Source organism: Kitasatospora sp. NPDC023176 (genome assembly GCF_055560495.1).
Window position 1 is genome coordinate 246,370 of sequence record NZ_JBVHIP010000002.1, and the last position, 57,671, is coordinate 304,040.

The following is a 57,671-nucleotide window of genomic DNA, read 5'->3' on the forward strand; positions in this document are numbered from 1 at the left end:
TGGCCGGTGCGGCCGTGGCGGGCGTGCTGGTGGCGGGCCTGACGGCCTGCGGCGGCGGCTCCGGCGGCGGGAACGGCGGGAGCGGCTTCACCTACTGGTCGATGTGGCGCGCCGACGAGCCGCAGGCACAGGTGCTCAAGGGCGCGATCGCCGACTTCACCGCCGCCACCGGCGTCAAGGTCACCGTCAACTGGACCGGTCGCGACATCGCCAAGAAGATCGGCCCGGCCATCGCCGCCAACCAGGCACCCGACCTGTGGGACGAGTCCAACGACGTGGTCTACGGTTCGGTGGCCGCCGCCGGCCAGGCGCTGGACCTCTCCCCCGTGCTGTCCCTTCAGGTCCCCGGCGAGAACGTCCCGGTCTCCGCCGTCGTCCCGGCCAAGTACCTCGACGTCCTGCCCAAGGACCCGTCCGGCCAGAACCACTACCTGATCCCCTACTACCTGGCCACCACCGGCATGTTCTACAATGCCGCCGACCCCGACCTCGCCGCCGCCATGCCCAGCGCCCCCGCCGACTGGGCCGGCCTGCTCAGGGTCTGCGACGCGCTCAAGGCCAAGGGCAAGGCCTGTCTCGCCTCCGAGGGCGAGGACCCGTGGGCCAACGGCCTGTACTTCGACTACCTGCTGAACGCCGCCGGCGTCGACTTCGCCAAGCTCTCGGCCGACAAGTCCGGTGCCCTCTGGGACGACCCGGCGGTGCTCACCGCCGCGCGGGACCTGGAGCAGCTGGTCAAGGGCGGCCACCTCATCCCCGGCTACGACGCCACCAAGTACCCCGCCCAGGAGACCAACTGGGCGGGCGGCAAGGCGGCCTTCTACATGGACGGCAGCTACGTCACCGGCGAGGTCGCCCAGCAGATCCCGGCGGGCTGGAAGTTCGGCTCGATCCTGCCGCCCGGCGCCAAGAGCCCGGACGTCTCGCTGTTCGGCTTCTCCGTCCCGAAGCGGGCCGAGAACGCCGGCGCCGCCGAGAAGTTCATCGCGTTCTTCCTGCAGAAGAAGCAGGTGGCGGGGATGGCGACCACCGCGCTCAACCTGACCCCGCGCACCGACGTCCCGGCCCCGGCGGGCCTGGAGGACGCGCAGAAGTCGCTCGACGCCCCGACCGTCCGCCTGCCGTACGACGGCGTGGCCGGCGACTGGTCGGCCAAGGTGTTCGAGCAGAACTTCCTGGACTTCTGGCACGGCAGGGCCACCGCCGCCCAGTTCACCGCCAAGTGCAAGGCCGACCAGGTCGCGTACTGGAAGACCCAGGGCTGAGCCGGTGGCGACCACGATCCAGCACCGGCCCCGGACACCCGGCATCCGGGCCGGCGCCACCCGCCGCGCGCGCGGCGCCGGGCCGCACGAACGCCAGCAGCGCCGGATGTTCTGGCCGTTCACCGCTCCCGCGCTGCTCGCCTATGCGGCGCTGTTCCTCGCCCCGGTCGGCTACGCGGTGTGGACCAGCCTCTACAAGTGGGACGGCATGGGCGCCATGCAGTGGCGCGGCCTGCGGAACTACCAGCAGCTGTTCCAGGACCCGGTGTTCCGCACCTCGCTGGTCAACACGCTGGAGCTGATGGCCGTCGGCGGCGCGATCACCTTCCTGATCAGCTTCCTGCTGACCCTCGTCCTGCGGGAGATGAGGGGCCGGCTCTTCGCCCGGTCCGTGCTCTTCTTCCCCTCGCTGGTCAACGGCATGGTCTTCGGCATCGCGGCCGGTTTCCTGTTCTCCCCCTCCGGCCCGGTCAACCAGGCGCTGGAGTTCCTCGGGGTGACCACCCCGCCGAAGTGGCTGTCGACCACCAACCTGTTCCCGATGGTCCTCGGCACGGTGATCTGGACGGCCACCGGCTACTACACCTCGATCATCATGGCCGCCGTCGACCAGATCCCCGACTACCTGTACGAGGCCGCCGAACTCGACGGCGCGAACGCCTTCCAGCGCTTCCGCCATGTGACCCTGCCCTGCGCGTGGGACGTCATCTCGGTCTGCGCGGTGCTCTGGACGGTCAGCTCGGTGAAGATCTTCGAACTCATCCTGCTGTTCGGCGGCAGCAGCAACCGCTTCCCCCCGGTGGACAGTTGGAACACCGCCATGTACGTGTACGCCGAGGCGTTCCCGCGGGCGACCATCCCCCGGCTGGGTGTGGCCACGGCCGCCGCCGTGGTCACCCTGCTGATGGTCACCGTGGTGACGGTCGTGCTCCGCCGGCTGCTGCGCCGCGAACCGATCGAGTACTGAGCCGATGACCCTCCTACGAAAGGCCACCACCGTGCCCGGCACACGCCGACCGGCGGGGCCGGCGGTCCGGATCGGCACCGTGGTCGTCCGGGCCGTCGTCGCCGCCAACCTGCTGCTGCTCCTGTGGATCCTCCTCACCTCGCTGCGCAGCGGTCCCGACATCCTCAAGCACAACTTCGCCCTGCCGGACGCCCTGCGGTTCGGCAACTACACCACCGCGCTGGACGAGGGCGGCTTCGCCCGGGCCGCCGTCAACAGCGTGCTCGTCGCCGTCTGCTCCTCACTCCTGGCGATCGTCCTCGCCGCGCCCTGCGCCTACGCGCTGGCCCGGCGCCGCTCGCGCACCTCCTCCTCGCTGTCGCTGCTGTTCGCCCTCGGCCTGGGCGTGCCCGGCCAGGTCCTGGTGGTGCCGCTGTTCGTCGGCCTCGCCAAGGTCGACCTCACCGACAGCGACCTCGGTCTCGGCCTTGTCTACGTCGGCCTGGCCATGCCGTTCACGGTCTTCCTGCTGACCGGCTTCTTCTCCGGCGTCCCCCGCGTGCTGGAGGAGGCCGCCGTCCTGGACGGCGCCGGGCCGCTGCGCACCTTCCTCCAGGTGGTCCTGCCGGTCGCCCGCGGCGGGCTGGTCACCGCGTTCCTGCTGCAGTTCATCACCGGCTGGAACGAGACGCTCTTCGCGATCGTGCTGACGAACAGCCAGAGCAAGGTCACCCTCCCGGTGGCCCTCGCCGAGTTCGTCGCCTCGCAGCAGTTCAACGGCCTGGACTACGGCACCACCTTCGCCGGAGTCTGCATCATCCTCGCTCCGATGATCGCGCTGTTCTCCTGGATGGGGACGCGGATCATCCAGGGCATGACGGTTGGGATCGGGAAGTGACCTCCACGCTGCGCACCGACCTGCTGCGGATCGAAGGAACGGCGGACCCGGCCGCCGGGGTGCTGCCGATCCTGCACGGCCTGTCCTCGTACACCGCCGACGGCGTCGGGGTGGACGAGGAGATGCGCCGGAACCTGGCGTACGGTGCCCCGCCCTCGCTGCTGCCGTACACCCGGCAGGGGGACTACGACCGCAACCGCGCCGGGCGTGAACTGCCGTGTGTGGTCCTGGAGAACGAGCAGCTCACGGCGACGTTCCTGCCCTCGCTCGGCGGGCGGCTGTGGTCGCTGGTCCACCGGCCCGGCGGCCGGGAGCTGCTGCACCGCAACCACGTCCTCCAACCCGCCAACCTCGCGCTGCGGGACGCCTGGCTGGCCGGCGGAGTGGAGTGGAACCTCGGCACCACCGGGCACTGGCCGCTGACCTGCGAACCGCTGCACGCCGTACGCCTCGCCGCGCCGGACGGCACCCCGGTGCTGCGGATGTACGCCTTCGAGCGGCTGCGGCGCGTGGTGCTGCGCCTGGATACCTGGCTGCCCGCCGGATCGCCGGTGCTCTTCGTCCACGTCGAGCTCCACAACCCCGCCCCGCACACCACCCCGGTCTACTGGTGGTCCAACATCGCCGTCCCGCAGGACGCCGGCACCCGGGTGGTCGGCCCGGCGGACCACGCCTTCCACTGCGACTACGTCAGCGACCTCACCCGGGTCGGCTTCCCCCACCTGGACGGCGCCGACCGCAGCTACCCCGGCCGGGTCACCCGCGCCGCCGACTACTTCCTCGACCTGCCCGACGGCGAACGCCGCTGGATCGCCGCGCTGGACGCCCACGGCACCGGCCTCGTCCAGGCCTCCACCGACCGGCTGCGCGGCCGCAAGCTGTTCTGCTGGGGCACCTCGACGGGCGGCCGCCACTGGCAGGAGTGGCTCTCCGGCCCGGACGCGGCCTATCTGGAGATCCAGGCCGGCCTGGCCCGCACCCAGTTGGAACACCTGCCGATGCCCGGCGGCGCGACCTGGTCGTGGACCGAGGCGTACGGGCTGCTCGAAGCCGATCCGGCCGCCGTGCACGGCGGTTGGCAGCAGGCCCGGCAGGCCGCCGGGGCGGCGGTGGCCCGGCTCCTCCCGCCGGCCGAACTGGACGCGGCCCACCGGCTCGCCACCGGGTTCGGGGCACCCGGCGAGCAGTTGGCCGAGGGATCCGGCTGGGCGGCCCTGGAGATCGAGGCGGGGGACCTGCCCGCGTCGACGCTGCTGCCCTTCGGCACCCCCGGCGCCGAACAGGAGCCCTGGCGACAGCTGATCACCACCGGCGTCCTCCCGGTCAGCGACCCGCCCGCCGCCCCGGTCACCGGCGCCCACTGGCGCGCCCGGCTGGAGCGGTGCGCCGAGGACTGGCACGCCCTGTACCAGCTCGGCCTGCTCCGCCTGGCCGACGGCGAGCCCGACCCGGCGCGCGAGGCGTTCAAGCGTTCCCTCGGCGAGCGGCCCACCCCCTGGGCCCTGCGCGCGCTGGCCTTCCTCACCGCCGAGCGGCAGGAAGCCGCCGACCTGATGGCTCAGGCACACCGACTCCAGCCGGAGCTGCGGGAGTTGACCATCGAGGTGCTCGACGCCCTGCTGGCCGCCGACCGCGCCCACCAGGCTCTCGCCCTCATCGAGACCCTGCCCCCGACGACCCGCGCCCACGGCCGGATCCGGCTCGCCGAAGCCACCGCCGCCCACGCCCTCGGCGAGGACGACCGGGTGCGCCGGCTGCTGGCCGAGGGCATCCGGGTCGACAACATGCGCGAGGGCGAGGTCTCCCTGGACGCCCTCTGGCTCGCCGTCCACCCCGACCGACCGGTGCCGCCGCACTACGACTTCCGGATGGCGGACGGCTAGGGGCCTGTCTCCTGGGTCCTTGCCGGGGCCGCGAAAACCCAGGAGACAGGCCCTGACCCCACCAGCTGGTCGGGACCCCCACCCCGACCCGCCGACGCCGGCCCACGGCGCCGGTACACCCGGGGCCCACCCCCACGGCGGGGCCCCGAGACCAGAAGGAGTCACTGTGTCAGCTCCTCGACGAAAACTGCTCGGCGCGGTAACCGCCCTGACCATGGCCCTGGTCGGCGGCACCACCCTCGGAGCGTCGGCGGCGCCCGCGAAGACGCCCGCCCCGGCCCCGGCCGGGTACACCATCACCATCGGCTCGACCGGACCGTACAACTACGCCGACGACACGCCCGCCGCCCCGTACCTCGACAAGGACGGCACCTTCCACTTCCAGGAGTCCCACTCGCTCTACGGCGCCACCGACTCCCGCCAGTGGAACTTCTACACCGGCAGCGACTTCGAGACCGCCACCCCGGACTCCGGACTCGACAACGCCGTCAACCCCGCCAACGCCGACGACCGGAACAACGACACCACCTGGCGCTGCAACCACAGCCCCACCGGCGTGAACGCCACCTCCGCGCCCGCCGGTTCGGGCTACTCCCAGCCGAACTACTGCGACCTGGTCGGAGTCTGGGTCGACCCGGACACCGGCGACTGGCGCGGCCTGGTGCACAACGAGTTCACCCCGCAGCCGTTCGGCGACGGCCTCCACTACGACGCCATCGACACCGCCGTCTCCCACGACCAGGGCCACACCTGGACCATCTCCGGCCACGCCATCACCTCCCCCTACAGCACCACCCGCGGCGACAACGCGGCCTTCCCCCAGCAGACCTACGACTACGGCGACGGCGACCAGCGGCTGTTCGTCGACACCGCCTCCGGCTACTTCTACGTCTTCTACGGCTCGCGGATCGTCCCCAAGGCGGGCGTCGGCGGCGGCAACGGCGGGCTGGCGCACGTCGCCCGCGCCCCGATCGCGGGCAAGATGGCGGCCGGCACCTGGCAGAAGTGGTACGACGGCGCCTGGACCCAGCCCGGCACGGGCGGCCTGGAGAGCAACATGGTCCCGGCGACCACGGCCGCCCCGAGCGGGTACACCCCGGCGGCCCAGGACTACCACCCCGCCAACAGCGGCAGCGTCGACCAGCAGGTCGCGGCCGGGGTGCTGCCCGCCAAGTCGCCGCTGTTCATCATGAACGTCTCCTACGACGCCTACCTCGGCCTGTACATCGGCGAGCCCGAGGTGGTCTCCGGCACCGCGCCCCAGCAGTTCTACGTCACCGACGACCTCGCCACCCAGCAGTGGCACCTGGCCGGCGACTCCGGCAGCTACACCTCCGGCTCCTGGTACCGCTGGATGCTGGACAGCGCCAACCTCACCAGCACCACCGTCATCGGCAAGACCTTCCGCTCCTACTGCTCCATCGCCTGCGCGACGTCGGACGGCGAGTACGCCGACGTCACCGTCGACTCCTCCTCCCCCGCCGCCTCCCCCTTCGATCCGGCCAGGACCTACCGCATCGCCAGCGGCGACGGCCGGGTCCTCACCCAGGCCGCGAGCGGCTCCGCGACCGCCTCCACCGCCGCCCCCACCGGATCCGCGCTGGAGGCCTGGAGCTTCACCGGCAACGGCGACGGCTCCTACCGGATCACCAACGCCGCCAGCGGCGCCCTGCTCGGCGTCGACGCCGCCACCACGGCGGGCCGCGCCTGGGGCGCCAAGCCCACCGTCACCGCCCCCGTCACCGGCAAGGCCGCCGTGGGCCAGCAGTGGTTCGTCCTCCCCGACGCCTCCGCCGGCGGCGGCTACCGCCTGGTCAACCGCTACAGCGGGCTGGTCATCGGCCTGATGGCCGGCAACGGCGGCAGCGCCGAGACCGCCGCCCCGCGCAACTGGACCGACACCACCGGCAACAGCGTCGGCGGCGGCCGCACCGCCGCCCAGCAGCGCCTCACCATGACCGCCGTCGGCACCGCCCCCGGCAGCCTCAACGGCACCCACACCCTGACCGCGAGCGGCAAGGCCCTCGACGACCCCGGCCACAGCACCACCGCCGGCACCCGGCTGATCACCTGGGCCCCCAACGGCGGCGCCAACCAGGACTGGCAGTTCACCCGGCAGCCCGACGGCTCCTACCAGCTCGTCAACGCCGAGTCCCGGCTGTGCGCGGACGACGACGGCGGCGCCACCGCCGCCGGTACCGCCGTCATCCAATGGACCTGCACCGGCAACGACAACCAGCACTGGACGGCCGACCGCCTCGCCGACGGCACGTACACCCTGACCAACGTCCACAGCGGCCTGCTGCTCACCACCGCCGCCACCGCCAACGGCGCCCCGGTGGCCCAGCAGCCGGACTCCGGCTCGGCGCTCCAGCACTGGACGCTCAGGTAAGGCCCTCGGCGGGCATGCCGCGCTGCGGGCCGGTCACCCTCGGGTGACCGGCCCGCCTCCGGTCGAGCGCCGGGGTCCCGACGGACGGAGCGGGTGGCGGTGCCGCTCCATCGGTCGGGCGGCCGGGCGGCCGGGCCGCGGCGCCGTGGCCCGGATCCGGGGGTCGGCCCTGTGGTACGTTCCGGGGCCAGCGGGCCGACATGGACGAGACTTCGACAGCGCGCGCCGAACTGGACCGGCTGGGCCGGTCCCGACCGGAAGGGCCGGTGCGCGGACTGCCGCACGACGAAGGCCTGCGCCATCTGCCGCGGTGCGGGTGAGTTGAGCACCTCCGGCCTGTCGACGTACCAACGCGGCTACTACCCGGAGCTGGACCGCCCCTGACGGACCAGTCCCCCGGGCCCACGCGCGGGGGTCGCCAACGCGATCGCCCGCGAGGAGCAGTACGGCAACTCCTCGGCGGGGCAGTACAGCAAGTCCTCCAGCGGCGGCGGCAGCATCGGCCTCGCGGCGTTCTTCGGCGGGATCGGCGCGAACTGGAGCGCGTCGGAGAACAGCGGCTTCTCGACGGCCATCTCCCGCTCGACCGGGGTGAAGACGGTGGCGGACGAGGCGTCGCAGCGCATCAGCGCGCGCACCCAGCAGCTGGCGACGGCGGCCCGCAGCCGCAACATGACGGTGGTGCGCGAGACCTCGCAGTCGGAGAAGGACCAGGTCCTGACCCGGGTCGTCACCAACTACAACCACATGCACGCGATGTCGGTCCAGTACTACGAGGTCGTGCAGGTCTACAGCGTCACGACGAGGCCGACGAAGCTGGAACGCTGCCTGTTCATCCCGCTCCAGGAGCTGACCTTCACCTACTCCAGCCTGCAGCGGTACAAGGAGGTCCTCGCCTCGGTGGCGCCGGGCGACTGGGCGGCGAAGATCCGGGCGGCGAACCCGTTCGACACCACCGTGCGCAAGCTCGACGCGCTCACCGCGCCTGGTCCGGCACCGGCGCCCGCGGCAGCCTCGCCGGGCTGCGCCTGACGATGACCTCCGGGGTGGCGAACTTCGGGATCGCGGAGACCACCACCGCCGCGCCCGACCTGAGCGAGGACGCGGGCGGCGCCTCGGCAATCTGCGGAATGTTCGGCTCGGTCATCAAGTCCGGCAGCCGCACCTACGTCGACTCGCTGGGCTTCCACGTGCGCGGGGGCAACGTGTCGCAGGTGGTCCTGGACCACCTGAACGACAACCGCCGCCACTACAGCCAGGCCGTGTGGCCAACGCCGACGAGCTGACCCTCAGCCGCATCCTCGCCAACTACTTCTACGCGCCCGCGGGTTCGACCGCGCCGCCGGTCCTACTCGGTACGGTGCTGGACCCGAAGCCGATCGCCGCGACCGGAAACTACCTCGGCTTCCGCTGGAACTTCACCAGCGAGCAGGAGCGCGAGGCGTGGACCAACGCCCGCAAGGCGACCGCTACCGCCTACGGGAATCCGGTGACCAGCACGGTCGCGATCGCCACCAAGGGCGTCTTCGCCGAGGCCGTCCTCGGCCGGGCCAACTCGGCGGAGAAGATCGACCTCACCCGGTTCTGGAACTGGAAGGACTCGCCGATCCAGATCACCCCGGCCGACATCGCCCCGGTCTCCACCGCCTCGCGCGCGCAGAACCTGGATACCAAGGTGGCCGCCCTGGGCGCCTCCGAGGCGCGGTTCACGCCGCTCGTGGCGATGCCCGACCCGGCCGGCCTCCAGACGGCGCAGGCCATCGCCACCGCCAACCTGTTCCGCGACATGAGCGGCATCAACACCGTCACCCAGGTGCTTACCAAGGGCATCGAAGCCGCCGCGAACAACGACAAGGCCGCCGGCGAACGCGGCCAGGAAGCCCTCAAGACCGCCACCGAACACCTGCAGAAGATGGCCCAGATGACGCTCGACGCCGCCGCCAAGGCCGCACCGGCCATAGCAACCGGCGGCGCCAGCAACCTCAGCGCCCTCGGCGGCATGATGAACCAGGGCGGCAAGGACGGTGCGCCGTCCACCGGCGGGTCCGCGGCGAAAGCCTGATCACCCCACCGTGCGGGCCCGGGCGACCACCCGGGCCCGCCCCGTGAACCGAGCGGCAACACCTCAGGGCGTGGCTCCCGGATCCCCAGTGATCGGACGGCGGCCCGGAGCGGGGTGCTCCGGGCCGCCGTCGCGAAGAGCGGGATCAGTACTGGGTGGTGATGGTGACGCCGCTGAAGTCGGTCTGGGCGTAGAGGCTGATGTAGCGGTAGCCGGCCGTGGTGTTGGTGACGGTCAGGCTCTGGGTGGTGGTGCCGTTGGTGGTCGAGCCGGTGGTGTAGGCGTTCGGGGTGGCCCAGGTGTCCGGGTTGTAGAGGAGGTAGGCGGTGCCGGTGCCGCCGGAGCTGGAGACCTTGAGGGTGGTGGTGCCGGCCGGCAGGTAGATGTAGTAGTAGTCCAGGTTCCCGGCGGTCGCGGACTGGCCGGTGCGGGAGCAGTTCTTGTCCAGCACCCGGGCGTCGGCGGCGGTGCAGCCGGTGAGGCTGCCGACCGTGACGGACTGGCTGATGGTGTTGGTCTTGCCGTTGCCGTCGGTCACCGTGAGGCCGACGGTGTAGCTGCCGGCCGCGGTGTAGGTGTGCGCGGGGCTCTGGCTGGTGGAGGTGGCGCCGTCACCGAAGTTCCAGGCCCAGGAGGCGATGCTGCCGCCGGACTCGGTCGACTGGTCGGTGAACTGGACGTTCAGGCCGGACGGGACGGCGGTGAAGGCGGCGGTCGGGGTGCTGCCCACCACGCAGGCGCCGGCGGCGCAGGCGTCCAGCCAGGTGTTGAACTCGGCGTCGTACGCGGTGCCGATCGAGTTGTAGGTCGCGTAGCCGCCGGTGTAGTCGCCGGTGCGGAAGTGGCCCAGCATGTTCTGGATGACGTCCGGGTGCTTCTCGGTCATGAAGCGGACGGCCAGGTAGCCCCACGGGTAGGTGCGGGTGGTGTCGCTGTTGTCGTAGGTGTTCTGGAACAGCGTGCTGAGCGCGTAGGTGTGCTTGGGCGCCTCGGCCACCGCGCCGGTGTCGGTGATGTTCCGGTAGCTGTAGGAGGTGTACTCGGCGACGCCCTCGATCCACCAGACGTCCGGGACGGAGATCTGCTGGGTGAAGTTGCCCTTCATGTCGAGGCGGCCGTCGAGGGCGTGGGTGTACTCGTGGTTGAGGTTCCAGACGCCCGCGGTGAAGCCGTCGTTGCCGTTCTGGTAGGTCAGCGAGATCGGCTGGTTGGCGGGGGCGGTCGGGTCGCCGATCAGGGTGATGCCGCCGTTGTTGGTGCTGACGCCGTAGATGCCGCCCGCGTAGGTCTGGTAGTCCTGCGGGGAGGCGAACACCACCATCTGCAGCGAGTTCTCGTACTGGCCGGCGATCGGGCCGCTGTCCTTGACCAGGTTGTGGAAGTACGCGTCCTGGTTCTGCAGGCTGGCGCAGACGGCGGCGAGGTCGGCGGCGGTCAGGCTCTGGGCCAGGATGCTGTGGGTGGAGTCGCAGGTGTGGCTGACCGGCAGGGCAGCGGCCTTGAGCTGGTCCGCCAGGTTGCAGACGCCGTAGTCCGAGCAGTTCGCCTTGTCGTAGAAGGCGGCCATGCCGGCGACGCCGACCCAGAGCGGCGCGGTGGGGCCGGTGATCGACGAGACGCCCATCAGGCCCTTGATCAGCGGCCGGACGGTGTTGACCAGCGCCGGGTGCTCGATGAACCGGGCCGTCTCCAGACCGGCGTTGGAAGCCAGGTAGGAGTTGGTGCCGCCGAGCATGCTCTTGTGGTTGAGCGCGAAGCTGTCGAGGGTGTTGATGAGGCTCGGGTCGGCGGTGACGGCCGCGACGTAGTCGGCGTTCTGGTGGCCGCGGAAGATCGGGGTGTACACGCTGTTCGCGAAGTTCACCATGTACCAGGACGAGTCCCAGGCGCTGGTGTACGCGTTCAGCACCCGCTGGTAGGTGCCGAGGTAGTGGGCCTGGAGGTTGGCGCTGTCGGAGAGGATCATCGCCTGGCCGGCGACCTGGCCGTTGCCGTCGTTGACGTCCAGGAAGTGCGGGCTGCCCACCAGGGTGTCGAGGGCGGCCTTCACGGCGCCGGTGAGCGTCGCGTCGTACGTGCCGACGTCGGCCGGGTGGTAGTACTGCGCGAAGTAGCCGGCCTGGAGGAAGTAGCCCAGCTGGTAGATGCCGGTGGAGTTGTCGCCCGTGTACGAGGCGGCGGCGCTCTTCAGGCCGTTGGCGACCACGAGCATCTGGCTCTGCTGGAACACCCCGTGGGCGTCGCCGCCGGTGAGGTGGAACAGCGAGCTGATGCAGTCGACCGTCGAGCCCTGGATGAAGTTGACCAGGTCCGCGCCGCTCCGGCCGCTGAAGTCGGCCGGGGTGCAGGAGGTTTGGGCCGTGCCGGCCGTCTGCCCGCTGCCGGCGGTGGCCCCCTTGGCCGCGAGCTGGGCCGGAGCCTTGGCGAGCTTGGGCGTCGGGGCCTGGGGAGCGGCGGACTGCGGGGAGCGCGGCGGGAGTTGCGCGGGTGCGAGCCGGCCCGTCTGGGTCTGCGCGTGGGTGTCGAGACCGAAGGCGGTGCCGGTGGGGGCTATGCCATCGGGACGGGCGGTCTGACTCGCCTGCTGACCGGCCTGCACCGTGGGGGCGGCGAAGCTCGGGGCGGCGGCGAAGCCGGTGAGGGCGGTACTCGCGGCGGCGAGCACGGCCAGTGCCCGGGGTAGCCGAAGTCGGTGACTCATCGTCACTCCTAAGTGGGGGGTGGGGGGGAGCCTCCAGCTCGCTACTGCGGAGGCATCGCTGGCACGGTGTCATGGACAACCCACCACAATCAATAGGGTGTGACATATCACTTTCGAGCGGTCGACCCTTCGAATGCGGAGCGAGTGCCGCACCGGAGCACGGGTCCGCCGGCCGGGGCGCCGGACTCCCCCGGGCACCCTGCCTCCGGACCCGCCGCGCGGGCGGCGACGGTCCGCGCGGAGGGGTACGGCGCCCGGGCCGGACCGACCCCGGAGGAGCGGCGGCGGCACGGGCGGAGCCGCATCCGGCCGGCGCTCGGCGAGCACGCGGCCCGGATCGTCGGCGAACTCCTGCCGGCCGGTCGAGCGGGCGTCGAATCCCGGAGTACTCATATTTTTCGCTACGAGGAGAATTCGAGGCACCCGCGCCGCCGGTCGGATTCAATGAGCTCCCGGAACAACGTGCCGAAAAGGCTGATCCGTCCGCACGGGAAAGGGAGTTCACGTGAATCGCCAACCGGATGCCTCCGCACCGGCCATCGACGTCATGTCGTTCAACATCCACCACGGCGAGGGGGTCGACGGCGTCCTCGACCTGGAACGGATCGCCCGGGTGATCCGGAGCAGCGGCGCCGAGGTCGTCGGACTCCAGGAGGTGGACCGGCACTTCGACAGGCGTAGCCAATGGGCCGACCAGGCAACGGAGTTGGCGCGGCTCCTCGGCTACCACCTGGCGTACGGGGCGAACCTCGACCTGGCCCCACCGGCCCCGGGCGCGCCACGGATGCAGTACGGCACCGCGGTGCTGTCCCGTCATCCGATCACCCGCTCGCGCAACACCCACCTCTTCCGCTCCCCCGGCGAGGAGCAGCGGGGTCTGCTGCAGGCCGAGATCGACTTTCGCGGAATTCCGCTCCAGGTCTTCGTCGCGCACCTCGAACTGTTCTCGGAGACCGATCGCACCCAGCAGGTGAAAGAAGTCATCGAGCTGATCGGGGACGCCGCTCCGGCGATTCTCCTCGGTGACTTCAACGCCGTTCCGGAAACACCGGAGATCGCCGCCGTCCGGGCTGCTTTCACCGATTGCTGGACGGTTGTCGAGGGTGCGCCGGCCGCGACCTTCCCGACCGACGCGCCCGCGGAGTGCATCGACTACGTCTTCGCGGGGCCGGGGGTGCGGCCGGTGCGGATCGGTCCGGTCACCGGGGAGCCGGCGGCCTCGGACCATCTGCCGGTACTGGCCCGGCTGGTGGTCACGGCCTGACGCGGGCCGGGGGGCGGTGCGGAGGCGCAGCGCCCCCCGGACGGAGTCAGCAGCCCTGCTCGGCGAAGAGCGCGGCGAGCCGGTCCAGGCCGTCGTCGATGGCCGGTCCGGTGAGTGAACTGACTGACAGCCGCAGGGAGTTGGTGCCACCCGCGGCGCTGTAGAAGTGGCTCATCGGGGTCCACAGGACGCCGTGCCGGCGGGCCGAGTGCTCCAGCAGGGCGTCGTCGACCGTGAACGGGACGGTCACGCAGACGAAGAATCCGCCGGTCGGCACGGACCAGGTGATGCCGGGGTGTCCGCCGAAGCGACTGCGGAGTCCGGCCAGGACCCGGTCGAGGTTGTCCCGGTAGATCTCCCGCTCCCGGGCGTTGGCCCGTTCGAGGCTGAAGTCGTGTTCGAGCAGGGCACCGCCGACCACCGCCTGGGCGATCGGCGAGGTGTTCACGGTCACCATGCTCTTGATCTTGGAGAGCTGGTCGGCGAACAGTCCTGACCCGCCGTCGGCGGTCGCGACGCGCTGGTCCGCCACGGCGTAGCCGACGCGGGCGCCCGGCAGCACCGTCTTGGCGAAGGAGCCGAGGTGGACCACCCGGCGTGTGGTGTCCAGGGCCTTGAGGGTGGGAGGCGTCCCGTCGCCGCCGTGGAACACGCCGTAGGGGTTGTCCTCCAGCAGCAGGATGGACTCGCGCTCGGCCAGCGCGAGCAGTGCCCGCCGTTGGGTGAGGTCGATGCTGAGGCCCGACGGGTTGGCGAAGTCGGGCATCACGTAGCACGCCCGGGGGCGCAGGCCCTGTGCGCGGGCCGCGCGGATCGTGGCCGTCAGGTCGTCCAGGTCGATCCCGGCCGGCCCGGCGGCGACCGGCAGGACCGGCAGGTCGACCAGCCGCGCGGCGCCGGTGAGGCCGACGTACATGGGCGAGACCGAGAGCAGCACGTCCCGCTCGCTCGCCCGCAGCGCGCGCAGGACCAGGAACATCGCCTCCTGGCAGCCGACGGTGATCACGACGGCCTCGGGATCGACCGTGAGGCCGTGGTCGCGGGCGAGGTGCCGGGCCACCAGCTCGTGGACGATGCCCTTGGTCCGGCCGTACTGGCACAAGGTCCGGCGGACCTCCTCGTCCGACAGGCCGCGCTCCTCGGCGAGGTGGCGGCTGAAGGTGCGCAGCCGGTGGTGCACCGATTCGAGGTCGAAGAAGTGCTCGACCGGGCGGCCGGGGGCGAAGGAGAGCGCTTCCGGGAAGCGCGAGGTCACCTCGTTGAGGAAGTTCATCGAGGTGAGGGCCGGATCCTCCAGTGAGCCGTGCAGGTCGGCGGTGGTCAGATCGGCGGTGGTCGGGTCGGCGGTGGTCGGGTCCACGGTGGTCGGGTCCACGGTGGTCGGGTCAATGGCGGTCAAGTCCGCGGTGGTCGGGTCCGCGAACGGTGCGTCAGGCACGGGGTGCCAGCCTCTCGGTGCGTAGGAGCCGCGCCGCCGCGAGGTCGGCGCAGCCGGCCAGCGTCATCGCCTCGGCCAGTTCGGTGTGCAGCAGGTCGAGGACGCGGGCGGCCCCGGCCTCGCCGCCCGCCGCCAGGCCCCACAGCACGGGACGGCCGAGCAGCACGCCGCGGGCCCCGAGGGCGAGCGCCTTGAGGACGTCGGTGCCGGTACGGATCCCGCTGTCCAGCAGGACCTCGCAGTCGCCGGAGACCGCGGCGACCACCTCGGGGAGGGCGGCCAAACTGGGGCGTGCGCCGTCCAGTTGGCGGCCGCCGTGGCTGGAGACGACGACGGCGTCGGCTCCGAGGTCGGCGGCGGTGCGGGCGTCGCGCGGGTCGAGCAGGCCCTTGACCACCAGGGGCAGCGTGGTCCGGCGGCGCAGCCGTTCGAGGTCCGGCCAGGACAGGGCGGGCGCGAAGGCGGCGCTGGTGTGCACGGCGAGCGCCGAGGTGCCGCCGATCCTGCGGTGCGCCTCGCTGTCGGGGCCGGGACCGGTGTCGGGGCCTGAGCCGGGGCCTGGGCCTGGGCCGGCGTCGAGGTTGGCGGCGCGGACGTGCGGTGGCAGCGCGAAGCCGTTCCGCACGTCCCGCAGCCGGCGGCCCATCAGCGGCACGTCCACGGTGACCATCAGCGCCCGGCACCCCGCGGCCTCGGCCCGGCCGACCAGTTCGTCGTTCTTGGCCTGGTCGCGCAGGCAGTAGAGCTGGAACCAGGTGTCGGCCCCGGTGGCGGTGACGGCTTCCAGCGGGTGGCTGCTGAGCGTGCCGATGACGTAGGGGACACCGTGGGTCCGGGCGGCGCGGGCGGCGGCGGCTTCGCCCTCCTCGTGCAGCAGGCGCTGGTAGGCCATGGGTGCGACGGCGACCGGCATGGCCGCCGCCGTCCCGACCAGCCGCTCGGCGGTGTCCGCGGCGGTGGCGCCGGTCAGCACCCGTGGGACGAGGGCGAGTTCGGCGAAGGCGGTGCGGTTGGCGGCGAGCGTGGACTCGGTGCCGCTGCCGCCGTCGACGAAGTCCCAGACCGCGGGGTCGAGTACGGCACGGGCGGCGGCGCGGATGCCGTCCAGGTCCACCGCGGCGGTGGCGGCCCGGCGGTCGTCGTCGGCCGTCACCCGAGCCGCTCCGCTTCCACGGCTTCGTACAGGGCCTTGATGTTGCCGCTGCCGAAGGTCGTGGCCCCGATCCGCTCGATGACCTCGTAGAACAGCGTCCGCCGCGGGTGCGTCGTCCGGGTGAAGATCTGGAACAGCTGGCCCTCGTGGTCCTCGTCGACGAGGATGCCCAGGTCGGCGAGTTGCCGCGCGGTGTGCCGGGCCGGCCGCAGGCGGTCGGCGAGCAACCGGTAGTAGGCGGGCGGTGTCGAGAGGAACTCCACGCCCTGCTCCGCCATCGTGCGGACGGACCGCACGGCGTCCTCGGTGCGGAAGGCGATGTGCTGGACGCCGGAGCCGCCGTGGTTCTTGATGAAGTGGTCGATCTGGCCGGGCTCGCGGCTGGTGTCGGGCTCGATGAGGGTGAGCGTGAGGCCGCCGGACGGGGACTGCACCACTTCGGAGTCCATCGCCTGGGCGCCGACGACGATCCTCTCCGTGAAGGTGTTGCGCAGGCCCAGGACCTGCTCGTAGTACTCGACGGTGGAGCGGAGCCGGCCGGCCTCGACGCACACCGCGAAGTGGTCGATGTCCAGCAGGCCGGTGTCCGTTGCCGGTTCGGCCCGGCGTACGGGGGTGAACCCGGGCAGCAGCCGCGGGTCGGTTCCGCCGGGGCGCTGGACGAAGGTGTGCCGGACGTCGCCGAAGCCGGCGACGGCGGCCGTGACCACGCCGTCGGCCTCGGTGGGAGCCGCCAGTGGCCGGGCACCGCGCCGGACGGCCTCGGCGAAGGCCGCCGCCGTGTCGACGGTGGTCAGGGCGATGTCGGCGACGCCGTCCCCGTGCTGCCGGGTGTAGTCGGCGGCGGGGTGGTCCTCCGCCCGGGCCTGGGTGAGGACCAGGCGTATTCGGTCCCGGCCGATGGCGACCGAGCGCGCGTCGCCCGGCTGGTCGGAGCGGGCGTACGCGGTGAACCCGTAGGCCTGGGCGAAGCGTCGCGCGGTGGCGTCGAGGTCCTCGACGTACAGCTCGACGTGGTCGACGGACAGGTCGGCGTGGTCGGTGGACAGGTCGTGCGGGGCGCTGTTCGGGTGTGCCGTCACGATGCTGGTCTCCTTCGGGTGGGGTGGTCGGCCGGGAGGTGCCGGTGCCCGGGTCCGGCCGGTCCGCCGCGGGATCGGTCACGGGCACCGGCAGGGCCCGCTACCAGGGGTCGACGCCGAGCAGCCGGCGGCCGAGCGGCGTCATCGCCGCGGTCTGCAGGCCGTTGTAGGAGTGGCCGGCCGGGCGGTCACCGGGGCGGTCCCCGGCTTCCCAGGGCTGGTCGTCCCGCGCGTAGCGGACGAACTGGGCGACCCGTGCCTCGGGCCGGCGGTTGTGCGAGGCGGCGTGCGGCATCAGGTGGTGGGTCAGCACGAAGTCGCCTGCCTCGCCGGTGATTTCGATGCTCTTGAGGTGCGGGATGTTCCGCCACTTGTCGTGCAGCTGCCGCCCCCGGGGAACGGCTCGGGCCTCCGCCTCGACGATGCGGTGGCCGCCGGGCACGACGTGGATGCCGCCACCGCCGGGAGCCACGTCCGTGAAGTAGTAGCAGCCGCCGATCTCGACCTCCTCGGGGGTGAGGAGGAACTCGTCCACGTCCTCGGGTACTGCCGGGTCGATGTGCAGGTCCTGGCTCAGCTCGCTGGTGTGCGCGGTGTCGTTGCGCATGGTGATGGCGACCGAGCCGTCCCGGACGAGCAGCCGCGGGTGCTCCAGGAGCTGGGCCGTCACCCGGTAGAGCAGCTCGTTCTGGAGGAGCGGGATGAACTCCGGGCCGTCGAAGGTCTGGTTCCCGGGGGTGTTGTAGGGCTTGAACCGGCCGTCGTAGGCCTGCCAGTGCTCCGGGACGCGCAGGTCGCGCGGGAGCAGGTCGAGGATCAGGCCGGCGTGGTGCCTGGCCTCCTGCCTGGTCAGGACGCCGCGGATGAGCAGGTATCCGTCCTGCCGGAAGCGGTCGACCTCCTCCTGGGACAGGACCGGCTCCGGCATGGCGATCGTCATGGGTGCTCCGATGGTTCGGTGGGTGGGGGTTCGGGCTGTTCCGGCGCTGCCGTCGGGCTCCGGGCTCCTCCGGTGCTGCCCTCGGGGTTCGGGCTGTTCCGGCGCTGCCGTCGGGCTCCGGGTCAGCCCGTGGGTGCCGCGGGCCCGCTCCCGGCGGAAGGGGACGGACGGAGTTCCCGGGCCAGGCCGCGCAGAGTGGTCATGCCGCTGACCCGGGTGAAGCCGGGCGGACGGTAGCCGCTGCGGCTGATCAGCTCCGCGAACCGCGGGTAGCGCTCCAGCCGTCCGCCCGCGCGGACGTAGCAGAGGTCGAGGTCCGGGTCCGGGACGAGACCGGACTCGGCCAGGATGCCGAGCAGGGTGCCCTCCGCCGCGGTGACGGGGGGCCGGCGGGTGGTCGTCCGACCGTCGGAGGCCTCGCCGCCGTCGATCTCGAACCGCTCCGGGACGGCCAGGAGTTCGCCCGTGTGGACGGCTCCGAGCAGTTCCTCCCGCAGGTCGAGCGGGGAGAGCACGGTGCCGTCGACGGGCGTGACCCGGGCGGTCAGCCAGGCGGAGCCGGGCGCGCCGCCTGGCGCGAGGGCCACCGCGGCCTCCGCCACCCCGGGCAGGGAGCGCAGTCGCTCCTCGATCGCCCCGAGGTCGATCCACCGCCCGCCGGCCCGCTGTTCGCGGGGGCCGCGGTCCACCCGGACCAGGCCCACCTCGGCGGCGACGTCCTCGGGCGCGCAGTCCTGCCCCGCGGCGATCCGGGTCAGGACGAGTTCGATGCCGCGCAGCAGCGCCGCGCACTGCTCGGGCGACAGGACCCGGGAGTCGCCGTGGACGGAGAGCCGGACGGTCCGCGGGTCGGCCCACCGGACCGACAGGCTCACCCCGTACTCGTAGGAGGTCTCGTCGGTGGCCGCCCAGCTGATCCCGGAGCCGGTCCGGTCGCTGCCGCCCTGTTCGGCTTCGAGCAGCTCCGCCCATCCCTGGGGCGGTGGAATGAAGTTGAAGGCGAGGTCGGTGGAGAGGCAGAGGCCTCGGCGGTGCTGGGCCTCGATCCGCTCGCCGATCAGGTCGAACGGGTCGTACCGGCCGTAGGCGGGGTGTCCCTCGGCCAGGGTCCGCTGGACCTCGTCGGCGGCCTCCAGCAGGCTCCGGCTCCGGCCGGGAAGGGCCACCGGAGAGCGCTGCGCGGTGGCGCACAGCACCCTGCGGAGGTCGGCGTTGTGGCGGTTGTCCAGCGACACGTTGACCGTGCACCCGTCGGTGTCGCTGCGCCCGCAGAGCAGTTGGGCGAAGGCCGCGAGCACGACCGCCGAGGGCAGCAGTCCGGCCCGGGCCATGACCCCGGCGAAGAGGCCGTCCGCGCCCGGGAGGGTGAGCGTGCTCCGGTAGTAGCGGCCTTCCTCGCCGGCGGCGGGCGGACGGTGCGGATGCAGCCGCGCCGGGGCGGAGGAGAAGTGCTCCCGCAGGTAGTCGAGCGCCCTGGCGCGTTCGGCATCCTCGCCCGGGTCCGTCTCGCGGCGGGCCTGCTCGGCCGGCTGGATGCCCGGGCGCCCCTGGAGGACGTCGGTGGCCGGACCGTCGGACGGCTCGCCCAGCAGCTCGGTGATCGCCTGCTCCACCACGCCGTGGAAGCCGGCGTCCACGGCCACGTTGTCGGCGACCACGGCCAGCCAGTACCGGCCGTCCTCCCGGAGCAGCCGGAACTGCACGAGGAACCGGCCGAGCCGGCCGTGGACGTGCGCGGTGAACTCCCGTACCAGGTCGGCCATGCCCTGGTGGACGGTGCCGCCCGGCACGAGGTCCACCACCTCCACCGGTGAGCCCGACCGGTGGACGACCTGCCGCAGTTCACCGTCGATGACGGCGAGCGAGGTGCGGAGGATCTCGAACCGCGCCTCCAGGGCGTGTACCAGCCGCCGGGCGGCGGCCTCGTCGGTCGATGCCGGGAGCCGGCGGAGCCCCTCGGCCAGCCCTTTCTCCAGGAACCACTGGAACTTCTGCGCCCTGGTCAGGGGCGCGCTCACCACCGCCCCGCCGCTCATGCCGGGCTCCCGGTCGGGCTCGGCTCCGGAGCGCCGCCCGGTGGCCGGGTCGCACGGGAGGCCAGCTGGGAGAGCCGGCGGATGGTCGGCGAACCGAGGACGTCGCGCACGGTGATCCGGACTCCGGACGCCCGGGTCGCCGCCGTGGCCACGCGCACCGCCGAGATGGAGTCTCCGCCGAGCGTGAAGAAGTCGTCGTCGATCCCGACCTCCGCGACTCCGAGCATCTCGCTCCACAGCTCGGCCAGTTGCGCCTCCAGCGCGTCGCGGGGGGCGGTCGCGGGGTTCGAGGCGTCGCCGCGCTCCTCGGCGGGGGCCGGCAGCCTCGCCGGATCGAGTTTGAGGTTCGTGGTGAGCGGGATCGCCGGGATCACGGTGATCGAGGCCGGGTGCTGGTACGGCGGAAGCGCCGTCGCGATCCGCCGGCGCAGCTCGGTGGTGAGCCCGGCGACGGACTCCGGCCCGCCCTCCGTACCCGGTCCGGTCGACGCGGACGAGCGGACGACATAGGCGTCCAGGCGCTTGTCCCCCGCGCCGTCGTCCCGCGCCACCACGACCGCGTCGTTGACCAGGGGGTGCCGGGTGAGCACGGCCTCGATCTCGCCCGGCTCGATCCGGTGGCCGCGCACCTTGATCTGCCGGTCGGCGCGGCCCAGGAACCGCAGGGCGCCGTCCGGGCCCCGCCGGACGAGGTCCCCGGTCCGGTACAGCGGCCCGTCGGTGTCGCCGTGCGGGTCCGGGACGAATCGCTGGGCGGTCAGTTCGGCCCGGTCGAGGTAGCCGCGGGTCATCCCGGCGCCACCGATGTACAGTTCGCCGGTCCCACCGTCCGGGACGTCCTCGCCGTCCGGCCCGAGCACCCGGATCCTGACCCGGTCGATCGGTCGGCCGATCGGGATCATCGTCGCGTCCGGCGCCATCGCCCGGACGTCCTGGTGGGTGGCGAAGCCCGTCGTCTCGGTCGGCCCGTAGAGGTGGACCAGCCGCCCCCCGAAGGACTTCTTCGCGAGGTCCGCCACGTCCGCGCGCACGGAGTCCCCGCCGAACAGCAGCGTGTGCACGCCGGAGAGGTCGGCGAAGTGCGCCGGCTCCAGGAGCCGGAAGACGGGGCTGGTCAGGTGGAGGACGGAGACGGCGTCCTCGCGGACCCGCCGGCAGAGCGCGGACGGGTCGACGCCGCCGAAGCTGTAGACGACACAGGTCGCGCCGTTGAGCAGCGGCCCCCAGATCTCGAAGGTCGAGGCGTCGAAGGACAGCGTGGCCAGCGCGGCGACCCGGTCCTGCGGCCCGATGGAGGCGTAGCCCTGGTCCGTGACCAGGTTCAGGACGCTGCGGTGCGGCACCAGCACACCCTTGGGCGTTCCGGTGGATCCGGAGGTGTAGATGACGTTGGCGAGATCGGGCCGGCCGACGGCGGGTGGGTTGCCGGCGGGACGGGCCGGGCCCTCGTCGTCATCGAGCAGGGCGAGCGCCGCCTGGTGCGGGGGGAGGCGGTCGACCAGTCGGCGTTGGGTCACCAGCACCGGGACGGCGCTGTCCCGCAGCATGAAGTCGAGCCGCTCCGCGGGGTATCCGGGGTCGATCGGGACGTACGCGCCTCCCGCCTTCAGGATGCCCAGCAGCCCGACGATCATCTCCGCGGACCGTTCGACGCAGATGCCGACGAGCGTGTCGGGGCCGACGCCCACGTCACGCAGCCGCCAGGCCAGTCGGTTCGCCCGGGCGTTCAGCTCGCCGTAGCTCAGGGTCCCGTCGTCGGCGACCACCGCTGTCCGGTCGGGAGCGCGCTCCGCGTGCTCTTCGAACAGGGCGTGCAGGGTGGTCGGCCCGGCCCCGGTCGGCCCGTCGTTCCGCTGAATCACTGGCTGACTCCGTCCTCTCGTGCGATGACCGGGCCGGTGGACACGGCACCGCGGAATTCGTGCTGATGAGTCCGAGGCCGGCGCCGCACGGGCGTTCGTGAATCCTGGAAGCCGGCGGGCGGTATCGCTCTCGGCGAGGTTCCGGCCACTCGGAGCGGGATCGTCGGAATCAATGTCCTGATCGGCTCCGGGCTCGAACGGCGCCTCCGACGGCACCGCCCCTGGGACACCCGGGAATTCCCTCGGCGTTCGTTACCGCCGGAACGGGTTTCCGGCGTCGGAACCCCCAGGAGCCTAAGCAATCCGGCGATGTCCCGCCACCCTCTCCCAGGGAATTCCGGCAATCATGCGCTATGCCCGATCCATACCAATCACCCCGATCGCCGGAGTTTCCCGCCGACCGAGGGCAGGTGATCCGACGATCCGTCAACCGTCCGCCGACGAGGGCCCGTCGAGCCTCCCAGGCCCCGGTTCACCTCGTGGATTCGCCTGCCAAAACGGTTCAAACTCTCCCATAACCCTGCACCATCAGTGCGATGTGTAATGTGCCATTGCACATCGCCGACTTGTCATGGACTATGGATCAAGAGCTGCGACGCCACAGTTCCGAAGCCGACCGGGGGGTTCGCTTGTCCGCCGCAACCTGCCGGGCCCGCGACGAGAGACGGCTCCCGCGCACTCCTGAAATCACTCGCCCGGGTATTCGCGAGGGATTCCACGGGGGCGAATTCCCCGTCCCGGTAGTGCCCGTAGCACTGCACTTCCGAATCGACGCATGACCCCCTGCGGCTGGAAGGCCCGATTCCAAAGGAAGCCTCATGTCTGAGAACCAGTCCTCGGCCCTGATCATCGGCGCGGATCCCTATTTGATCCGCGCCTGCCTCAGGACCGGAATCAAGCCCGTCGTGGTGTACGGTCCCGGCCTGCACGACTGGGGGTTCATCAGGATCCCGGACGGGGTCGAGGCCGTCTTCGCCGAGGACACCTCCAGCGTGGAGAGCGTCCTGTTCGGCCTGCACCGGGCCGGCCTCGCCGACCGGGAGTTCGACTGCGTCCACACCGGGGACGAATACGCCCTGGTCACGGTGGCGGCCCTGGGCCGGATCCTGGACGCCCCGGTCGCCGTGGACCCGGACACCGCCGTACGGTTCCGGGACAAGTGGCTGCAGAAGCGGGCGCTCGCCGAGGCCGGCATCGAGGTCACCCGATCCCGGCTGATCGAGGACATCCACCACCTGGACCCGGCGACCGTCGAGGAGTTCGGCAAGGCCGTGCTCAAGCCGATCGCCGGAGCCGGCACCAGGAACACCTCGGTCGTCGAGGGCCGCGCCGGGCTGATCGCCAAGTGCGCCGAGTACCGGCGCACCGGCATGCCCCAACGCACCTTCGTGCTGGAGGAGTTCGTCTCGGGCGACGAATGGATCGCCGACGGCGTGGTGTTCGACGGGGAACTCCGCTTCCTGAGCGTGAGCACGTACGGTGAGCCCTGCCTCAGCACGGTGGACTTCAACCGGGCGCTCCAGGTCGAGGTGCTCGACCCGACCGCCGACGCCGCCGCGTACCAGCTGGCGCGCTCGGTCGTCGAGCCGGCTCTGCGGGCGCTCGGCCTCCAGCGCGGCACCTTCCACATGGAGCTCTTCCACCAGCCGGACACCGGACGGCTGGTGTTCGGCGAGTGCGCGGCCCGCACCGGCGGCCTGCTCCAACCCGAGCTGGTGGAAGCCAAGTTCGGTGTCGACCTCGCGGTGGCCGCGCTCCGCTGCGCCGCGGGGGCCGATCCGCGGATCGAGCCCTCGGTGCGCCCCGACACCGTCGGCTCCACCTACCTCAACAACCGCCCCGGCGTCCTGGTCGGCTACCCGACCCCCGCCGAGGTGCGAGCCCTGCCGGGCGTCGAGTACCTGCGGCTGGAACTCCCGTACGGCTTCCGGATGTCGGACGCGCTGGCGAGCACCACCGAGGCCGTCGGCCAGGTCGTGCTGAGCGGCCGCACCCGGGAGGAGTTCCGCAGCCGCCGCGACTTCCTGACCCAGTGGTTCGACGAGCGCCTGCTGGTCGTCCCCGCCCACGCGGGCTACCCCGGACTGCGCCGCTGGCAGCAGGAGAACTGGCCGGATTCCGTCTCCTCCTTCAGCACCTACTCGGACGACTGAGGGCACCCGACGACTGAGGGTCATCCGACGGCTGAGGGCCACCCGACGGCTGTCGCCCGCACCGAACCACGTCCCCGCACCACGTCTTGAAGGACCAGCATGCAACGCCGCCACCGTCTGATCCGCTCCTTCCGCCACCTCACGACCGACGCCCTGCCCGCGGACGCCCCCGTCGTCACGCTCTTCAGCGGCGGGCTCGACAGCAGCTTCCTGCTGCTACGACTGAAGAACGCCGGGTTCCGGGAGGTCCACGCGCTCAGCGTCGACCTCGGCGAGGACGAGACCAGCGAGCAGAAGCGGCAGATCGCCGACGAACTCGGCGTCCGGCTGCACATCGTGGACGGCCGTCAGGCCTTCGCCGACGAGTTCGTGCGGGCCGCCGTCATCAGCCAGGCGGTCTACCTGGGCACCCACCCGGTGAGTTCCACCCTGAGCCGGCCGCTGATCGCGCGGTTCGCCGTCGAGCTGGCGCGGCGCCTGGGGGCGTCGGCCGTCCTGCACACCGCCAACCGCTCCCAGAACACCATGCGCAGGCTCAACGGAGCACTGGAGCTGCTGGGGTTCGACGGCGCCTACGGCAGCCCGTACGACCTCGACCCGGTGAGCCGGGAGGTCAAGAGCCAGGAGCTGAAGGAGGCCGGGCTCGCCCAGATGAGCGAGCGCGTCGTCAGCGGCGACTCGAACCTGTGGTGCCGCGAGTTCGAGTCCGGGATCCTGGACGACCCCGAGCAGCACGCGGTGCCGGAGCAGATGTTCCGCTGGAGCGCGCGCCGGCCCGGCGCCGTGGAGGACGGCATCGAGGTGCGCTTCGAGGGTGGCACCCCGGTGGCGGTGGACGGCGTCGAGCTGCCCCTGGTCCGGCTGATCGGCGAACTGAACCGGCGGGTCGGCGCCTTCGGCCTCGGGCGTTACAGCGGCCTGGAGCACCTCGGCGGAGGTGAGAAGGTCCTGGAGATCCGGGAGATGCCGGCCGCGTGGCTCCTGCTGCGCAGCTACCGGCACCTCGAAACGGCGGTGCTCTCGGCCGAGACCATCCGCGAGAAGATGCACCTGGAGCAGGTGTGGCTGCGGGAGGGGCTGGAGGGCCGCTGGTTCGGTGAACTGCGCGCGGCCGCCCAGTCGTTCATGGACTTCTGCGCCCGTCCGGTGACCGGCTCCGTCCGCTGGCGGCTCACCCCGGGCGGCGCCGAGACCCGGTCCATCACCGCGGACCGACCGCTCTACCTCCGCGACCGGGAGGCCTGGGAGCAGGAGTCCGTGCGGTCCGAACTCTCCGCGCTGGCGGGGGCCTGATGGGCGGTCGGCACCGCGCGCCGGAACCGCCGTCGGCCTGCCGCTCCCGCGTCAGGCCGACGGCGAGGGAACGGAGGCCGTCAACCGGTGCGGGTGTCGAGAAGGTCCCAGGCCAGCAGGCCGGCGCCCAGGCACCCGGCCGCGTCGCCGAGCGCGGCCGGCACGATCTCCGGCATCCGCTGGAAGGTGAGCCGTTCCTCGACCGCGGCGCGCAGCGGACCGAACAGGGCGTCCCCGGCTTCGGCCAGTCCGCCTCCGATGATCACCCTGGCCGGGTCCAGCAGGGTGACGGTGACGACCAGTCCGTCGGCGAGCGCGGCCACCGCGCCGTCCCAGACCTCCCGGGCACGGGAGTCGCCGTCCTGCAACGCCCGGACGCAGTCGGCCGCGTCCGCGCCCGGTCGGCCCGAGGCGGCGGCCCAGGCCCGTCCGACGGCCGCCGCCGACGCGTACTGCTCCAGGCAACCGAGCCCGCCGCAGGCGCAGGGAAGGCCACCGGGGCGAACCGCGATGTGGCCGATCTCGCCCGCGCCTCCGTGCGCGCCGGGCTCGATGCGCCCGCCGAGGCCGATCGCGCCGGCGATGCCGGTGCCGAGGGCCAGGAAGACGAACCGGTCGACACCCCGGCCGGCGCCGATCCGCTGCTCGGCGAGCCCTCCGGTGCGGACGTCGTGGCCGAAGGCGACCGGCACGCCGTCCAGGCGCTGCGCCAGCAGCGTGCCGAGCGGGACGTCGCGCCAGCCGAGGTTGGCCGCGTACACCACCGTGCCCGTGCCGGAGTCGAGGATGCCGGGCACGGCGACGCCGGCCGCGAGCGCGGACTCGCCGAAGCGGCGCTCGCCCTCGGCGCGCAGTTCGGCGGCGAAGTCGAGGACGGACGCCACGACGGCGGCGGGACCGCGTTCACGACGCGTCTCCCGGCTGGTGCGGTGCAGTGGCTCCCCGTCGATTCCGACCAGGGCGGCCTTGATTCCGGTTCCGCCCACATCAAGGGCTATGACGTGTTTCATGGGGAATGAGTATGAAGCCTGCCCGGACATACTGGCAAGCATCCTGGAAAACGGGCCGGAAGAATCCCGTTGACACCCGTCCGCCGCTTTCCCGAACATGCTGGAAGAGTGGGAGCAACTAGTGATCCTGACCGGACCAGAAATCATCGAATCCGCCCACGACGGCAGGATCTCCATATCCCCTTTCAACCGGGACCAGGTGAACCCGAACAGCTACAACGTCTGCCTGGGCGAAACGCTGATCACCTACTCGGGCGACGTCATCGACGCGTACCGGCCCAACCCGACGGACGCCGTCAAGATCGACTCCGACGGCTTCGTGCTGCGGCCGGACGAGCTGTACCTGGGGCACACCGTGGAGGAGGTCGGCTCCGACGTCTTCGTGCCCCTGCTCTTCGGCCGCTCCTCGGTCGGCCGGCTCGGACTGTTCGTGGAGATCACCGCCCCGATCGGGGACATCGGCTTCCACGGCCAGTGGACGCTGATGCTGTCGTCGGTCCGGCCGCTGCGCGTCTACCCGGGCATGAAGATCGGGCAGATCATGTTCTTCGACACGCTCGGCGAGATCGAACCCTATTCCGGAAAGTACCAGGGGGCGGTCGGCCCCCAGGAATCGCGCTACTGGCGGGACAAGTTGGGGCAGACGTGATCCTCACCCGGGCGGAAATCGCCAGATCGGTCGCCACCGGCGATATCGTCATCGAGCCGTTCGACCCGCGCAGAATATCCCCGAACGCCTACGACTGGCGGCTCGGCGACACCATCCGGGTGTGCGACTCCGAACTCGACGCGGCGCATTCCTCGGAATTCGTCGAACACGCCATCCCGCCGGACGGAATGGTCCTGGTCCCGGGCAAGCTCTATCTCGGGGTCACCCACGAGCGCACCCACTCCGAGCTGTTCGCGCAGATGATCAACGGCGACCGCACCGTGGGCGCCCTGGGCGTCTGGGTGCACGTCTCGGCGCCGCTCGGCCATGTCGGCCACGCCATCCGGTGGACGCTGGAGATCCGCGTCGTCCGCCCGGTGCGGATCTACCCGGGCATGACCTTCGGGAAGATCATCTTCCTGAAGACCCTCGGCTCCACGGCCAGTTACCAGCACATGGGCCGGAAGTACACCCGGACCAGCGGCATCGACACCTCTCGCCTGTACGAGGAGCTCGCGTGACCATCCTCACCGGGATCGACCTCCCGCCGGACAGCCCGGGCGGCAGCGTGGAGCTGCTGCGCGACCTCTACGGCGGACCGGACCCGCTCATCCCCGCGGACGTCTTCATGCTCGCCCGGGAGAACGCGCCGACGACCGACGGGCACGGCTCACCCGCGCTGCTCCCGGTGACCGGCAAAGCCGTCTCGGGGCCCGACTTCTGGTCCTACGTCGACCGGCTCGGCGCCGCCGTCCGCGACCGGTTCGCCGCCGCCGACCCCACCGTGCTCCACCTCCAGCACCTGGCCTTCGGCGCGACGGCCGCCCTGCAGCAGGTCTTCCCGGACCGGCCGAGCATCGCGCTGGTGCACGGCACCGACCTGCTGTTCGCCGCGGACCACCCCACCCAGGCCGCCGTCCTCCGGGAGACCGCGGCGTCGGCCGACGCCGTCGTCGTCCCCACCACGGCGATGGCGGACCGGCTGCGCCGGCTCACCTCCGTCCCGGCGGACCGGATCGTGCACATCCCCTGGGGCGTCCCCGACCGGCTGCTCGCCGAACGCCCCGCCCGGCCCGGCGACCGCGCCGACCGCGCGGCGGGCGCCCTGCGGGTGCTCTACGCGGGGCGGCTGACAGCCGAGAAGGCCACCTCCGGACTGATCGAGGCGGTGACCGGCTTCGACGGGGTCGAGCTCTCGGTGGCGGCTCCCCGGGCGGAGTTCGCGGCCCTGGCCGCGCGCTCCGACCTGACCCGGGCGCGCTACCTCGGCTGGCTGTCCCGGGAGGAGCTGTGGCGCGAGTTCGGCCGGCAGGACCTCCTGATCGTCCCCTCGCTCCGGCTGGAGGCGTTCGGACTGGTGACCATCGAGGCGCAGGCCTGCGGCCTGCCGGTCGCCTACCAGCCCGTGCCCGGCCTGACCGAGGTGCTCGGCCGCACCGCGCTGCCGATCGACTTCGGGGACCTCACGGCGCTCCGGGACCACCTCAAGCAGCTCGCCCACGCACCGGAGCGGCTGGCCGGCCTGGCCGCCGCCGGCCTGGTCAACAGCGCGCGCTTCCCGCTGTCCCGCACCGCCGCGACGCTCGCCGAACTGTCCGACCGGGTCCGGCGATGACGCCCGCGCCGACCGCCGGCCCCCCGATCCGCTGGGAGCCCGCCATGGCGGACCGCACGGAGCCCACCCCGGATGACCGCCCACGGCCCGCGGACTGCGTCTTCTGCGCCATCGTCGAGCGGCGCCAGCCCGCCGCCGTCGTCCACGAGGACGAGCTGACCATCGCCTTCCTCGACATCACCGCGGTCATGGACGGGCACACCCTGGTGATCCCCAAACGCCATGCCGCCGACCTCTGGGAGATCACCGCGGAGGACGCCGCCGCGGTGATGGCCACCGTGCACCGGATGGCCGCACGCATCCGCGACGTCCTCGCACCGGACGGCCTGACGCTGTTCCAGGCGAACCGGGAGGCGGGCTGGCAGGACGTGTTCCACCTGCACGTCCACCTGGTGCCGCGGACGGCCGGCGACCACCTGCACCGCCCCTGGAAGGCCGCCCCGGTGCCGCTGGAGCGGCTCTCGGCGACCCGCGACCGCCTGTCCCTGCCGCCCGGCGGCCAGCCGGGCCGGCACCGGGCGTGACGGCACCAGGCGCGACCGAACCGGGCGTGACAGAACCGGGCGCGAGCGAACCAGGCCTGACGGAACCGGGCATGGCGGTTCCCCGATACCGCCGAGGGAAAAGCGAAAGGCACCCTTTGCACACCGATCTCTCCATCCTCCGGGAGCGCTCGTTCCTCCTGCTGTTCTCCGCCCGCTCCGTCTCCCTGCTGGGGGACGCGATCGCGCCGGTCGGGCTGGCCTTCGCCGTCCTCGGCATGCCGGACGGCTCGGGCACGACCCTCGGGATCGTCACCGCCGCGCGGCTCGCCGCCCAGGTCGCGTTCCTGCTCTACGGCGGAGTGCTGGCCGACCGGCTGCCGCGGCACCGGGTGATGGTCTGGGCGGACCTGGTCGCGGGCGCGGCCCAGGGCGCGATCGCGGTCCTGGTGCTGACCGGGACCGACTCGGTGGCCGGCCTGGTCGCCCTGTCGATGGTCGGCGGCGCCGCCACCGCGCTGTTCACCCCGGCCTCCCGGAGCGTCACGGTGCAACTGGTGCCCGCCGAGCGGATCCAGTCGGCCAACGCGCTGGTCCAGCTGTCGATGAACGCCGGCAGCATCGGCGGCGCGGCGCTCGCCGGTGTGCTGGTCGCCCTGTTCGGCGCCGGCTGGGCCCTGGTGGTGGACGCGGCGACCTTCCTGCTGTCCGCGGCCCTGCTGGCCGGTGTCCGGCCGACCGGCGCGGCGGACCGGACCTCGCCCGCCGAGGAAGGCATCTTCTCCCAACTCAAACACGGGTGGCGCGAGTTCAGCAGCCGGACCTGGCTCTGGACTGCGGTGGCGCAACTCGCCCTGGTGAACGTGTGCATCGGCGGCGGCTTCGTCGTCCTGGGGCCGGTCGAGGCCGACGAGCACCTCGGCGGCGCGTCCGCCTGGGCCGCCGTCCTCACCGCCCAGGCGGTGGGATTCGTCGCGGGCAGCCTGCTGGCCATCCGCCTGCGGCCCCGGCGGCCGTTGCAGACGGCGGTGCTCTGCACCCTGGGAATCGTGCCCTCCCTGATCAGCCTCGCCTGCACCGCGCCGGTCGCCGTCACCGCCGGGGCGATGGCGGTCACCGGCCTGTGCATGAGCCTCAACGACGTCACCTTCCTCACCGCGCTCCAGAAGCACGTGCCGGCGGAGTCGATGTCCCGGGTGATGTCCTACGACGCCTTCGGGTCCTTCGTCTTCCTCCCGCTCGGCCTGGCGGTCGCCGCCCCGATCGCGGACCGCGTAGGCACCGGCACCGTCCTCCTGGGCGCGGCCTGCCTGGTCGCCGCGACCGCGGGCGTCGTCCTCACCGTCCCGGGCGTCCGCACCCTGCCGTACGAGCCGACGGCCGCGGCGGGACCGGACCGTCCTGAACCAGCCCCGGCAGCAGTACCGGGATCCATCCGAACAACCGAGGAGGAACGATGACCGACACCATCGAGGAGCAGAGCGGCCCCGGTTCCACGGCGACCCCGGCATCCGCCGGGCCGCCGCGCGACTCGCTCCAGGAGACCTTCGCCCGGATCTACTCCAGCGGGGCCTGGACCCTCACCGAGGACAGCGTCTCCGGGGACGAGGGCGAGGAGGACGGTGAGTCCCGCTCCGGCCTGGGGTCGAACCTGGCCCAGACCGCCGCGCTGCGGGCCGAACTGCCGTCCCTGCTCGCCGACCTCGGAGTCCGGAGCCTGCTCGACGCGCCGTGCGGCGACTTCTTCTGGATGTCCAGGATCGACCTGGGCGTCGACCGCTACATCGGCGCGGACATCGTCCCCGCCGTGATCGAGCGCAACCGGACGCGCTTCGCCCGCGCCGACCGCGAGTTCCGGGTCGTCGACCTCACCCGCGACCGGCTGCCCCGGGTCGACCTGGTGTTCTCCCGCGACTGCCTGGTGCACCTCGGCGACGACGACGTCCACCGCGTACTGGAGAACGTCCGCCGCAGCGGCTCGACCTACCTCGCGACGACCACCTTCACCGGGCGGGCCGAGAACGAGGCCGCCACCGAGGCGGGCGGCTGGCGCCCGCTCAACCTCCGGCGGGCGCCCTTCCTGCTGCCCGAGCCGTTCCGGGTGATCGACGAGAGGTGCACCGAGGTCTACCTGACCGAGGAGAACGGCACCCGGGTCGAGCACCGGTTCGCCGACAAGTCGATCGGGGTGTGGCGGGTCGCGGACCTCTAGAGCCCGTCCTCAGGCCCGTTCGCAGGCCCGTCTTCGAACTCCCGCCTCCCGGTTCCCCCCTCACGAAGGAGAAGTCTTGCCCCAGGACCAGCCCCAGGACCGGCCCTCGGCCCTGCTCATCGGCACCGACGCGTACGCGATGCGCGCCTGCCTCCGGAACGGAATCACCCCGTACGTGGTACACGGCCCGCACCTGAACGACTGGGGCTACCTGACGCTCCCCGACGGGGCCGTGGGGGTGTTCGCCGAGGATCCGACGAGCATCGAGAGCATCCTCCTCGCCCTGCGCCGCACCGGAGCCGCCGACCACCCGTTCCGGTTCCTCCAGACCTCGGACGAGGAGGCGCTGGTCACGGCCGCGGCGCTCGCCCGGATCCTCGGCCTTCCGACGGCCGTGGACGCGGACACCGCCCCGAACTTCCGGGACAAGTGGCTGCAGAAGCAGCTCGTCGCGGCGGCCGGCCTGGACGTCGGCGGCTCCTGGGTCATCGAGGACATCCACCACCTGGACCCTTCCGCCGTCCCCGAGTTCGACCAGGCCGTGCTCAAGCCCATCGCCGGGGCGGGCACCCGGAACACCTCGGTCGTCCGGGGGCGCGGCGACCTGATCGCGACCTGCGCGGAGTACCGGCGCCGCGGCGTACCGCAACGCACCTTCGTCCTGGAGGAGTTCACGCCGGGCGAGGAGTGGATGGCCGACGGCGTGGTCTTCGACGGGGAGCTCCGCTTCCTCAGCGTGGGCACCTATCTGGAGCCGTGCCTGACCGCCGTCGACGCCAACCGGGTGCTCCAGCTGGAACGCTTCGACCCGACCGAGGACGCACCCGCCTTCGCCCTCGCGAGGCCGGTCGTGGCAGCGGCGCTGCGGGCCCTCGGCCTCCGGCAGGGCGTGTTCCACATGGAGCTCTTCCACCAGCCGGACACCGGCCGGCTGCTGTTCGGCGAGTGCGGCGCCCGGACCGGCGGCGGGCTGATCTCGGAGTCGGTGGAGTTCAAGTTCGGCGTGGACCTGGGCGAAGCCGCCATCCGCTGCGCGGAGGGGATCGACCCCGACCTCAAGCCGTCCGTCCGCCCGGAGAGCGTCAGCACCCTCTTCCTCGCCAACCGGCCCGGGATCCTGGTCGGTTACCCCTCCCCCGATGAGATCCGCGCCCTGCCCGGGGTCGAGCACGTCCGGCTCGACCTCCCGTACGGCTTCCGGACGGGGGACGCGGTGGAGGACACCACCCAGGGCGTCGGGCAGGTCATGCTGAGCGGGCGCACCCGCGAAGAGGTGGGCAGCCGACGCGAGTTCCTCACCCGGTGGTTCGACGAGCGCCTCGTGGTCGTGCCCGCCCACGCGACCTACCCGGAACTGCGCGGCTGGCAGCAGGCCAACTGGCCGGGCACCGCCTCCACCTTCCGCACCTACGCGGCCCCCGAGGCGTAGCACCGGTCCCCCATGCGTCGGAAGGAACCGACCCGTCGGCGGCCTCCGACGCATGGGGGCAGCGCAGCCGCACCACCGGCCGAGGCCGCCGAGGAACCACGGCGGCTGCGCGTCCATGGTGACGGTCCCTCCTCGCGTTCCGTCGGTCCGGTCGGGCCGGCAGGAGGACCTTCGCAGGCGCCGATCCACAGCTGATGCACGGAGCCGATCCGCGGGACGGGGCCGCCAGGGTCACCGTTCATCGGTGACGCGGCCCTTGCCTGGTCCCGGGCCTTGGCGAGCGGGCGGAACCGGCGCCGCGCACACTCTTGCCGTGACATATAACCTGTGACATTGTTCTGACCCTGATTCCGGTGACAGAGACACGTCAGCTCCCCCTCCGCCTCGTGGCTGACGCCGCGTCACCTCCCCCACCTCAGGACAAGGACACCGCAGTGCGCCTGCGCCAATCCCTTCCGCTCCTGGTGGCCGCCGCCCTCGCCGGCCCCGCCACCCTGCTCCCCACCCCCGCCCTCGCCGCCTCCACCGCGACCGTCGCCGCCCCCACGGCGCAGGCCCCCACGGCCCACGCCCCGGCCGCGCCGAAGCCGTTCGGCGCCGAGGTCGCCGCCCCCGTCTCCGAGGAGCTGGGCCGCACCGCCGCACCGCTCCCGTCCGAGCAGCTCGGCCAGGCGCTCCAGCCCGCCGGCACGGCCGTCCAGACCGCCCAGCACCCGACCACCCCGGCGGCGGCCAAGCGCGCGCTGACCGCCCAGGCCGCGCCGGTCGCGGCCGGCTGCACGCCCGCCGACTTCGGCTCCCGCAGCGGCGCCGACCTGGTCTCCTTCGTCCAGGGCTCGACCACGGACTGTGTCAGCACGCTGTTCAACGTCACCGGCACCGACGCGCGCAACGTCTTCCAGCAGTCGCAGATGCTCACCGTCGCCAACGCCTTCAAGACCCAGGCCGCGAACTACACCGGCGACAACTCCGCGAACCTGCTGCAGCTCGTGCTCTTCCTGCGGGCCGGCTACTACGTCCAGTCCAACAACGCGAGCACCGTCGGCCCCTACGACGCCTCGCTCACCGGCGCCGTCAAGGCCGGCCTGGACGCCTTCTTCGCGGGCTCGCACTGGAAGGACGTCAGCGACGCCAACGGCACCGTGCTCAACGAGGTGCTGGTGCTCACCGACAGCGCCAACATCCAGAGCCAGTACCTGACCGTCTACCAGCAGGTCCTGAACGGCTACGACAACGGCTACAACGCCTTCCCCAAGATGGTGAAGGCCGTCAACGCCGTGCTGTACGCGCCGCTGTGGCGGGCCAACTGGAACCCGGACTACGTCAGCGCGATCGGCGCCGACCCGGGCGTGATCACCGCCCTGGCGAACTTCGCCCAGAAGCACAAGGAACTGCTCGGCACCGCCAACCAGTTCCTCGACGTCAACGCCGGCAACGACCTCGCCCGCACCGCCGGCGACGGCGGCTCCGTCGCGGCCTTCGCCCGGCCGCTGGTCAAGCAGCTCCTCGACGGCACCCCGGTCACCGGCAGCACCGGCCCGCTGTACGTGTACACCGCGTACAACGCCAACCACTACGACGGCGCGCAGTGCACCACCTACGGCACCTGCGACCTGCCCGGCAAGCTCACCGCCGCCGTACTGCCCAACACCCTGGAGTGCGACAACCGCACCATCCGCGGTGAGGCCCTGTCCGCCGCCGACCTGGCCACCGTCTGCGCCAGCCTGCGCGGCGAGGACGGCTTCTTCCACACCATGGTCAAGGACAACGGAGCGATCCCCGGCCAGTACGGCAAGACCATCACCCTCGCCGTCTTCAAGAACCAGGCCGACTACCTGACCTACTCCTGGGCCATCTTCAACAACTCCACCAACAACGGCGGCCAGACCGTCATGGACGTCACCGACCCCAACAACAAGCCCGTGTCGGTGATGTACCAGAAGTCATGGAACGACGGCTTCCCCGCCAACGTGTGGAACCTCAACCACGAGTACACCCACTACCTCGACAACATCTACGACATGAAGGGCAACTTCGGCACCGAGATCTCCGTCCCCGACATCTGGTGGATCGAGGGCGTCGCCGAGTACGAGTCCTACAGCTACCGCGGCACCACCGACACCCAGGCGATGGCCGAGGCCGCCGCCCACCGGTACAAGCTGAGCACCGTCTTCCAGAACACCTACGACAACTCCGACACGGTGCGCACCTACCCGTGGGGCTACCTGGCCGTCCGCTACATGCTGGAGAAGCACCCCGCCGACGTCCAGAACATGCTCGGCCACTTCCGCACCGGTGACTACCAGGGCGGCTACGCGGTCTACAACGGCCTCGGCACCTCCTACGACGCCGACTTCGACACCTGGCTGAACGCCTGTGCCGCCGGTGCCTGTTACGCCGACGGCCCCACCGCGCTCTTCGGCCAGTCCGTCGACGGCGCCACCGTCACCCTCACCGACAAGTCCGTGGAGACCAACGCGCAGGCCTCGCTGGCCTCCTGGCACTGGACCTTCGGTGACGGCAGCAGCTCCGACCAGCGCAACCCGGTCCACACCTACGCCGCCCCCGGCACCTACACCGTGGCCCTGACCGTCACCGACAGCGCCGGCAAGACCGCCGCCACCCCGGCCTCGGTCACCGTCACCACCGGTGGCAGCACCGCCCTGCCGACCTGCACCGACCCGCGCACCGACGCGCTCGGCCAGAACTGCTCCCGGCCCGACCAGGCCCGCACCGCCGGCGGCCTCGACTACTTCTACGTCTACCTGCCGGCCGGCACCACCACCCTCAAGGTCGCCAGCTCCGGCGGCACCGGCAACGCCTCGCTCTACTACAACGCCGACACCTGGGCCTCCCCCACCGCCTTCACCGCCTCCTCCACCAGCCCCGGCACCGCGCAGACCCTCACCGTCACCAACCCCACGGCCGGCTACCGGTACATCAGCCTGTACGCCAACACCGACTTCAGCGGTGTGACCGTCAGCACCCAGTACTGACAGGCCGGTTGCGGCGCGCTCTCGCCCTCGCGGCGGGGGCGCGCCGCCCGCGTCGCGGGCCCGGGACTTCGCCGTCCCGGGCCCGCGGCACACCGCTCTCAGACCGCGTAGCGCTTCGGGTCGAACAGGTGGAGGTGCTCGGCCACCCAGGCCGAGGTCTTGGCCAGACCCTCCTCCAGCGGCACCTCCGGCTGCCAGCCCGACCACGTCCGGGCCCGGGAGTTGTCGGACAGCAGCCGGTGCACCTCGCTGCCGGCCGGGCGCAGCCGGGCCGGGTCGACCGTGATCTCGACGTCCGTACGGCCGGAGGCGGCGATCAGCGCGCCCGCCAGGTCGCCGATGGAGATCTCCTGACCGGTCCCCAGGTTGACCGCCTCGCCCACCGCGCGGCCGCAGTCGGCCAGCGCCAGGAAGCCGGCCGCGGTGTCGGTGACGTAGGTGAAGTCCCGGGTCGGGGTGAGCGAGCCCATCCGCAGTTCCCTGACCCCGGAGTGGAGTTGGGCGAGGATCGCGGGGATCACCGCGCGGGCTGACTGGCGCGGCCCGTAGGTGTTGAACGGCCGCACCACGGTGACCGGCAGCTCGAAGGCGTGGTGGAAGCTCAGCGCCATCATGTCCGCCCCGATCTTCGAGGCGGAGTACGGGGACTGGGGCTGGAGCGGGTGGTCCTCCCCGATCGGCGCGCTGAGCGCGGTGCCGTAGACCTCGCTGGTCGAGGTGTGCAGGACCCGGCGCACGCCGTGGCGCCGCGCCGCCTCCAGCACGTTCTGGGTGCCGACCACGTTGGTGTGCACGTACGCGCCCGGGGAGTCGTAGCTGTAGGGGATCCCGATCAGCGCCGCGAGGTGGAAGACCGTGTCGCAGCCCGCCACGGCGTCCGAGACCCGGCCGGCGTCGCGGACGTCGCCGGCGAGCATCTCGACCCGGTCGCTCCCGAGGTGGCCGGCGAGGTGACCGCGTTCGGCGTACGGCTTGTAGTGGACCAGGGCGCGGACCCGGGCGCCGCGCGCGACCAGCAGGTCGACCAGGGTCGAGCCGATGAAGCCCTCCGCCCCGGTGACCAGGACGGTACGGTCGGCCCAGGCGTCGGTGTCGGTGGCGGCGGCGGTGGCGGCGGTGGCGGCGGTGCCGCTGGCGGCAGTGGCGGTGGCGGCAGTGGTGTCGGTCATTCTGCGAGCTCCGTTTCGAGGGTGGGGTTCAGGTCGTGGGACCGGCCGGCCAGTCGCCGGACCCGGTCGGCCAGCAGGTCGGCGGCCTGCGCGTGGGTCCCCGCGGTGGCGGCGACACTCATGGCGGCCAGCAGGGACGGCTCCGCCAGCAGCGGATCGAGCACGGCGGCGAGGGAGTCCGCGTCGGTGTCCTCGTCGCGCAGGATCCGCGCCGCCCCCGCGTCGGCGAGCACCTTGGCGTTGTGGAACTGGTGGTCGCCGGGCGCGTGCGGATAGGGCACCAGCACGGCGGGCACCCGGACCGTGGCGAGTTCGGCCACGGTCGCGGCCCCGGCCCGGCAGACCACGACATCGCCGGCGGCGTAGGCGAGGTCCATCCGGTCCAGGTACGGCACCGCCTCGGCGACGGCGTCCCCGCCGCTCCCGGCCAGCCGCCGCCGGGTGGCGTCCAGGGCCTGCGGGCCGGTCTTGATCAGCAGCCGGACGTCCGCCCGGCCGCGCCAGCGTTCGGCGAGGCCGAGCGCCGCCTCCGTCAGCCGCTGCGCGCCGAGGCTGCCGCCGTTGAACAGCACCAGCCGCGCCGCGGGCGGAACGCCCAGGCGTCGCCGGGCCTCGGCGCGCTGCGCCGCCCGGTCGAGCCGGGCCACCGCCCCGGTCAGCGGCATGCCGACGGTGACCGCCCGGCTCCGGCGCGCCCTGGGCAGGTGCGGCCTGGTCTCGTCGAAGGCCAGCGCGATGTGCGGGGTGAGCCGGGCGGCGAAGGCGTTGGCCCGGCCCGGCACGGCGTTCGACTCGTGGATCAGGCTGGGCAGGCCGGACATCCGCGCCGCGAGCACGGCCGGCGCGGAGGCGTACCCGCCCATCCCCACCACGACCTGCGCCCGCTGGTCGTCGACCGCGCGCTGCGCCTGCCTCGCGGCGCGGAGCAGATCCGCCGGCAGCAGGTAGCGCCGGGCACCGAGCGAGGGGTCGAAGGGGATCATGTCGACCGTGTGCAGCCGGTATCCCGCCTCGGGGATCAGCCGGGTCTCCAGGCCCCGTGTGGTGCCGACGAACGAGATCACGGCGTCGGGGTCGGTCTTGCGCAGGGCCTCCGCCAAGGCCAGGCCCGGGTAGATGTGGCCGCCGGTGCCGCCGGCACCGATGACGACCGAGAGAGGTGTGTGCATGGCTCACCACCGTGGCGGCCCGGCCTAAGAGGGCTTTAAGAGAATGCGGCCTTCGACCGCTATCTTTCGGTATGCCCGGAACGGCCCGCGAGCACGGAGCGGGCCGTCGGAGCAGGCCGACGACACAGGTCGACGGCACAGGTCGACGCAGCAGGTCAACGGAGTGGGCCGACCGAACAGGTCGGCGGCGAACGAGGAGTGGAGGGCCGTCGGTGCGGATTCTGGTGGCGGACGACGACCAGGAGGTACGGGAAGCCGTGGCCGACGGACTGACCGTCGAGGGCTACGAGGTGGTCACCGCGGTCGACGGGCACGACGCCCTCGCCAGGATCGCCTCCGACGAGCCGGACGCGATCGTCCTCGACGTGATGATGCCCGTCCTGGACGGGCTCGCCGTGTGCCGGCAGCTGCGGGCGCTGCACGACCGGACCCCGGTGCTGGTGCTGACCGCGCGGGACAACATCAGCGACCGCGTCGACGGCCTGGACGCCGGCGCCGACGACTACCTCGTCAAGCCCTTCGCGCTGGCGGAGCTGACCGCCCGGCTGCGCGCGCTGCTGCGCCGCGCCGCGTTCGACGCTCCCGGCGGCGAGGCCGACGCCGAACTGCGCTACGCCGACCTGGTGCTGGACCCGCGCACCCGCACCGGGCAACGCGGTTCCCGCCGGCTGGAGTTCAGCCGCACCGAGGCGACGCTGCTGGAGCTGCTGCTGCGCCACTCCGGGCAGGTACTCACCCGCGAGACCCTGCTGGAGCGCGTCTGGGGGCAGGACTTCGGCCCCGAGTCCAACTCCCTCGCCGTCTACGTCGGTTACCTGCGGCGCAAGCTGGAGGCGGGCGGCGAGCCACGCCTGGTGCACACCGTGCACGGCGTCGGCTACCGGCTGGCCGCGGACTCGTGACCCTCCGCGTCCGGCTCGCGGTGGCGGCCGCGCTGGCCGTCGCCACCGTCGCCCTCGGCCTCAGCTGGGCCGCCTTCGCGGTGATCCGCTACGAACTGACCCACCAGCTGGACCTGGAGCTCACCCAGGCCGCCACCGTCGCCACCCAGCAGCAGGGCGGGGAGCCGCCGGGCGTGCTCTCCGGGCAGTGCCGCTACCTGGCCGCCCCGGCCTGCACCCAGCTCGTCCCGGCCGACCCGGCCCGCGACCCCCGGTCGGCCGTCGCCCCGTACCTGTTCCCGGTCACCCCGGCCGTGCGCGAGGTCGCCGCCGGGCAGCGCGCGGCCTACTTCAGCACCACCACCGTCGCCGGCTTCCCCGCCCGGATGCTGGTCACGCCCTTCCGGGGCGGCACCGCGCTCCAGGTCGTGCTGCGCTCGGACGGGGTCGACCGCGCCGTGCGGCAGTCCGCCGCCGCGTTCGCCGGGCTCGGCGCCGGCGGGGTGCTGGCGGCCGGACTGCTCGGCTGGTGGGTCTCCCGGACCGGCCTGCGCCCGGTGACCCGGCTCACCGCCACGATCGAACGGATCACGGCCACCGGCGATCCCCACCACCGGATCACCTCCCACGCGGCCACCGGCCGCCGCCGCGACGAGGTCAGCCGCCTCGGCGAGAGCTTCGACACCATGCTCGACGCGCTGGAACGCTCGGTCGCCGCCCAGCGCCGCCTGGTCTCCGACGCCTCGCACGAACTGCGCACCCCGCTGACGGCGCTGCGCACCAACGCCGAACTGCTGGCCCACGGCGACCGCCTCACCGACGCCCAGCGCCAGCGGGCCGCCACCGCCCTGGGGCGGCAGCTGCGGGAGGTCACCGGCATGGTCAACGACCTGGTCGAACTCGCCCGCGACGAGGAGCCCCAGGCCCTGGTCGAACGGTTCCGACTGCTGCCACTGGTCGAACACGCCGTCACCTCGGCGCGCGGGCACTGGCCGGGGCAGGCGTTCACCCTCGCCGTCGGCCCCGGCGCCGCCGAGGCGGTCGTGCCGGGCGTCCCCGCCCGGCTGGTGCGGCTGTTGGGGAACCTGCTCGACAACGCCGCCAAGTTCGGGGCGGGGCGCGGCCCCGTGGAGGTCCGGGTGGCCCTCGTCGGCGACCGCGGCGAGACGCTGGAGGTGTCCGTCCGCGATCACGGCCCGGGCATTGCCGCCGAGGACCTGCCGTACGTCTTCGACCGCTTCTACCGCTCCGACACCGCCCGCAGCCTCCCCGGCTCGGGCCTCGGACTGGCCATGGCCCGCCAGATCGCCCGGGCCCACGGCGCCGACCTGGTCGCCCGGGAGCCCGGGCCGCCGCACGGCGGCGGGGCCTGCTTCGTCCTGACCGGGCTGCCCGTCGCGCCCTGAGCCGGCGGGCGCCACGTCGGGGGCGACCCCGGGCCCGTCCGGGCTCGGAGGACTGCGTGCCGACACCCCCTGGCGCGTGAATAAGCGCTTGCTTAGAATCGGGCACCTGTCCGTGTTCCGTACGAGTACGTCCCCGGGAGTCGCCATGACCGCCGTCAACCGCCAGATCCGCCTCGCCCGTCGCCCGGTCGGCGAGGTCCGGCCGGAGGACTGGGCGTACGGGGAGGAGCCCGTCGGGGCGCCCGGGGACGGTGAGTTCCTGGGGCGGACCCGGTACGTGTCGCTGGACCCGGCGATGCGCGGTTGGCTGGACGACCGGCCGTCGTACCTGCCGCCGGTCGGACTGGGCGAGGTGATGCGGGCCGGGTCGGTGGTCGAGGTGCTCGCGTCCAACCACCCGAAGTTCCAGGTCGGCGACCACGTGGTGGGCGCCTTCGGAGTGCAGGACTACGCGGTGTCGGACGGCAAGGGCGCGCTCAAGGTCGATCCCGCGCTGGCCCCGCTGTCCACCTACCTCGGGGCACTCGGGATGCCCGGGATGACGGCCTACTTCGGCCTGCTGGAGGTCGGCGCGCTCAAGGAGGGCGAGACCGTGGTGGTCTCCGGCGCCGCCGGGGCGGTCGGCACGATGGTCGGGCAGATCGCCAAGGTGAAGGGCTGCCGGGTGGTCGGGATCGCGGGCGGGCCGGAGAAGTGCGCGCTGCTGACGGACGAACTCGGCTTCGACGCGGCGATCGACTACCGGGCCGAGGACGTCCGCAAGGCACTGCGCACCCACGCCCCCGACGGCATCGACGTCTACTTCGACAACGTCGGCGGCCCGATCCTGGACGCCGCCCTCACCCGGCTGGCGATGCACGCCCGGGTGGTGATCTGCGGCGCGATCAGCCAGTACAACACCGAGGACTCCGTCCAGGGCCCGTCCAACTACCTGTCCCTGCTGGTCCGTCGGGCCCGGATGGAGGGCTTCGTGGTCTTCGACTACGCCCGCCGGTACGCGCCGGCGGCGGCCGAGATCGCGGGCTGGATCGGCGAGGGCCGGATCACGGTCAAGGAGCACCTGGTGGAGGGCACCGTCGCGGACTTCCCGGAGACCCTCGGGATGCTGTTCCGCGGCGAGAACACCGGCAAGCTGGTGCTCCGCCTGGTCTGACCCCTCCCCCGGGCCCGCGGCCGCCGCCCGGCAGCGGCTGCCACGGGCCGCGCGGGCCCGGGACAGCCCGTGTCAGAGCGCCGACAGCATCGCCCGCAGCCGCTCGTCCTCCACGACGGCCGAGTCCACGTGCCCGTGGCAGGCGATCCGCCGGTCGGCCTCGACCAGCCCGGCGATCCGCCGCCGCTGCGCCTCACTCAGGGCAGCCGACCCGAGTTCGCGGAGCGCCTCACAGGCGCAGCCCGCGTCGAACCCCGCGTCGACGGCGTCGAGGGCGGCCTCAGCGAGCCGGCCGTGGTCGAAGGTGGCCGGGTCGGCGATCCGGAGCAGGGCGAGCACGGCGGTGGGGGCCTGCCCGGGCTCGGCGAGCAGCGCCTCCAGCCGGGGCACCAGCGTCCGGGCCGCCGGACCGAGGAGGCCGGCGGCCCGGACGGCGCGCAGGGCGGTCCAGCGGAACCACATCCGGTCGCCGCAACGGTCGAGGACGGAATCCAGGATCCGGACGGCGCTTTCGGTGTCACCGTCGATCCGCCAGAGGGCGGTGGCGATCGCGATGTCGGCCTCCAGCTGCGGGGAGGTCGGCTCGGCGTCCTGGCTGACCGCCGCGCGCAGGGCCGGGAGCAGTCCGACGGCCGCCGCACCCAGCTCGGCGGCCGCCTTGACGGTCTCGGTGAGGTCGCGCGCGGCGGTCAGCCCCTCGGTGACGGCGGCGAGCAGCGGGCCGGGTTCGCCGGTGAGCCGGTGGTGGGCGCGCGCCGCGATCAGCGTCCCGGCGGCGGCCCGCAGCACGCCGGCGGCCTGCCCCCGCTCGGTCGGCGGGCTGTCGGCGGCCACGGCCGCGATGGCGGTGGCCGCGGACGGGGTGTGCGGCAGCGCGGCGTACAGCTCGGGCAGCCCGGCGGCGGCCTGCGGCCCCCACTCGCCCAGCAGGTGCACCAGGTTGACGGCCTCCGCGCTGCCGAGCCCGTCGGCGACCAGCCGCTCCCGGACGGCGGCGAGCAGCGCCGCGTCGAAGGGGAACGCGGGGGCCCGGAAGCCACCGGCGGCCTCCAGGGCGCGCGGGCGCCGGGCGAGGTCGCGGGCGAGCAGCGGGGCCGCCCGCCCGGGAGCGACCCGGACCAGGACGGCCAGGGCCTGGTCGGCCGCCTTGTCGTCGGACTGCCCGGCGAGTTCGGCCAGGGCGGGCGCGGCCCCGGCGCCGAGCGGCCCCAGCTTGGTCAGCAGCCGCTCCGCGAGGTCCCGGCCGGCGTGCGGGGCGATGGCCGGGACCAGCCGCGCCGGGGCGCTGCGGGACCGGTCGCAGGCCTCGCCGGCCGCCCACAGGGCTTCGAACGGCACACCGGGGCGATCGTCGCGCAGGGCCGCCTCGATCAGGGCGAAGGCGTTCTCCCGGTCAGCCTCGGTGCCACGGGCCAGCAGGTCCTCGACCACCTGGGGCAGCAGTTCGTGGTGGTACATGCTGGACCGGTCGACGGTGAGCTCGGCGGTGGGCAGCACGGCCAGCGTGGCGGTGTGGTGGGCCCCGCTCCACGCCTCCCCGGCCCGCACGGCGACCAGGACAGCGGCGAGCCGCAGCGGGCGCGGGGTGGCATCGCCGAGCAGCGCCCGGGCGTGCGCGGCGGCGCCCGCAGGGTCCAACCGGCCGATGGCGATCAGCAGTTCGGCCCGTACGGCGGCGTCCTCCTCGACCGTCCAGCGGCGGCGCAGCGCGGGCAGTGCCGTCCCGGTGTCCCGGGTGCGGCCGACGACGGAGGCGGCGAGACCCCGAACCTCCGCCTCGTCGTCCGCCAACAGCGTTGTCAGCAGCGGAAGTTGACCGGCCACGGCGGCCCGGACGGCGCCATCCGGGATCTCCCACTCGTCGTCGGTCTCGGCCAGCCCGCCGAGCATCCACAGGACTTCGACCACCTGGCGCCCAGCCGCCGCGATCCGGGCCAGGAACGGCACGGCGTCCACGCTGGCCGGGTACACCGTGCCCTGGTGCAGGATGCTGGAGTACAGCTCCTCGCGCGCCTCCTCCGCCTCCTCCCCGCCCTCGGCGAAGGCCCGCAGCAGGTCGGGCAGGTCCTCGGCGGAACCGTAGGCGTGCGAGACGGTGGCCCAGGGGTGGGCGTCGAGGCCGGCGAGGGCGTCTGCGAGATCCATGGGCGTGATCTTCGCAGCCGGCACCGACAGCGCCGTCGATGCCCTGTCCATACCGTCCCGGCCCGCAAGGGAGCAGGGGGTCGACGCCACCGGGTCGTCCAGAAGGGCCGCGCGTCGGGATCGGAGCCAGGAGCGCTCGGCCGCCATCTCGGCCGCGTCACCGCGGTGGAGGAAGGTCGCCCACGGTTCCTGGCCCTGGCCGCCGAGGCGTTCGATGCGGGCGGCTTCGCGGGTCTGGAGGGCGTCCAGGGCGTCGAGCACGGCAGCGGGCCGGGCACCGTAGGCGGTGCAGAGGGCGTGCAGGCGATCGCGCAGGGCGTCGTCTCCGGTGACGCCGGCGCGTCGCTGCTGCTCGGCGGAGCGCAGGGGGACGGCGTACCAGGCGAGTTGGGCGAGGTCGTCGACGGGGTCGCCGGGGGCGGCGAAGTCCCAGTCGATGAAGCCGACCAGGCCGTCGCCGTTCCAGACGGCGTTCCACGGGCCGAGGTCGCCGTGCCGGATGACCATGCCGGGCCGCCACGGCTCCTCCTGGCCCTGCCAGCACGCGTCGGCGGGCGGCCGGAAGTCCCGGACGGCGTCGTGGTACTCGCGCAACCAGCGCCCCAGTTCGCCGATTCCGGCGGCGGACCGCAGGGCGGGCGGCCACGGGGCGAACGCCGGCTCGCCGTGCAGCAGCGACAGCACCTCATCGGTGCCGTCGACGCCGATCGGGCGCGGGGCCCGAGTGAAGCCCACCGTCTCCAGGTGGGTGAGCAGCGCGTGCACCGCGGGCGTCCACGCGCCGACCGGCCGGCGGATCGTCTCGCCGATCCGCCGCACCGTGGTCACGCTGCCCTTGTCCGTGGCTCCGTCCTCGATCATCGGGGCAGCGTAGCCGGTCAGACGGGCGGCATCAGGTCGCTCTCGCTGACGGTGTACGTCAGCAGGGGGTAGCTGAAGTCCGTCTCCGTGTTCTCGCGGCGTCGTAGCCGGTAGAACTCGCGCTGCTGCTCGTCGTCGGCCGGCACCAGGCGCGCACCTTGCGGGAGGTACGGCTGTCCGTCGCGGAACCGGAGGAAGGTCTTCGAGGTACGGAAGGTGACGCCCAGCCATCGGTTGTCCGCCGCCGGGACGGGCTTGTCCAGGACGATTCTGTGCCTGAGCCGCCGGTTCGAGTCGAGGGAGAACGCGACGACACTGTTGTGGGCGAGGGGGATCTCGACCTTCTCGACCTTCTCGACCTTCTCGGCCTGCTCGCCCTCGGACTCCTTCGACTCGAAGATCAGCTTCCTCGGCGGGCCCGCATCGGGATGCTGATAGCAGGAGAAGACGGCGATGAACGAATCCTCCACCAGATCGAGGGCCTGGTCGCAATGGCCGCCCATGGTGGTGTAGGCGTTCGTGTAGCTCTCGATGAGGGCGTTGTTGAAGCCGACTGGCAGCCCCGCGTGTTCCTGGATCCGCTGCGCCAGCCGTTCGTGCACCATCCGGAAGCGCTGTGCCGGGCTGCCGTAGCGGGTGGTGGTGCGGACCAGGGGTACCCCGCCCGCCGCGTCGACCTTGGTGAGCACGGCGCCCTGTCGGCCCTTTCCCACGTCTTCCCAACGGACCGACGCGGACAGTTCCGCGAAGGGATTCCCCTCGGGCGGAAGGTCGAAGGAGAGGATCGCGTCCGAGATCCTAGATCCGGGGAGCAAGGTAGTCCCCCGAGTTCATGCTGAAGAGGAGTTCCTCGCCGTAGTCGATGAAGGCCGAGGTCCGGTTCTCCTCCGCGTACAGCCTGCGCAGCTCGTCCATGCCGTCCGGCGTCGGCGGCTCCAGCTTCACCCGGTCTCCGGCCACGTCGAGGAAGGTCTGGCCGTCCTTGTGCACGGCTTCGGCGTTCGAGCAGCGCACCACGTATCCCAGGCGGGTCGGGAGCAACTCGGCGTCCAGCATCGAGGACCGGATCTCATGCGTGTACAGGCGGTTGGTGGACAGCGGCATGAAGAACACGGAGCCGGGGTGGAGGGTCACGGTGAACTGCGCGGGGAGCGGGCCCCCGTCGCCTGCCGCGGTCGGGTCCTTGAGGCGGAAGTGGAGTTTGGTCAGCCCGCTGACCTTCTTCACCCCGTAGTCGAAGGCGTCTTCGGCCAGGGGCTGCAGCTTGTCGAGCCCGTCGTAGAAGGTGCAGAACGCCATCACGCCGTTGACGGGCATGTCCTTGGTCTTGTCGGCGTGGGCCGAGATCTTGGCCTTGGACTGCTTGCGCTCGGCCGTGGCACGGGTGTTGTGGTAGATCTGGGCGAGCACGTGGTTCAGCGGCGCCTGGTTCCGGAAGACGGCGGCGGCCTCGCGGTTCAGAGCCTCCACGATGTCCGTGTCGGTCGGGCCGAAACCCTCGGTCGGCCCCGAGAAATTCGTGGAGCACCGGAGCAGGCGGAAATGCAGTTCGTCACCGCTTCGCGTGACGGGCGTCAGATAGATTCCGCTGCGATGAGCCGCTCCGGGCTTGGTGGACTCCGTCAGGGACTGGAACTCGTGCTCCGCACGGATCCGGCCGAAGTGATCGGTGTCGAGTCCGAAGAAGCGGCGGTAGTACACGCCGACGCCGTGGACGCGGATCGGAACTCGGCCGAGGTCGACGAGCGTCCACGTCGTGTCCGCGTCCTCGTGGTAACCGTCCGACAGCTCCCGGATGACGAATACCCGGGCGGCCGACCGCAATTGAGGGCCGCTGATCCCGGATACATCGCCACACAGGTAGACGGTCTTCTGCGCGAGGTCGGGCGCACCGGAGGCAAGCTCCTCCGGCGTGATGGTGGACCCGAAGAAGTCCCTGATCAGGTCGTTGTCCCACAGCATCGAAGGCGCGACCAGGATGTTGCTCGCGTCGTCGATGCGGGCTTCCGTCGGCTCTGTTGTGTGCATCACGCTGTCCCTGTCATTCGCAGATCTCGGTGGCTTGCCCGAAAACCGTGGACACGGCTACGGCCCGCACTCTTTCATTTGCGTGGCGAAGCGCGAACGAACGAAAGGAGACGGACCGTTGAATCCCGATGCTCTCACGGGGGCTCGACGGCGGGCAACGGATTTCGCCGTGCGGGCAGTGGGTGCCGGCAGTGTGTGCGGGCACGGTATTCCGTCGTGGTGATCAGGGGCTCGACACCTCGTGACCACCGGAAGCCGAGCGTGTGTGACTGACTGCTTCAGCCGGCGAGTCGAGCACCTCGCCCGGCAGCCATGGCCGGGAGCGGCCGCCGACCGGCGGGCAACGTCGCGCATGACCGGAGCGCAGTCCAGGACCGCGCTCCCCGACTGCTGCCATAGCTCCCCGGACGGGGAAGCCACCGGCTGCCGTCCGACCGGAGGGCTCCGGTCGTCGCGACGGGCGGGGCCGGGCAGCGGCCGCGCGGGCGGCCCGGAACGGCGGCGCTTTCCGGCATGGGTGGAATCGCGACACCGTCCGTTTCGCGGGCCGGGCGGCGCTCGGGCAGGGTGGGGCTCGACCGTTCCGCCGAACCGAGAGACCTCCATGATCTTCATCACCGCGAAGTTCCCCGTCCGCCCCGAGCACAGCGCCCGGTGGCTGGACATCGTCCACGACTTCACCGAGGCCACCCGCGCCGAGCCGGGCAACCTGTTCTTCGACTGGTCCCGCAGCGTGGACGACCCGAACGAGTACGTGCTCGTGGAGGGCTTCCGCGACGGCGAGGCCGGCCGGGCCCATGTCGAGTCGGCGCACTTCCGGCAGGCGATGGAGACGCTGGCCGGCGCGGTCGCCGCCAAGCCGAGGATCATCAGCGTCGACCTCCCGGACCGCGAGGGCTGGGACCTGATGGGAGAGATCACGCCCCGCGAGGCCTGAGCCCGGGCCTGCCCCGACTCTGAAGCTGAACCTTAGGGTGAGACCGGGGGCCGGTAGCGGCCCCCGGTCCGGCCACCGGCACACTGGACGGATCACCCAAGGACGATCCGGAGGAGCACCCGTCATGGCCGGTCAGACCGGGCCGCGCGCCGCGGACCGCACCCTGGAGGTGCTGGAACTCGTCGCGGAGGCGACCACGCCGCTCCCGGCCAAGGCCCTCGCCCGCAGCCTCGGCTGCGCCCTGTCGACGGTCTACACCCTCCTCGCCCCGCTCACCGAGCGCGGCTACCTGGTGCGCACGGACGGCGGCTACACCCTCGGCTACCGGGTGTCCGCCCTCCACCGCGCGTTCCAGCGGCAGACGGGCCTGACCGGCGGCATCGACGGCGTGCTCGCCCGCATGCGGCACGCCACCCGCGCCTCGGCGAACTACGTGGCCTACCAGGGCGACGGCCTGGTGATCGCGGACGTGCGCACCGTCTCCGCCGACGGCGACGAGCGGCCCGAGCTCACCGTCGGCGTCGACCCGCGCTCCCACGCCTACGCCCACGGCAAGGTCGCGCTGGCCGCCGCCGGCCCGGCCGCGCGCCGCCGCTACCTCGAACAGCCCGGCCTGCGCCGCTTCACCGCGCACACCATCGCCTCGGTCGAACGGCTCGACGAGGAACTGCGCCGGATCCGCCGGACCGGGGTGGCCCTGGACGTCGAGGAGGCCCGCCCGGGCCTGGCCTGTCTGGCGGCGCCCGTCCTCGGCGCGGACGGCACGGTGGTCGGCAGCGTCTCGCTGGCCGTGCGCCCCGAGGACCTGCGCGCCCGCCGGCCGCAGCTGATCGCCGCCGTCAAGCGGGCCGCCGAGGAGGCGGCCCAGGAGGCGGCTCCGCTCCACCGGGCCTGACGATCGACACGGCGGGCGCGGCGCGCCCCGGGCCGGTCAGCCGGAGACGCCGCCCCGCTCCACCGGCCCCGGCACGAGGGGCGCGATGACGTGCTGGCTCGGGTTGGTGCCGTGGTCCTCGTTGTCGTCGTCGTTGTTCACCGAGGCGGTGACGGAACTCGTCAGCCAGGAGACCACCCCGAGGATCAGGAAGAGGACCAGCAAGCCGCGCCCACCCCCGCTCAGCACCAGCGGGCGGGTGGCCGACACCCGCTCGGGCTCACTGCCCGGCTCCTCGCCGAACAGCCGCTTGGGGTAGGCGGAGGTGAGCATCACCAGGTAGGCGGTGTACCGCATCTGGTAGCGCAGGATCGCCGTCGTCGCCTCGTACAGCGACTGCGGCATCCGGCCGAGGACCAGCACCACCAGCCAGATGACGATCGAGACCATCCACCAGCCCGCGTGCAGCAGGCCCTGCACGATCGACGCCGGGATGACCAGGATGATGCGGAACAGCACGGCCAGCCGGTTCAGTTCGCCCGGTTGCAGGCCGACCTGCACCGGGTACTCGGGGGCCCGGAACCGGAACGGCGGGTAGCGGTCCACGGTGAGCATCAGATAGGCGGTGACCCGGGTCTCGTACGGGACGAACGCGGTGAGGTAGTCCGCCGCGAACCCGGGCAGCCGGCCGAGGACCAGCGCGCCGAACCAGCCGATCACGGTGACGAAGAACGCCACCACCGACAGCGCCCAGAGCACCACGAACTGCGGGACCAGCAGCAGGAGGCGCAGCAGCACCGTCCAGCGGTCCTGCCGGCCGGCCGCCGGCATGTCCAGCACCGGAAGCCACTCACGGCTGACGGGGGCGGGGGGAGCCTGCCACATCCGGGCCTCCACGGTCTCGGGACGACGGGACCCGGCAGTCGGGCACTGCCGGGTCCCTCCGAAGATCGCAGCCGCCCGCCCGCCCCGCGCGCCGTGCTGCGCCGGACGGGTCTGCCGACGACCCCACCCGGGGGACGGCCCCGCCCTCCGTACGCCGGTTGCCCGATGTCCGGTGGATCGGGAGGGCCGGCCCGGTGGAGCCGTCAGTAGAACAGCTCGGGGCTGAGCTGGTAGTCGTAGCCCGTGCCGCCGGGCCAGTAGAAGCGCACCTCGGCCTTGTAGTCGTGGCCCGAGCTCGGGTTGGTGAGGACCCAGGTGAAGGTGTACGGGCCGGTGTGACACGGGAAGGTGGTGTCCAGCGCCTTGCCGCGGGAGGTGTAGTCCCAGAGGATCACCTCCTCGTTGCAGTTGCCGTTGCCGAAGTTGCTGTACGCCGACGCGGTGACGTGGCCGTTGCCCGCGCTCACGCACGCCCGCTCGTAGTCGGTGCCGTCGCAGCCGCCGCCGCTGGACGCCGCGGCGGTGCCCGTCGCGAACGGTCCCGGCACGTCGTGCAGGGCCGGGCCCGACCAGAGCGCGAGCGCGCCGGAGAGCAGGGTGCGGGCCCGTTCCGGCTGCCAGTTCCGGCGGGCGGTGGCGGCGTCGGCGAGCCCGGCCAGGAAGGCCGTCCGGTCGATCGTGCCCGGGTCGACGTCCAGCCGGTAGCCCTTGCCCTGGTGCCGCAGCAGGCTCGGGCCGGCCCGCTCGGGGCCCGCTCCGTCCAGCACCTTGCGGAGCCGGTAGACGTGGCCGGGCAGGGCGCCGGCCCGGTCCGGTCCGGGGCGTCGTCCCCCTCCTCGCCCCACACCCCGTCGATGATGTCGCCCACCGGGACGGTCCGGCCCTCGGCGGCGAGGAGTACCGCGAGGACCGCCCGGTCCCGGGCCCGGTTGAACCGCAGCTCACGGCCCGCGGACCAGGCCCGCAGCGGCCCCAGGCAGGTGAAGCGCAGCTCTGGCACGGCCCTCTCCCAGCACACGGCGGCCAACGCTGCGTCATCCTATGCGCACAGAGCGTGAGTTGACCGGAGATGCCGGAGTCCCGGCCGACCGCCGGTGGGGCGCCGTCGGCCGGGGGCGCGACGCGGCTCCGCACGCCGGGCGGCACGCCGTGCGGCGTGCGGCCGGGTGCGGCGCCCACGTCCTCCGGCCCGGCCGAGCCGGGCGGTCAGTCCGTCAGCTCCCGGTCCAGGCCGGCCACCAGGGTCTCCAGCCAGGACCGCACCGTCTCCGGGTCGAACAGGTCGGCGTCGTACTCGGCCAGGCCCTCGTACCCGTCCGCGTCCGGGGCGAGGAGCAGCAGGAGGTCGGAGCGGTTCGAGGGGCCCGGCACGTCCTCGATCTCGGCGGTGAGGCCGGGGAGGTCGAGGGCGATGGTCGGGGTGCTCTGCACGGTGAGCAGGACCTGCGGGTACGACTCCGGCAGCCGGACGCCGCGCTCGCGCAGCCGTTCGACCAGCTGGCCGAACGGCACCGTGGCGTGGTCCAGGGCGGTGGCGATCGCCCGCCCGGCCGCGTCCACCAGCGCCCCGAAGCCGCCCGGGAGGCGGGTGGGCAGCCGGATCGGCAGGCCGAAGGTGAGCAGGCCGACGACCTGCTCGTCGACCGGCCGGGTGCGGTTGGCGTGGGAGAGCACCACCAGGGTCTCCGCCGCCCCGGTCAGCTCGCCCAGCAGCCGGGCGTAGCCGGCCAGGAACACGGCCGAGGCGGTGGTGGAGCGTCCGGCGGCGTAGCGGTGCACCGCGTCGGCCAGTGCCGCCGGGACGCGGAGGCCGGCCGTGCCGCCGCGCCCGGAGCGCTGCTCGGGGCGCGGCCGGGCGGTGGGCAGTTCGACGGTCAGCGTGGTGCCGCCGAGGACCTCGGTCCAGTGGTCGAGGGCCTCGGCGACGGCGGCCGGGGTGACCACGGTCCGCTCCCAGCAGGCGTGGTCGGTCATCCGGCCGGGGGCCGGCAGCCGCCGGCCGTCCGCGCGGTACAGCGTGCCCAGGTCGGCCAGCAGGGTGGCCAGTGACCAGCCGTCGATCACGATGTGGTGGAGCGTCAGCAGCAGGACCCAGGTGTCATCGGCCGAGCGCAGCAGCCGGGCGCGCAGCAGCCGGGCGCCGTCCAGGTCGAAGGCCAGGGCGCCCTCCGCCCGGGCGGCCTCGGCGAGCGCCGCGTCCCGGGCGGCGGGGGCGAGCGCCCGCAGGTCGTCGAGCGGCAGGTCGACCGGGGTGTTCGGCATGACCTGCTGGAGCAGGCCGAGGTCGGTGTCCCGGTAGCGGGTCCGCAGGCTCTCGTGGCGGTCGGTCAGCGCCGTCAGCGCGGCGGCCAGCCGCTCGGGGTCCAGCGGGCCGCGCAGGGTGATGCGCTGGCTGATGTTCCACACCGCCGGGTCAGCGGAGCGGCCGTGGGTCCGGTGCAGGCGGCGTTGCGCCAGCCCGGCCGGCGCGGCGGCGAGCGCCGTGCCGGAGTCGGTCAGGACGGCCAGCAGCCGTGCCCGGTGGGCTCGGACGAGGCCGGCCACCTCCTCGTCCAGCGCGCCGGGCGGGGCCAGGTAGCCGAGCCGGTCGCCGGTGGTGCGCAGCACGATGTCACGTTCGCCGAGCAGCCGGACCAGCCGGTCCCAGGCCTGGTCGGCCGTGGGCGCGGCGGCGGTCACAGGGTGCCCTCCTCGTAGGCGGGGGCCGGACGGTGCCCGGCGGCCGGGCGGTGGGCGGCCATCGCCCGGATGGTGGGGCGGCGGAAGAAGTCCAGCACGCCGATCCGCAGCCCGGTCGCCTCGCGGACCCGGTTCAGCAGCCGGGTGGCGGCCAGCGAGTGGCCGCCGAGGTCGAAGAAGGAGGTCTCCACGCCCGCGGGGCGGCCGAGTTCCTCCTCCCACAGCCGTTGCACGGTGCGCTCCAGCTCGGTGGCCGGGGCGACGGCGGCCAGGCCGGCGCCCAACGGCAGCGGCTGTGGCAGGGCGTCGGCGTCGAGCTTGCCGTTCGTGGTGAACGGCAGCGCCTCGACCGCGGCCCAGAGCCCCGGCACCATGTGCTCGGGCAGCAGGTCGGCCAGCTGGTCGCGGACCCGGGGCAGGTCGGCGGCCGCGCACTGCACGTACCCGGCGAGCGTGGTGCCCGTCGGGGTACGGCGTGCCGTCACGGCCGCGCCGCGCACGCCCGGCACGGTCCGCAGCACGGTCTCGACCTCGCCCGGTTCGACCCGGTAGCCGCGCACCTTGACCTGGCGGTCGGCCCGGCCGAGGTACTCCAGGGTGCCGTCCGGGCGCCAGCGGCCGAGGTCGCCGGTGCGGTAGCGGCGGCCTTCCGGGGTGTCGGTGAAGACGGCGGCGGTCTCCTGCGGCCGGCCGTGGTAGCCGAGCCCGACCTGGACGCCGAGCACGTGGATCTCACCGACCGCGCCGGCCGGGGTCGGGCGCCCGGCGGGGTCCAGCAGCATGATCCGGTTACCCGGGACGGGGCGGCCGATCGCCACGTGGTCCGGTCCGTCCGGCCCGGCCTCGCCGACCGTGACCCCGTGGGTCTCGGTGGGGCCGTAGTGGTTCAGCAGTCGGCAGCCGGGGTTGCGGGCCAGGAAGGCCCGCAGTGCGGGGGTGAGCAGCAACTGCTCGCCGCCCTGGACCAGTTCGCGCAGGTGGGGCACCGGTTCCTCGCCGAGGGCCTCGACCAGCGCGGCCAGCGGGGTGTACGGCAGGTGCAGCCGCTCGGCCCGGGTGGCCCGGACGACGGCGGCCAGCGCGGTGATGTCGTAGCGGGTCTCCTCCTCGATCAGCAGCAGGGTGCCGCCGCCGGCCAGGGTGGTCAGCACCTCCTGGACGCTGACGTCGAACCCGCAGGAGGCGTACTGCAGGGTGCGGGCGGCCGGGTGGCCCGCGAGGTTCCAGGTCAGGAACGAGGCCAGGCCGAGGGTGTGCATCAGCACGCCCTTGGGCCGGCCGGTGGAGCCGGAGGTGTACAGCAGGTACGCGGCGGCCCGCGCCGAGGGGACGGGCAGCGGCGGCAGTTCGACGGCCGGCGCCCCGGATTCCCCGCCGGTGTGGACGGTCGGCAGCGTGATGCCCATCAGGTCCGTGCCCGGGGCGGTGAGCAGCACGGCCGGTGCGGCGTCCGCGGCGATCAGCCGGCAGCGCTCCGCGCCCTGCACCGGGTCGATCGGCACCAGGACGGCGCCCAGCCGCAGGACGGCCAGCAGCGCGGCCACCTGGTCCACCGAGCGCGGCAGCAGCACGCCCACCCGGCTGCCCTCGCGGACCCCGGCGGCCAGCAGCCGGCGGGCCAGGTCCTCGGCCCGGGCGGCCAGGGTCCGGTAGTCGGTCCGGGTGCCGTCGGGCGCGACCACGGCGACGGCGTCCGGCTGGGCGGCCACGGTGGCGGCCACCCTGGCCAGCGGGTGCGCGGGCGCCCGCTCCGCTTCGGGTCCGCACTCCAGAGCGGGGTCGGCCGGGGCGGCCGTCAGCTCGGTCAGCGGTCGGGCCGGGTCGGCGACGGCGGCGGTGAGCAGCCGCTCGAAGGCGTCGAACAGCCGGTCCACCGTGGCCCGGTCGAACAGGGTCTCGGCGTACTCCACGTGGCAGCGGATGCCGTCCGGCAGGTTGGTGAGGAACAGCGCCAGGTCGAACGCGGAGCGGTCGACCACGTGGTCCAGCGGACGGGCCGTCACCCCGGGCAGGTCCAGGTCGAAGACCGCGTGGTTCTCGAACTCGACCATGACCTGGAAGAGCGGGTTGCGGCTGGTGTCCCGCTGCGGGTTCAGCTCCTGCACCAGGACCTCGAAGGGCAGCTGCTGGTGTTCGTAGGCGTCCAGCGCGCTGGAGCGGACCCGGTCCAGCGCCTCGGCGAAGTCCGGCTCCCCGGACAGGTCCAGGCGCAGCGCCAGGGTGTTGACGAAGAAGCCGACGAGGTCCTCGGTACCCTCCGCCCGGTTGGCCAGCGGGGTGCCGAGCACCACTTCGTCCTGGCCGCCGTAGCGCTGCAGCACCCCGGCGAAGGCGGTGAGCAGCACCATGAACAGGGTCGAGCGCCGGCTACGGGCCAAGTCCCGTACGCCTGACGAGAGTTCGGCAGGCAGATGGCGGACGTAGGAGCGGCCGCGGCCGTCCGGGACGGCCGGGCGGGGCCGGTCGGTGGGCAGGGCCAGCACCGGGAGGTCGCCGCCGAGCACCTTGCGCCAGTACCCGAGGCTCTCCTCGTACGCCCCGGCGGCCACCGCGGCCCGCTCCCGGGCGGCCTCGGCGGCCGGGGTGGTGGTGAGCGCCGGGAGCCGGTGGGGCCGCTGCTCCCGGGCGGCCCGGTACAGCTCCCCCAGCTCCCGGGTGATCACCACGGTGGACAGGGTGTCGATCACGATGTGGTGCATCGACAGCACCAGGACGTGCCGCTCGGGCCCGGTCTCCAGCAGCCGGGCGCGGAACAGCGGGCCCTCGGCCAGGTCGAAGCGGTGGACGCCCTCGGCGGCGACCAGCGCGGCCACCGCGTCCCGCGACGGCCCGTCCGTCGGGACCCGCTCCAGCAGCGGGCCCTGGGGGGCCGGGAGCACCTGCTGGAACGGTTCGCCGTCCTGCTCCCGGAAGACGGTGCGCAGCCCGACGTGCCGTTCGACCAGGGCGCGCAGCGCGGCGTCGAGCGCCTCCGGGTCGAGCGGGCCGTCCAGTTCGACGGCCTTGACCTCGTTGTACTGCGCGGCGTCGGGCAGCATCCGGTGCAGGAACCACATCCGCTGCTGCGCGTAGGACAGCGGGGCGCCGTGCGCGGTGGCGCGGCGCAGGGCGTCGAGCTGCGGCAGGCCGGCGGCCACCAGGTCGGGGGCGAGCCCGAAGTCGACGAAGCAGGCGATCTCGTCCGCGCCGGCCGCCCGCAGGTCGGCGAGCACGGACCGCACGCTCTCCGGGGTGCCGATCAGGGCGCGCGAGGCGCAGTAGCGCTCGTAGGCGCGCTCCAGCACGAACTCCAGGTCCTCCTCGCGGGTGTTCTCGAAGTCCAGGGTCAGGCCGAGGCTGTTGGCCATCTGCCCGAACAGCGAGAGCGAGGAGCGCAGGTAGTGGCAGAACGGGCGGTAGGCCTGCGCGCGGGCGGTGTCGGGATCGGTGCCCAGGTAGGTGTGGACCAGCACGACCACCCGGCCCGCCTCCGGGTCCAGGCCGTGCTCGGCCCGGGTGCGCCGGTAGAGGGCGACGTTCTCGGCGAGCTGCTCCACGTCCTGGGTCATCAGGTTGGTGATGATCCCGAGGTCGTGGCGGGCGGCCTCGCGGAAGCTGTCCGGGTTGCCCACGACGGCGGTGAACATGGGCGGTTGCTCCTGCAGCGGGCGCGGGTGCAGGGTGACCTCGATCGGCTCCCCGTTGCCGTTGCGGCCGCGGTAGGGCTCACCGCGCCACAGGGCCCGGACGGTGTCGATCTGGCGGTGCATCAACTCCTTGTGGCCGCCGTAGTTCTCGGGGAAGAACAGGAAGTCGTTGGGGTGCCAGCCGCTGGCGCAGCCCAGGCCCACCCGGCCGCCGGAGAGGTTGTCGACCACCGACCACTCCTCGGCCACCCGGACGGGGTGGTGCAGCGGCAGCACCGCGCAGCCGGCGTTCAGCCGGATCCTGCTGGTCTCCCGGGCGAGCGCGGCGGCCAGCACCGAGGGGTTGGGGAAGATCCCGCCGAAGGAGTGGAAGTGGCGCTCCGGCAGCCAGACGGCGTGGAAGTCGTGCCGGTCGGCGAAGCGGGCGCTGTCCAGGACGATGCGGTACTTCTCGTCCTCCGGGGAGTCCAGGGGGTAGTCGCCGAAGAAGGAGAGGCTGAAGTCCACCGGGCGCTGGGGGTCGCGGACCGGCTGGTACGAGGTGGGGACGGGCTCGGTGCCGGTACGGGTCTCCGATCCGGGCTCCGGAAGCACGGCCGCCGGGCGCGGGGCCGGGAGCCGCACCCCGGGCGAGGCCGGGAAGAAGCCGCCGCGCCGCAGGCCGCGCAGCGACTCCCGGACGGCGTCGACCACGAACTCCAGGTCGCCGTCGGTGTGGGCGGTGGAGAGGAAGAAGTTGCGCCACTCCCAGACGTAGACCCCGCGGGTCAGCAGCTCCGGGAAGAACAGCTCCACGTCGGCGCGCGGCTCGAACCGGAACAGCGAGCCGAAGTGGGCCAGCCGCAGCGGGAACTCCTCCTCCTCGAAGAACCCGTTGAGGGTCGCGGCCAGTTCGTCGGTGCGGGCGTTCAGACGCTCCTGCAGGCCGGGGCCGGCCTCCTTGAGGTGGCGCAGCACTGCGCCCGCCGCGGTCATCGCCAGCGGGTGCTGGATGTAGGTGCCGCCGAAGAAGGTGGTGTCCTGGGGCGGGTAGCTGTCGTCCCCGTAGTCCCAGTGGCCGCCGTCGATGCCGTCCAGGAGGTCGGCGCGCCCGGCGATCGCGCCGATCGGGTAGCCGCCGCCGAGCACCTTGCCGTAGGTGGAGAGGTCCGGGGTCACGCCCCAGAAGCCCTCGGCGCCGCGCAGGTGGGGGCGGAAGCCGGTGAGCATCTGGTCGAAGAGCAGCACGATGCCGCGGCGGGCGGTCAGTTCGCGCAGCGCGCGGACGAACTCGACGGGCTGGCGCCCCGGGTGGCGGCTCTGCACCGGCTCGACCAGCACGGCGGCGATCCGGTCGCCGAGTTCCTCGATGACCTGGAGGCTCTGCGGATCGCCGTACTTCAGCACCACCAGGTCGGCGACCGCGCTGCCGGGGATGCCGCTCGACACCGGGACGGTCTCCCGGTCGGCGCCGTGGCCCACGGTCCGGCCCAGGGTGTGGTCGAAGTGGCCGTGGTAGGAGCCTTCGAACATGACGATCTTGTCCCGGCCGGTGAAGGCGCGGGCCAGCCGGATCGCCCCGGCGTTCGCCTCGGTGCCGGAGTTGGCGAACGCGACCCGCTCGGTGCCGGTCAGCTCGGCCAGCAGTTCGGCGGCCTCGCCGGTCTCCGGGCCGCGCGGGCCCAGCCGCAGCCCGCCGGCCAGGTGCTCGCGGACGGCCTCGGTGACGAACTCCGGGTCGTGGCCGAAGAGCAGCACGCCGAAGCCCATGGTGATGTCGACGTAGGTGTTGCCGTCGAGGTCCTCCAGCCGGGAGCCCCGGGCCCGGCGGGCCGCCAGCGGGTAGAGCATCTCCTTGGTCGAGGAGCGGAAGCCGACCACGGCGCGGCTGTCCGCGAGGGTGCGCCGGTGGCGGCGGGTGACCGCCTTGGAGGCGGCGGTGCGGGCGGTGAAGCGGGCGACCAGTTCGTCCACATGGGCGCGCTGCGGCTCGGTCAGGCCGCCGGCGGCCATGCCGGACTCGCGGGACAGGGTCACCCGGGGGCCGTGCACCTGCGGGGCGGACGGCGCGGGAGCTTCGGCGGCGGGGACTTCGGGGGTGGCGACTTCGGGAACGGG

At 72.9% G+C, this 57,671-nt stretch carries 42 protein-coding genes (2 of these 42 only partly in view); 24 read left to right on the forward strand and 18 right to left on the reverse strand.

Going from position 1 to position 57,671, the window contains the following annotated elements:
* The 5 genes from ACZ3YL_RS05315 to ACZ3YL_RS05335 form a co-directional block, all read left to right on the forward strand.
* Positions 1-1,265 carry the 3' portion of an ABC transporter substrate-binding protein gene (locus tag ACZ3YL_RS05315; RefSeq protein ID WP_188309497.1) on the forward strand. 31 nt of this gene lie to the left of the window's left edge, so the window shows 1,265 of its 1,296 coding nt (coding positions 32-1,296); its start codon lies beyond the left edge, outside the window; the stop codon is at positions 1,263-1,265.
* Positions 1,266-1,269: 4 nt separating this feature from the next.
* On the forward strand, positions 1,270-2,232 hold the full coding sequence (locus ACZ3YL_RS05320) for a carbohydrate ABC transporter permease (protein WP_317621480.1): 963 nt from the start codon (positions 1,270-1,272) through the stop codon (positions 2,230-2,232).
* A gap of 4 nt (positions 2,233-2,236) precedes the next feature.
* A complete protein-coding gene (locus ACZ3YL_RS05325; protein WP_465655553.1) occupies positions 2,237-3,109 on the forward strand; it encodes a carbohydrate ABC transporter permease in 873 nt (290 codons plus the stop codon).
* Positions 3,106-4,992, forward strand: a complete 1,887-nt coding sequence (locus ACZ3YL_RS05330) for a DUF5107 domain-containing protein (RefSeq protein WP_465655554.1) — start codon at positions 3,106-3,108, stop codon at positions 4,990-4,992. Before ACZ3YL_RS05325 ends, ACZ3YL_RS05330 begins: the two co-directional genes overlap by 4 nt.
* A gap of 166 nt (positions 4,993-5,158) precedes the next feature.
* Entirely contained in the window at positions 5,159-7,384 is a 2,226-nt protein-coding gene (locus ACZ3YL_RS05335; RefSeq protein ID WP_465655556.1) for an RICIN domain-containing protein, read from the forward strand.
* 359 nt (positions 7,385-7,743) lie between these two features.
* On the opposite strand, the gene ACZ3YL_RS05340 is transcribed toward ACZ3YL_RS05335, so the two are convergent.
* Positions 7,744-8,010 (reverse strand): hypothetical protein, encoded by a 267-nt coding sequence (locus ACZ3YL_RS05340; RefSeq protein WP_465655558.1) that lies wholly within the window; start codon positions 8,008-8,010, stop codon positions 7,744-7,746.
* Here ACZ3YL_RS05340 and ACZ3YL_RS05345 point away from each other — a divergent pair.
* The 3 genes from ACZ3YL_RS05345 to ACZ3YL_RS05355 are packed head-to-tail and all read left to right on the forward strand — an operon-like array spanning position 7,985 to position 9,446.
* Positions 7,985-8,416: a hypothetical protein gene (locus ACZ3YL_RS05345; RefSeq protein ID WP_465655560.1), complete on the forward strand. Its 432-nt coding sequence runs from the start codon at positions 7,985-7,987 to the stop codon at positions 8,414-8,416. The two genes, ACZ3YL_RS05340 and ACZ3YL_RS05345, sit on opposite strands and share 26 nt — an antisense overlap.
* A 14-nt stretch (positions 8,417-8,430) precedes the next feature.
* Positions 8,431-8,670: a hypothetical protein gene (locus ACZ3YL_RS05350; RefSeq protein WP_465655562.1), complete on the forward strand. Its 240-nt coding sequence runs from the start codon at positions 8,431-8,433 to the stop codon at positions 8,668-8,670.
* A complete protein-coding gene (locus ACZ3YL_RS05355; RefSeq protein WP_465655564.1) occupies positions 8,649-9,446 on the forward strand; it encodes a hypothetical protein in 798 nt (265 codons plus the stop codon). Before ACZ3YL_RS05350 ends, ACZ3YL_RS05355 begins: the two co-directional genes overlap by 22 nt.
* A 145-nt stretch (positions 9,447-9,591) precedes the next feature.
* Here ACZ3YL_RS05355 and ACZ3YL_RS05360 read toward each other — a convergent pair whose 3' ends face one another.
* Positions 9,592-12,147 (reverse strand): collagenase, encoded by a 2,556-nt coding sequence (locus tag ACZ3YL_RS05360; protein ID WP_465655566.1) that lies wholly within the window; start codon positions 12,145-12,147, stop codon positions 9,592-9,594.
* Positions 12,148-12,652: 505 nt separating this feature from the next.
* On the opposite strand from ACZ3YL_RS05360, the gene ACZ3YL_RS05365 reads away from it, so the two are divergent.
* Positions 12,653-13,411 carry an endonuclease/exonuclease/phosphatase family protein gene (locus ACZ3YL_RS05365; protein WP_188309492.1) on the forward strand — a complete coding sequence of 253 codons (759 nt, stop codon included), beginning with the start codon at positions 12,653-12,655 and terminating at the stop codon, positions 13,409-13,411.
* Between the two features lie 46 nt (positions 13,412-13,457).
* On the opposite strand, the gene ACZ3YL_RS05370 is transcribed toward ACZ3YL_RS05365, so the two are convergent.
* The 6 genes from ACZ3YL_RS05370 to ACZ3YL_RS05395 form a co-directional block, all read right to left on the reverse strand.
* Entirely contained in the window at positions 13,458-14,684 is a 1,227-nt protein-coding gene (locus ACZ3YL_RS05370) for an aminotransferase-like domain-containing protein (protein WP_465655731.1), read from the reverse strand.
* A gap of 157 nt (positions 14,685-14,841) precedes the next feature.
* A complete protein-coding gene (locus ACZ3YL_RS05375) occupies positions 14,842-16,002 on the reverse strand; it encodes an alpha-hydroxy acid oxidase (RefSeq protein WP_465655568.1) in 1,161 nt (386 codons plus the stop codon).
* Positions 15,999-17,084, reverse strand: a complete 1,086-nt coding sequence (gene hppD / locus ACZ3YL_RS05380; protein ID WP_465655570.1) for a 4-hydroxyphenylpyruvate dioxygenase — start codon at positions 17,082-17,084, stop codon at positions 15,999-16,001. The genes ACZ3YL_RS05375 and hppD overlap by 4 nt, the downstream gene beginning before the upstream one ends.
* A 100-nt stretch (positions 17,085-17,184) precedes the next feature.
* Positions 17,185-18,024 (reverse strand): phytanoyl-CoA dioxygenase family protein, encoded by an 840-nt coding sequence (locus tag ACZ3YL_RS05385; RefSeq protein ID WP_465655571.1) that lies wholly within the window; start codon positions 18,022-18,024, stop codon positions 17,185-17,187.
* Positions 18,025-18,146: 122 nt separating this feature from the next.
* The gene (locus tag ACZ3YL_RS05390; RefSeq protein WP_465655573.1) at positions 18,147-20,060 is read right to left on the reverse strand and encodes a hypothetical protein; all 1,914 of its coding nucleotides are present in this window, start codon (positions 20,058-20,060) and stop codon (positions 18,147-18,149) included.
* Positions 20,057-21,922: a non-ribosomal peptide synthetase gene (locus ACZ3YL_RS05395; protein WP_465655575.1), complete on the reverse strand. Its 1,866-nt coding sequence runs from the start codon at positions 21,920-21,922 to the stop codon at positions 20,057-20,059. Before ACZ3YL_RS05395 ends, ACZ3YL_RS05390 begins: the two co-directional genes overlap by 4 nt.
* An 818-nt stretch (positions 21,923-22,740) precedes the next feature.
* Here ACZ3YL_RS05395 and ACZ3YL_RS05400 point away from each other — a divergent pair.
* Both ACZ3YL_RS05400 and ACZ3YL_RS05405 read left to right on the forward strand, forming a co-directional pair.
* Positions 22,741-24,075: an ATP-grasp domain-containing protein gene (locus ACZ3YL_RS05400; RefSeq protein WP_188309487.1), complete on the forward strand. Its 1,335-nt coding sequence runs from the start codon at positions 22,741-22,743 to the stop codon at positions 24,073-24,075.
* Between the two features lie 99 nt (positions 24,076-24,174).
* Positions 24,175-25,368, forward strand: a complete 1,194-nt coding sequence (locus ACZ3YL_RS05405; protein WP_188309486.1) for an argininosuccinate synthase-related protein — start codon at positions 24,175-24,177, stop codon at positions 25,366-25,368.
* An 80-nt stretch (positions 25,369-25,448) separates the two neighbouring features.
* Here ACZ3YL_RS05405 and ACZ3YL_RS05410 read toward each other — a convergent pair whose 3' ends face one another.
* Entirely contained in the window at positions 25,449-26,378 is a 930-nt protein-coding gene (locus ACZ3YL_RS05410) for an ROK family protein (RefSeq protein WP_188309485.1), read from the reverse strand.
* 121 nt (positions 26,379-26,499) lie between these two features.
* On the opposite strand from ACZ3YL_RS05410, the gene dcd reads away from it, so the two are divergent.
* From dcd to ACZ3YL_RS05450, 8 genes are all read left to right on the forward strand, one after another.
* Positions 26,500-27,027 carry a dCTP deaminase gene (dcd, locus tag ACZ3YL_RS05415; RefSeq protein ID WP_188309484.1) on the forward strand — a complete coding sequence of 176 codons (528 nt, stop codon included), beginning with the start codon at positions 26,500-26,502 and terminating at the stop codon, positions 27,025-27,027.
* Positions 27,024-27,548: a dCTP deaminase gene (locus ACZ3YL_RS05420; protein WP_188309483.1), complete on the forward strand. Its 525-nt coding sequence runs from the start codon at positions 27,024-27,026 to the stop codon at positions 27,546-27,548. The genes dcd and ACZ3YL_RS05420 overlap by 4 nt, the downstream gene beginning before the upstream one ends.
* Positions 27,545-28,642 carry a glycosyltransferase family 4 protein gene (locus ACZ3YL_RS05425; protein WP_465655579.1) on the forward strand — a complete coding sequence of 366 codons (1,098 nt, stop codon included), beginning with the start codon at positions 27,545-27,547 and terminating at the stop codon, positions 28,640-28,642. Before ACZ3YL_RS05420 ends, ACZ3YL_RS05425 begins: the two co-directional genes overlap by 4 nt.
* Positions 28,643-28,686: 44 nt before the next feature.
* Positions 28,687-29,166 carry an HIT family protein gene (locus tag ACZ3YL_RS05430; protein ID WP_465655581.1) on the forward strand — a complete coding sequence of 160 codons (480 nt, stop codon included), beginning with the start codon at positions 28,687-28,689 and terminating at the stop codon, positions 29,164-29,166.
* 116 nt (positions 29,167-29,282) lie between these two features.
* Positions 29,283-30,584 (forward strand): MFS transporter, encoded by a 1,302-nt coding sequence (locus tag ACZ3YL_RS05435; RefSeq protein WP_465655583.1) that lies wholly within the window; start codon positions 29,283-29,285, stop codon positions 30,582-30,584.
* A complete protein-coding gene (locus tag ACZ3YL_RS05440) occupies positions 30,581-31,336 on the forward strand; it encodes a class I SAM-dependent methyltransferase (RefSeq protein WP_465655585.1) in 756 nt (251 codons plus the stop codon). The genes ACZ3YL_RS05435 and ACZ3YL_RS05440 overlap by 4 nt, the downstream gene beginning before the upstream one ends.
* Positions 31,337-31,412: 76 nt before the next feature.
* Entirely contained in the window at positions 31,413-32,765 is a 1,353-nt protein-coding gene (locus ACZ3YL_RS05445; RefSeq protein WP_188309478.1) for a hypothetical protein, read from the forward strand.
* A 434-nt stretch (positions 32,766-33,199) separates the two neighbouring features.
* Positions 33,200-35,761, forward strand: coding sequence for a collagenase (locus ACZ3YL_RS05450; RefSeq protein WP_465655586.1), 2,562 nt, complete (start codon positions 33,200-33,202; stop codon positions 35,759-35,761).
* Between the two features lie 98 nt (positions 35,762-35,859).
* Here ACZ3YL_RS05450 and ACZ3YL_RS05455 read toward each other — a convergent pair whose 3' ends face one another.
* Entirely contained in the window at positions 35,860-36,930 is a 1,071-nt protein-coding gene (locus ACZ3YL_RS05455) for an SDR family NAD(P)-dependent oxidoreductase (RefSeq protein WP_465655588.1), read from the reverse strand.
* Positions 36,927-38,099 carry a UDP-N-acetylglucosamine--N-acetylmuramyl-(pentapeptide) pyrophosphoryl-undecaprenol N-acetylglucosamine transferase gene (locus tag ACZ3YL_RS05460; protein WP_465655590.1) on the reverse strand — a complete coding sequence of 391 codons (1,173 nt, stop codon included), beginning with the start codon at positions 38,097-38,099 and terminating at the stop codon, positions 36,927-36,929. Before ACZ3YL_RS05460 ends, ACZ3YL_RS05455 begins: the two co-directional genes overlap by 4 nt.
* A 212-nt stretch (positions 38,100-38,311) precedes the next feature.
* Between ACZ3YL_RS05460 and ACZ3YL_RS05465 the strand changes: the two genes are divergently transcribed.
* The 3 genes from ACZ3YL_RS05465 (at position 38,312) to ACZ3YL_RS05475 (ending at position 41,539) form a co-directional block, all read left to right on the forward strand.
* Positions 38,312-39,001 carry a response regulator transcription factor gene (locus ACZ3YL_RS05465; protein ID WP_317621287.1) on the forward strand — a complete coding sequence of 230 codons (690 nt, stop codon included), beginning with the start codon at positions 38,312-38,314 and terminating at the stop codon, positions 38,999-39,001.
* Positions 38,998-40,386: a sensor histidine kinase gene (locus tag ACZ3YL_RS05470; RefSeq protein WP_317621288.1), complete on the forward strand. Its 1,389-nt coding sequence runs from the start codon at positions 38,998-39,000 to the stop codon at positions 40,384-40,386. Before ACZ3YL_RS05465 ends, ACZ3YL_RS05470 begins: the two co-directional genes overlap by 4 nt.
* A 145-nt stretch (positions 40,387-40,531) precedes the next feature.
* On the forward strand, positions 40,532-41,539 hold the full coding sequence (locus ACZ3YL_RS05475; RefSeq protein ID WP_465655592.1) for an NADP-dependent oxidoreductase: 1,008 nt from the start codon (positions 40,532-40,534) through the stop codon (positions 41,537-41,539).
* A 72-nt stretch (positions 41,540-41,611) separates the two neighbouring features.
* On the opposite strand, the gene ACZ3YL_RS05480 is transcribed toward ACZ3YL_RS05475, so the two are convergent.
* Genes ACZ3YL_RS05480 through ACZ3YL_RS05490 form a run of 3 tightly spaced genes read right to left on the reverse strand, consistent with a single transcriptional unit; the run spans position 41,612 to position 46,573 of the window.
* Positions 41,612-44,545, reverse strand: a complete 2,934-nt coding sequence (locus tag ACZ3YL_RS05480; protein WP_465655594.1) for a phosphotransferase — start codon at positions 44,543-44,545, stop codon at positions 41,612-41,614.
* Between the two features lie 17 nt (positions 44,546-44,562).
* On the reverse strand, positions 44,563-45,360 hold the full coding sequence (locus tag ACZ3YL_RS05485; protein WP_465655596.1) for a 2OG-Fe(II) oxygenase family protein: 798 nt from the start codon (positions 45,358-45,360) through the stop codon (positions 44,563-44,565).
* Positions 45,344-46,573: a hypothetical protein gene (locus ACZ3YL_RS05490; protein ID WP_465655597.1), complete on the reverse strand. Its 1,230-nt coding sequence runs from the start codon at positions 46,571-46,573 to the stop codon at positions 45,344-45,346. Before ACZ3YL_RS05490 ends, ACZ3YL_RS05485 begins: the two co-directional genes overlap by 17 nt.
* Positions 46,574-47,177: 604 nt before the next feature.
* On the opposite strand from ACZ3YL_RS05490, the gene ACZ3YL_RS05495 reads away from it, so the two are divergent.
* Positions 47,178-47,510 carry a putative quinol monooxygenase gene (locus ACZ3YL_RS05495; RefSeq protein ID WP_188306807.1) on the forward strand — a complete coding sequence of 111 codons (333 nt, stop codon included), beginning with the start codon at positions 47,178-47,180 and terminating at the stop codon, positions 47,508-47,510.
* Positions 47,511-47,634: 124 nt separating this feature from the next.
* The gene (locus ACZ3YL_RS05500; RefSeq protein WP_188306806.1) at positions 47,635-48,405 is read left to right on the forward strand and encodes an IclR family transcriptional regulator; all 771 of its coding nucleotides are present in this window, start codon (positions 47,635-47,637) and stop codon (positions 48,403-48,405) included.
* 36 nt (positions 48,406-48,441) lie between these two features.
* Here the strand turns inward: ACZ3YL_RS05500 and ACZ3YL_RS05505 are convergent, their stop codons facing one another.
* The 4 genes from ACZ3YL_RS05505 to ACZ3YL_RS05520 form a co-directional block, all read right to left on the reverse strand.
* A complete protein-coding gene (locus tag ACZ3YL_RS05505; RefSeq protein ID WP_188306805.1) occupies positions 48,442-49,269 on the reverse strand; it encodes a DUF4389 domain-containing protein in 828 nt (275 codons plus the stop codon).
* Positions 49,270-49,472: 203 nt separating this feature from the next.
* Positions 49,473-50,114, reverse strand: coding sequence for an AfsR/SARP family transcriptional regulator (locus ACZ3YL_RS05510; protein ID WP_465655599.1), 642 nt, complete (start codon positions 50,112-50,114; stop codon positions 49,473-49,475).
* Positions 50,115-50,475: 361 nt separating this feature from the next.
* Positions 50,476-51,948 carry a condensation domain-containing protein gene (locus ACZ3YL_RS05515; RefSeq protein ID WP_465655601.1) on the reverse strand — a complete coding sequence of 491 codons (1,473 nt, stop codon included), beginning with the start codon at positions 51,946-51,948 and terminating at the stop codon, positions 50,476-50,478.
* Positions 51,945-57,671: the 3' portion of a MupA/Atu3671 family FMN-dependent luciferase-like monooxygenase gene (locus tag ACZ3YL_RS05520; protein WP_465655604.1), read on the reverse strand. 7,506 nt of this gene lie beyond the right edge of the window; 5,727 of the gene's 13,233 nt are visible here — the last part of the coding sequence; its start codon lies off the right edge, out of view — the gene reads right to left on this strand; its stop codon occupies positions 51,945-51,947. Before ACZ3YL_RS05520 ends, ACZ3YL_RS05515 begins: the two co-directional genes overlap by 4 nt.

Excerpts from the sequence above, each read along its gene's own strand:
- ACZ3YL_RS05495 (WP_188306807.1), top strand. The coding sequence starts at position 47,178 with ATGATCTTCATCACCGCGAAGTTCCCCGTCCGCCCCGAGCACAGCGCC.
- ACZ3YL_RS05340 (WP_465655558.1), bottom strand. The coding sequence starts at position 8,010 with ATGCGCTGCGACGCCTCGTCCGCCACCGTCTTCACCCCGGTCGAGCGG.
- ACZ3YL_RS05500 (WP_188306806.1), top strand. The coding sequence starts at position 47,635 with ATGGCCGGTCAGACCGGGCCGCGCGCCGCGGACCGCACCCTGGAGGTG.
- ACZ3YL_RS05505 (WP_188306805.1), bottom strand. The coding sequence starts at position 49,269 with ATGTGGCAGGCTCCCCCCGCCCCCGTCAGCCGTGAGTGGCTTCCGGTG.
- ACZ3YL_RS05405 (WP_188309486.1), top strand. The coding sequence starts at position 24,175 with ATGCAACGCCGCCACCGTCTGATCCGCTCCTTCCGCCACCTCACGACC.
- ACZ3YL_RS05400 (WP_188309487.1), top strand. The coding sequence starts at position 22,741 with ATGTCTGAGAACCAGTCCTCGGCCCTGATCATCGGCGCGGATCCCTAT.
- ACZ3YL_RS05325 (WP_465655553.1), top strand. The coding sequence starts at position 2,237 with ATGACCCTCCTACGAAAGGCCACCACCGTGCCCGGCACACGCCGACCG.
- ACZ3YL_RS05460 (WP_465655590.1), bottom strand. The coding sequence starts at position 38,099 with ATGCACACACCTCTCTCGGTCGTCATCGGTGCCGGCGGCACCGGCGGC.
- ACZ3YL_RS05385 (WP_465655571.1), bottom strand. The coding sequence starts at position 18,024 with ATGACGATCGCCATGCCGGAGCCGGTCCTGTCCCAGGAGGAGGTCGAC.
- ACZ3YL_RS05430 (WP_465655581.1), top strand. The coding sequence starts at position 28,687 with ATGGCGGACCGCACGGAGCCCACCCCGGATGACCGCCCACGGCCCGCG.
- ACZ3YL_RS05490 (WP_465655597.1), bottom strand. The coding sequence starts at position 46,573 with ATGCACACAACAGAGCCGACGGAAGCCCGCATCGACGACGCGAGCAAC.
- ACZ3YL_RS05390 (WP_465655573.1), bottom strand. The coding sequence starts at position 20,060 with ATGAGCGGCGGGGCGGTGGTGAGCGCGCCCCTGACCAGGGCGCAGAAG.
- ACZ3YL_RS05410 (WP_188309485.1), bottom strand. The coding sequence starts at position 26,378 with ATGAAACACGTCATAGCCCTTGATGTGGGCGGAACCGGAATCAAGGCC.
- ACZ3YL_RS05370 (WP_465655731.1), bottom strand. The coding sequence starts at position 14,684 with ATGAACTTCCTCAACGAGGTGACCTCGCGCTTCCCGGAAGCGCTCTCC.
- ACZ3YL_RS05440 (WP_465655585.1), top strand. The coding sequence starts at position 30,581 with ATGACCGACACCATCGAGGAGCAGAGCGGCCCCGGTTCCACGGCGACC.
- ACZ3YL_RS05360 (WP_465655566.1), bottom strand. The coding sequence starts at position 12,147 with ATGAGTCACCGACTTCGGCTACCCCGGGCACTGGCCGTGCTCGCCGCC.
- ACZ3YL_RS05480 (WP_465655594.1), bottom strand. The coding sequence starts at position 44,545 with ATGATCGAGGACGGAGCCACGGACAAGGGCAGCGTGACCACGGTGCGG.
- ACZ3YL_RS05475 (WP_465655592.1), top strand. The coding sequence starts at position 40,532 with ATGACCGCCGTCAACCGCCAGATCCGCCTCGCCCGTCGCCCGGTCGGC.
- ACZ3YL_RS05455 (WP_465655588.1), bottom strand. The coding sequence starts at position 36,930 with ATGACCGACACCACTGCCGCCACCGCCACTGCCGCCAGCGGCACCGCC.